Annotated in this window: 50 protein-coding genes and 5 pseudogenes (2 of these 55 only partly in view); 27 read left to right on the forward strand and 28 right to left on the reverse strand. The window is 72.7% G+C overall.

Annotation, left to right across the window (positions count from 1 at the left end; genetic code table 11):
* Positions 1-315, reverse strand: partial view of a TetR/AcrR family transcriptional regulator gene (locus tag ACZ6B8_RS25810; protein WP_471071182.1) — the 5' end (the start) only. 345 nt of this gene lie to the left of the window's left edge; the window shows 315 of its 660 coding nt (coding positions 1-315); it begins with the start codon at positions 313-315; the stop codon falls past the left edge of the window.
* A 236-nt stretch (positions 316-551) separates the two neighbouring features.
* Between ACZ6B8_RS25810 and ACZ6B8_RS25815 the strand changes: the two genes are divergently transcribed.
* Positions 552-1631, forward strand: a complete 1080-nt coding sequence (locus ACZ6B8_RS25815) for a serine hydrolase domain-containing protein (RefSeq protein WP_471608924.1) — start codon at positions 552-554, stop codon at positions 1629-1631.
* Between the two features lie 161 nt (positions 1632-1792).
* On the opposite strand, the pseudogene ACZ6B8_RS25820 reads toward ACZ6B8_RS25815, so the two are convergent.
* From ACZ6B8_RS25820 to ACZ6B8_RS25830, 3 genes and pseudogenes are all read right to left on the reverse strand, one after another.
* Positions 1793-2494: pseudogene (locus tag ACZ6B8_RS25820) on the reverse strand (hypothetical protein); the annotation flags it as partial.
* Positions 2481-2933 carry an iron chaperone gene (locus ACZ6B8_RS25825; RefSeq protein ID WP_471608805.1) on the reverse strand — a complete coding sequence of 151 codons (453 nt, stop codon included), beginning with the start codon at positions 2931-2933 and terminating at the stop codon, positions 2481-2483. The gene ACZ6B8_RS25825 and the pseudogene ACZ6B8_RS25820, both read right to left, overlap by 14 nt.
* A 103-nt stretch (positions 2934-3036) precedes the next feature.
* Positions 3037-3444: a VOC family protein gene (locus tag ACZ6B8_RS25830; RefSeq protein WP_471608806.1), complete on the reverse strand. Its 408-nt coding sequence runs from the start codon at positions 3442-3444 to the stop codon at positions 3037-3039.
* 179 nt (positions 3445-3623) lie between these two features.
* On the opposite strand from ACZ6B8_RS25830, the gene ACZ6B8_RS25835 reads away from it, so the two are divergent.
* From ACZ6B8_RS25835 to ligD, 4 genes are all read left to right on the forward strand, one after another.
* Positions 3624-6629 carry an ATP-binding protein gene (locus ACZ6B8_RS25835; protein ID WP_471608807.1) on the forward strand — a complete coding sequence of 1002 codons (3006 nt, stop codon included), beginning with the start codon at positions 3624-3626 and terminating at the stop codon, positions 6627-6629.
* 8 nt (positions 6630-6637) lie between these two features.
* Positions 6638-7231: an SMI1/KNR4 family protein gene (locus ACZ6B8_RS25840; RefSeq protein ID WP_471608808.1), complete on the forward strand. Its 594-nt coding sequence runs from the start codon at positions 6638-6640 to the stop codon at positions 7229-7231.
* Positions 7232-7353: 122 nt separating this feature from the next.
* On the forward strand, positions 7354-7875 hold the full coding sequence (locus tag ACZ6B8_RS25845; protein WP_471608809.1) for a hypothetical protein: 522 nt from the start codon (positions 7354-7356) through the stop codon (positions 7873-7875).
* Positions 7876-8017: 142 nt separating this feature from the next.
* Positions 8018-8977 carry a non-homologous end-joining DNA ligase gene (gene ligD / locus ACZ6B8_RS25850; protein WP_471608810.1) on the forward strand — a complete coding sequence of 320 codons (960 nt, stop codon included), beginning with the start codon at positions 8018-8020 and terminating at the stop codon, positions 8975-8977.
* Positions 8978-9058: 81 nt separating this feature from the next.
* On the opposite strand, the gene ACZ6B8_RS25855 is transcribed toward ligD, so the two are convergent.
* Positions 9059-9628: an RBBP9/YdeN family alpha/beta hydrolase gene (locus ACZ6B8_RS25855; protein WP_471608811.1), complete on the reverse strand. Its 570-nt coding sequence runs from the start codon at positions 9626-9628 to the stop codon at positions 9059-9061.
* Between the two features lie 131 nt (positions 9629-9759).
* Here ACZ6B8_RS25855 and ACZ6B8_RS25860 point away from each other — a divergent pair, with 131 nt between their 5' ends.
* Positions 9760-10248 carry an Lrp/AsnC family transcriptional regulator gene (locus tag ACZ6B8_RS25860; RefSeq protein ID WP_471073425.1) on the forward strand — a complete coding sequence of 163 codons (489 nt, stop codon included), beginning with the start codon at positions 9760-9762 and terminating at the stop codon, positions 10246-10248.
* A gap of 1 nt (position 10249) precedes the next feature.
* Here the strand turns inward: ACZ6B8_RS25860 and ACZ6B8_RS25865 are convergent, their stop codons facing one another.
* A complete protein-coding gene (locus ACZ6B8_RS25865; RefSeq protein WP_471608812.1) occupies positions 10250-10438 on the reverse strand; it encodes a hypothetical protein in 189 nt (62 codons plus the stop codon).
* A 111-nt stretch (positions 10439-10549) separates the two neighbouring features.
* On the opposite strand from ACZ6B8_RS25865, the gene ACZ6B8_RS25870 reads away from it, so the two are divergent.
* On the forward strand, positions 10550-11215 hold the full coding sequence (locus tag ACZ6B8_RS25870; RefSeq protein WP_471608813.1) for a nucleoside deaminase: 666 nt from the start codon (positions 10550-10552) through the stop codon (positions 11213-11215).
* 121 nt (positions 11216-11336) lie between these two features.
* A complete protein-coding gene (locus ACZ6B8_RS25875) occupies positions 11337-12281 on the forward strand; it encodes a threonine/serine dehydratase (protein ID WP_471071150.1) in 945 nt (314 codons plus the stop codon).
* A gap of 157 nt (positions 12282-12438) precedes the next feature.
* Here the strand turns inward: ACZ6B8_RS25875 and ACZ6B8_RS25880 are convergent, their stop codons facing one another.
* Complete coding sequence (locus ACZ6B8_RS25880) at positions 12439-13005, reverse strand: type 1 glutamine amidotransferase domain-containing protein (RefSeq protein ID WP_471608814.1); 567 nt, start codon at positions 13003-13005, stop codon at positions 12439-12441.
* A 230-nt stretch (positions 13006-13235) separates the two neighbouring features.
* On the reverse strand, positions 13236-14171 hold the full coding sequence (gene hemC, locus ACZ6B8_RS25885) for a hydroxymethylbilane synthase (RefSeq protein ID WP_471608815.1): 936 nt from the start codon (positions 14169-14171) through the stop codon (positions 13236-13238).
* 287 nt (positions 14172-14458) lie between these two features.
* Here hemC and ACZ6B8_RS25890 point away from each other — a divergent pair, with 287 nt between their 5' ends.
* Positions 14459-14935 carry a GNAT family N-acetyltransferase gene (locus ACZ6B8_RS25890; RefSeq protein WP_471071141.1) on the forward strand — a complete coding sequence of 159 codons (477 nt, stop codon included), beginning with the start codon at positions 14459-14461 and terminating at the stop codon, positions 14933-14935.
* Positions 14936-14974: 39 nt separating this feature from the next.
* Here ACZ6B8_RS25890 and ACZ6B8_RS25895 read toward each other — a convergent pair whose 3' ends face one another.
* From ACZ6B8_RS25895 to ACZ6B8_RS25930, 8 genes are all read right to left on the reverse strand, one after another.
* Positions 14975-16543, reverse strand: coding sequence for a DHA2 family efflux MFS transporter permease subunit (locus ACZ6B8_RS25895; protein ID WP_471608816.1), 1569 nt, complete (start codon positions 16541-16543; stop codon positions 14975-14977).
* Between the two features lie 40 nt (positions 16544-16583).
* Positions 16584-18122: an MFS transporter gene (locus ACZ6B8_RS25900; RefSeq protein ID WP_471071135.1), complete on the reverse strand. Its 1539-nt coding sequence runs from the start codon at positions 18120-18122 to the stop codon at positions 16584-16586.
* Positions 18123-18282: 160 nt separating this feature from the next.
* On the reverse strand, positions 18283-18876 hold the full coding sequence (locus ACZ6B8_RS25905) for a sigma-70 family RNA polymerase sigma factor (RefSeq protein WP_471608817.1): 594 nt from the start codon (positions 18874-18876) through the stop codon (positions 18283-18285).
* 119 nt (positions 18877-18995) lie between these two features.
* The gene (locus ACZ6B8_RS25910; protein WP_471608818.1) at positions 18996-19724 is read right to left on the reverse strand and encodes a hypothetical protein; all 729 of its coding nucleotides are present in this window, start codon (positions 19722-19724) and stop codon (positions 18996-18998) included.
* Positions 19725-19902: 178 nt separating this feature from the next.
* Positions 19903-21168, reverse strand: coding sequence for a cation:proton antiporter (locus ACZ6B8_RS25915; protein ID WP_471608819.1), 1266 nt, complete (start codon positions 21166-21168; stop codon positions 19903-19905).
* Positions 21169-21172: 4 nt separating this feature from the next.
* Positions 21173-21658, reverse strand: coding sequence for a cation:proton antiporter regulatory subunit (locus ACZ6B8_RS25920; protein WP_471071123.1), 486 nt, complete (start codon positions 21656-21658; stop codon positions 21173-21175).
* Between the two features lie 239 nt (positions 21659-21897).
* Positions 21898-23448, reverse strand: coding sequence for an ATP-dependent DNA ligase (locus tag ACZ6B8_RS25925; protein WP_471071120.1), 1551 nt, complete (start codon positions 23446-23448; stop codon positions 21898-21900).
* 43 nt (positions 23449-23491) lie between these two features.
* The gene (locus tag ACZ6B8_RS25930; protein ID WP_471608820.1) at positions 23492-24028 is read right to left on the reverse strand and encodes a cupin domain-containing protein; all 537 of its coding nucleotides are present in this window, start codon (positions 24026-24028) and stop codon (positions 23492-23494) included.
* Positions 24029-24484: 456 nt separating this feature from the next.
* On the opposite strand from ACZ6B8_RS25930, the gene ACZ6B8_RS25935 reads away from it, so the two are divergent.
* Entirely contained in the window at positions 24485-24898 is a 414-nt protein-coding gene (locus ACZ6B8_RS25935; RefSeq protein WP_471073423.1) for an SsgA family sporulation/cell division regulator, read from the forward strand.
* Between the two features lie 8 nt (positions 24899-24906).
* Here the strand turns inward: ACZ6B8_RS25935 and ACZ6B8_RS25940 are convergent, their stop codons facing one another.
* Positions 24907-25959 (reverse strand): Gfo/Idh/MocA family protein, encoded by a 1053-nt coding sequence (locus ACZ6B8_RS25940; protein ID WP_471071114.1) that lies wholly within the window; start codon positions 25957-25959, stop codon positions 24907-24909.
* A gap of 21 nt (positions 25960-25980) precedes the next feature.
* Positions 25981-27183: a D-alanyl-D-alanine carboxypeptidase family protein gene (locus ACZ6B8_RS25945; RefSeq protein WP_471608821.1), complete on the reverse strand. Its 1203-nt coding sequence runs from the start codon at positions 27181-27183 to the stop codon at positions 25981-25983.
* A gap of 620 nt (positions 27184-27803) precedes the next feature.
* Here ACZ6B8_RS25945 and ACZ6B8_RS25950 point away from each other — a divergent pair.
* Positions 27804-28124, forward strand: a pseudogene (locus ACZ6B8_RS25950) (DNA glycosylase AlkZ-like family protein); the annotation flags it as partial.
* A 140-nt stretch (positions 28125-28264) separates the two neighbouring features.
* Here the strand turns inward: ACZ6B8_RS25950 and ACZ6B8_RS25955 are convergent.
* Positions 28265-28753: a glutathione peroxidase gene (locus ACZ6B8_RS25955; RefSeq protein ID WP_471071108.1), complete on the reverse strand. Its 489-nt coding sequence runs from the start codon at positions 28751-28753 to the stop codon at positions 28265-28267.
* 11 nt (positions 28754-28764) lie between these two features.
* A complete protein-coding gene (locus ACZ6B8_RS25960) occupies positions 28765-29541 on the reverse strand; it encodes an ABC transporter permease (RefSeq protein ID WP_471608822.1) in 777 nt (258 codons plus the stop codon).
* 84 nt (positions 29542-29625) lie between these two features.
* On the opposite strand from ACZ6B8_RS25960, the gene ACZ6B8_RS25965 reads away from it, so the two are divergent.
* From ACZ6B8_RS25965 to ACZ6B8_RS25975, 3 genes are all read left to right on the forward strand, one after another.
* Positions 29626-30711, forward strand: a complete 1086-nt coding sequence (locus tag ACZ6B8_RS25965; protein WP_471608823.1) for an S-(hydroxymethyl)mycothiol dehydrogenase — start codon at positions 29626-29628, stop codon at positions 30709-30711.
* On the forward strand, positions 30711-31367 hold the full coding sequence (locus ACZ6B8_RS25970) for an MBL fold metallo-hydrolase (RefSeq protein WP_471071100.1): 657 nt from the start codon (positions 30711-30713) through the stop codon (positions 31365-31367). The genes ACZ6B8_RS25965 and ACZ6B8_RS25970 overlap by 1 nt, the downstream gene beginning before the upstream one ends.
* 140 nt (positions 31368-31507) lie before the next feature.
* On the forward strand, positions 31508-32221 hold the full coding sequence (locus tag ACZ6B8_RS25975) for a DUF2470 domain-containing protein (protein WP_471071097.1): 714 nt from the start codon (positions 31508-31510) through the stop codon (positions 32219-32221).
* Here the strand turns inward: ACZ6B8_RS25975 and ACZ6B8_RS25980 are convergent.
* The 3 genes from ACZ6B8_RS25980 to ACZ6B8_RS25990 all read right to left on the reverse strand — a co-directional run bounded on the left by ACZ6B8_RS25980 (position 32186) and on the right by ACZ6B8_RS25990 (position 34616).
* Positions 32186-32473 carry a DUF1232 domain-containing protein gene (locus ACZ6B8_RS25980; protein WP_471071095.1) on the reverse strand — a complete coding sequence of 96 codons (288 nt, stop codon included), beginning with the start codon at positions 32471-32473 and terminating at the stop codon, positions 32186-32188. The two genes, ACZ6B8_RS25975 and ACZ6B8_RS25980, sit on opposite strands and share 36 nt — an antisense overlap.
* Before the next feature lie 151 nt (positions 32474-32624).
* A complete protein-coding gene (locus tag ACZ6B8_RS25985; protein ID WP_471608824.1) occupies positions 32625-33680 on the reverse strand; it encodes an ankyrin repeat domain-containing protein in 1056 nt (351 codons plus the stop codon).
* Between the two features lie 90 nt (positions 33681-33770).
* Entirely contained in the window at positions 33771-34616 is an 846-nt protein-coding gene (locus tag ACZ6B8_RS25990) for an inositol monophosphatase family protein (RefSeq protein WP_471071088.1), read from the reverse strand.
* Positions 34617-34783: 167 nt separating this feature from the next.
* On the opposite strand from ACZ6B8_RS25990, the gene ACZ6B8_RS25995 reads away from it, so the two are divergent.
* The 3 genes from ACZ6B8_RS25995 to ACZ6B8_RS26005 all read left to right on the forward strand — a co-directional run bounded on the left by ACZ6B8_RS25995 (position 34784) and on the right by ACZ6B8_RS26005 (position 39622).
* Positions 34784-35557 (forward strand): SDR family NAD(P)-dependent oxidoreductase, encoded by a 774-nt coding sequence (locus tag ACZ6B8_RS25995; RefSeq protein WP_471071085.1) that lies wholly within the window; start codon positions 34784-34786, stop codon positions 35555-35557.
* Between the two features lie 269 nt (positions 35558-35826).
* Entirely contained in the window at positions 35827-36702 is an 876-nt protein-coding gene (locus ACZ6B8_RS26000; RefSeq protein ID WP_471071082.1) for a DUF4231 domain-containing protein, read from the forward strand.
* A gap of 10 nt (positions 36703-36712) precedes the next feature.
* Positions 36713-39622 (forward strand): TIR domain-containing protein, encoded by a 2910-nt coding sequence (locus tag ACZ6B8_RS26005; RefSeq protein WP_471608825.1) that lies wholly within the window; start codon positions 36713-36715, stop codon positions 39620-39622.
* Positions 39623-39641: 19 nt separating this feature from the next.
* On the opposite strand, the gene ACZ6B8_RS26010 is transcribed toward ACZ6B8_RS26005, so the two are convergent.
* A complete protein-coding gene (locus ACZ6B8_RS26010) occupies positions 39642-40886 on the reverse strand; it encodes a lactonase family protein (RefSeq protein ID WP_471608826.1) in 1245 nt (414 codons plus the stop codon).
* 169 nt (positions 40887-41055) lie between these two features.
* Complete coding sequence (locus ACZ6B8_RS26015; protein WP_471071073.1) at positions 41056-42114, reverse strand: hypothetical protein; 1059 nt, start codon at positions 42112-42114, stop codon at positions 41056-41058.
* A 294-nt stretch (positions 42115-42408) separates the two neighbouring features.
* Here ACZ6B8_RS26015 and ACZ6B8_RS26020 point away from each other — a divergent pair, with 294 nt between their 5' ends.
* The 4 genes from ACZ6B8_RS26020 (at position 42409) to ACZ6B8_RS26035 (ending at position 45630) form a co-directional block, all read left to right on the forward strand.
* On the forward strand, positions 42409-43065 hold the full coding sequence (locus ACZ6B8_RS26020; protein ID WP_471608925.1) for a TNT domain-containing protein: 657 nt from the start codon (positions 42409-42411) through the stop codon (positions 43063-43065).
* Positions 43066-43107: 42 nt separating this feature from the next.
* Positions 43108-43341, forward strand: coding sequence for a hypothetical protein (locus ACZ6B8_RS26025; RefSeq protein ID WP_471608827.1), 234 nt, complete (start codon positions 43108-43110; stop codon positions 43339-43341).
* Between the two features lie 133 nt (positions 43342-43474).
* The gene (locus tag ACZ6B8_RS26030; RefSeq protein ID WP_471608828.1) at positions 43475-44416 is read left to right on the forward strand and encodes a MerR family transcriptional regulator; all 942 of its coding nucleotides are present in this window, start codon (positions 43475-43477) and stop codon (positions 44414-44416) included.
* On the forward strand, positions 44413-45630 hold the full coding sequence (locus tag ACZ6B8_RS26035) for a glycosyltransferase (RefSeq protein ID WP_471608829.1): 1218 nt from the start codon (positions 44413-44415) through the stop codon (positions 45628-45630). Before ACZ6B8_RS26030 ends, ACZ6B8_RS26035 begins: the two co-directional genes overlap by 4 nt.
* Positions 45631-45710: 80 nt before the next feature.
* Here ACZ6B8_RS26035 and ACZ6B8_RS26040 read toward each other — a convergent pair whose 3' ends face one another.
* The gene (locus tag ACZ6B8_RS26040) at positions 45711-46964 is read right to left on the reverse strand and encodes an MFS transporter (RefSeq protein ID WP_471608830.1); all 1254 of its coding nucleotides are present in this window, start codon (positions 46962-46964) and stop codon (positions 45711-45713) included.
* 198 nt (positions 46965-47162) lie between these two features.
* On the opposite strand from ACZ6B8_RS26040, the gene ACZ6B8_RS26045 reads away from it, so the two are divergent.
* A complete protein-coding gene (locus tag ACZ6B8_RS26045) occupies positions 47163-48092 on the forward strand; it encodes a LysR family transcriptional regulator (RefSeq protein ID WP_471608831.1) in 930 nt (309 codons plus the stop codon).
* 44 nt (positions 48093-48136) lie between these two features.
* Here ACZ6B8_RS26045 and ACZ6B8_RS26050 read toward each other — a convergent pair whose 3' ends face one another.
* Both ACZ6B8_RS26050 and ACZ6B8_RS26055 read right to left on the reverse strand, forming a co-directional pair.
* Complete coding sequence (locus ACZ6B8_RS26050) at positions 48137-49804, reverse strand: amidohydrolase (RefSeq protein ID WP_471608832.1); 1668 nt, start codon at positions 49802-49804, stop codon at positions 48137-48139.
* 103 nt (positions 49805-49907) lie between these two features.
* Positions 49908-51329 (reverse strand): purine-cytosine permease family protein, encoded by a 1422-nt coding sequence (locus tag ACZ6B8_RS26055; protein WP_471608833.1) that lies wholly within the window; start codon positions 51327-51329, stop codon positions 49908-49910.
* A gap of 203 nt (positions 51330-51532) precedes the next feature.
* Between ACZ6B8_RS26055 and ACZ6B8_RS26060 the strand changes: the two genes are divergently transcribed.
* From ACZ6B8_RS26060 to ACZ6B8_RS26080, 5 genes and pseudogenes are all read left to right on the forward strand, one after another.
* Positions 51533-52108 (forward strand): TetR/AcrR family transcriptional regulator, encoded by a 576-nt coding sequence (locus tag ACZ6B8_RS26060; RefSeq protein ID WP_471608926.1) that lies wholly within the window; start codon positions 51533-51535, stop codon positions 52106-52108.
* 37 nt (positions 52109-52145) lie between these two features.
* Positions 52146-52277: pseudogene (locus ACZ6B8_RS26065) on the forward strand (transposase); the annotation flags it as partial.
* Positions 52273-52359 (forward strand): annotated as a pseudogene (locus tag ACZ6B8_RS26070) (IS5/IS1182 family transposase); the annotation flags it as partial. The pseudogenes ACZ6B8_RS26065 and ACZ6B8_RS26070, both read left to right, overlap by 5 nt.
* Positions 52360-52476: 117 nt before the next feature.
* Positions 52477-52758 (forward strand): annotated as a pseudogene (locus ACZ6B8_RS26075) (aspartate-alanine antiporter-like transporter); the annotation flags it as partial.
* Positions 52759-53817: 1059 nt separating this feature from the next.
* A protein-coding gene (locus tag ACZ6B8_RS26080; protein ID WP_471608834.1) for an alpha-hydroxy-acid oxidizing protein crosses the window boundary here: on the forward strand, positions 53818-54926 show its 5' portion. 91 nt of this gene lie beyond the right edge of the window; only the first 1109 of its 1200 coding nucleotides appear in the window; its start codon is at positions 53818-53820; its stop codon lies off the right edge, out of view.

Consider the following 54926-nt stretch of genomic DNA (forward strand, 5'->3'; position numbering starts at 1 on the left):
GGCGTACCGTCCCCAGACCGCGGCGAGCTGGGGCTGTTCCCCGAACGCCTCCCGCACGCGCAGGGCCACGGCGGTGATGCGCTGCTTCCAGTCGCCCTCCGCGCGGTAACCGTCCATCGACGTCAGAAGGGTGCGGTCGGCGACCGCGCGCAGCAGCTCCGTCTTGCTGCGGAAGTGCCGGTAGAGGCTGGAGGAATCGGTCCCCAGCGTCGCGGCGAGCTTGCGCACGCTGAACGACTCCGTGCCGCTCGTGCGCAGCAACTCCACTGCCGCGTCCAGGATTTCCTCGGTCGTCCAGCGCCTTCGACCTGCCATTTCGCCCCTCTCGTCGCGCTCAGTCTAGCCCAGGCATTCGGTATGCACTTGGTGATGCACGCACCGCGTGCATAATGAGGATATGAGCGTGCCGAGCGACCCGGCAGCAGCCGGGCCGACGCGTCACGCGTGCCCTGTCACCCGGCTCGGGCGGCCGATGCGGAGCCCGGCCCGAGTACTGCGAAAGGACGCATGTCGTGAGGAACTCACTGGATTCCGCGGCGCTCGATGCCGCCATGGAAGACGTCCACCGCGCCGGGGTGCCGGGCCTGTTCGCCGAGGTGCGCGCCGACGGCGGGGTCTGGCGCGGCGCCGTCGGGGTCGCCGATCTCGGCACGGGCCGCCCGGTCACCGCCGACATGCGGCACCGGGTCGGCAGCATCACCAAGACCTTCACCGCCGCGGCGGTTCTCCAGCAGGTCGAGAGAGGCCGGATCGGGCTCGACGCACCGATCGGCAGGTACCTGCCGAAGCTCGTTCCCGGCGAACGCGGTGACGCGATCACGGTCCGGATGCTCATCAACCACACCAGCGGCCTCGCCGAGTACCTCCCGTACGCCTACCCCTCCCTGAAGACGTTCCCCGACCCCGTGGGCACCCGGCCGCAGAGCCTGGACGACCACCGGCACACCCGGTTCGACCCCGTCGAGCTGATCGAGATGGGGGTCGCCGCGCCCGCCGTCGGCACCCCGGGCGGCGCTCCTGGGGTGTACTCCAACACCAACTACCTGCTCCTCGGCCAGCTGTTGGAACAGGTGACCGGCGCCTCGGCCGAGCAGTGCATCACCCGGAACGTCATCGAACGCGCCGGGCTCCAGGACACCGAACTCCCCACCGGGCCGTACGTCGACGGACCGCACTCGCGGCTCTACGAGTCGTGGTTCGGCATGATCGACCCGCCGCGTGACTACAGCGTCTTCGACATGTCGTTCGTGGGCCCGGCGGCTTCCCTCATATCGACCGTCGCGGACCTCAACCGCTTCTACGCCATGCTGCTCGCCGGGGAGATTGTCGCCCCGTCGTCACTGGCGCAGATGCAACGCACCGGCCCGGTGATCTCCCAGGAGGGAAAGACGATCGACTACGGCCTCGGTCTGCACCCGATGGGGGGTCCCGGGGAGGGCGTCTTCTGGGGCCATGGCGGGTCGGTGTGGGGCGGTGGAGCGCTGGCCATGACCCGTGCCGACGGCAAGCGGCAGCTGGCGGTCGCGGTGAACCTGCAGCGGTGGAACACGTTCGACGCCGCGGGCAAGCCGCGGCCCCACCCCATCGACGCCGCGCTCGCTGCTCTCCACCGCGTGGCGATGTACGGCTGACCGGACCACTCCCGCCGCGTCCCGGGAGTCCCCACCGCAGCGGCGCGGTGAGGTTGACCAGGCCGGTGACCCACCACAGGGCGGCGTACGCGCCCAGAGCGCCCAACCGGCAGCTTCGCGAGGACGGAGACCGCCGCCCGCCAGCCGACGCCGTCCCGTAGCGGCGCGCCCAGCCGCCCCACGAAGCCGCTGCCCGTCGGCGCGGGCAGGGGCACGGCTGTCCACTCGCGGATGAGCGCGGCGGCGAGGCCGCGGTGGGCGCCGCCCGGCGCGCGGGCCAGCCGGAGGCCGGCGACGAGGAACAGCGCGCCGACCACGGCGAGCACGAGGGAGGCGGTGAGTCCGGCCCCGGGGGCCGGCACCGCGGCGAGGGCGACCCCGCCCGCGCGGCCGAGCGGCAATCCGATCAGGCAGTACGCCGCCTCGGCCCAGGCCCGCCGGGTGAAGGGGACGCGGGTGATCCCCGTGGCGGCCCGGCTCAGGCGGGCGACCGGGTGGTCCGTCGACCGGTCGGCCGGGCGGCGGTCCCGGTTCGGGCGAATCGCACGGAACGCGGCTTCCCTCCGTCTGCCCTGGGGGTCTTCCCCCGCGGGGAGGTGGCGCCGCGGCGTCCATGTGGCGCGTTTCCTCCCGCGCGGATGTCCCGTTCTTGCCCTTGGGTAAAGTGAGGAGGGCGTGAAGAATTCGTGACGGTCGGCTTCTCGGTGCTCGGCTATTGAGCGCTCGGCTTCTGGGTCCGGCGGGAGGCCGGCGCGGTCTGCTCCGCGCAGCGGCGTCCGCGACCACGGGCCGCGCTCCGGCCCACTGCCCCCAGCGGGGGCCGGAGCGCTCCGGGGCCCGTCGCACGCCTCAGCCCACCGCACGCCGCACGAGGTCGGCGATCCGCGTCTCCACCTCCGGTGTCACCTCGGTGAGGGCGTAACCGGCCGCCCACATGGGGCCGTCGTCCAGCTGCGCCAGGTCGCTGAAGCCGAGGGTCGCGTAACGCGCCTTGAACTTGTCCGCGCTCTGGAAGAAGCAGACCACCTTGCCGTCCAGGGCGTAGGCGGGCATCCCGTACCAGAGCTTCGGCGCGAGGGCCGGGGCGTTGGCCGTGACGACGGCGTGGACGCGCTCGGCCATGACGCGGTCCGGCTCCGGCATCGCGGCGATCTTCGTGAGGACGTCCCGTACGGCCTCCGCCGCCTTGTCCGCGGCCGAGGTGCGGCGGCCCGCCTTCTTGAGCTCCTGGGCGTGGTCCTTCATCGCGGCCCGCTCCTCGGCCGTGAATCCTTCGTGCTTGGCGCTGTCGGTGCTGGTCATGTCGGGGGTGCTCCTTAGGGATGGGGTAGGGCGGTTCGGCTGCGTGGAGAGTGAGGAGAGGGGGAGGAGGGGGAGGAGGAGAAGCGTGGGGCGGGGGCCGCGGTCACCGGTCCCGGTCCTCCAGGAGGCCGAGCAGGTTGCCGTCGGGGTCGATGAGGGTGGCCACCAGGCGGCCGCCGCCGACGTCGCCCGGCGCGTCCTTCACGGTGGCGCCCGCGGCCGTCAGCTCGGCGACCTTCGCCTCGATGTCCCGCACGTGCCAGTACGCCAACGACGAGGTCAGTCCCTGCGGACCGCCGCCCGGCAGGAGACCGACGTGCTGGCCGACAGGCCGGCCGCCGGTGTCGAAGCCGACGTAGTAGGGGTCGTCGATCTGCGGGGCGGCACCGAGCAGGGCGGTGTACACGGCCTTCGCCTGGGCGAGGTCGGACACCGGCAGCAGCAGGGTCCTGATCTCCGGGGTCTCGGAGGAGGAGCGGATGGGGTCGGCGGGGCTGACGGGACTGGGCATGGGAACTCCTGGTGTTCTGGCGGCCGTTGCCGGGCTCGTTTCGCTGTGGTTGAAGCCTCTCCCGGCCGGGGTACGGGCCGCCTCCGTGCTCACCACGGAAAGGACCACGGAGAGGACCAGGGAAGGACCACGGAAAAACCACCGCCCCGTAAGGGGAGCCCCGTACGGATAATGAGCCGATGTCCACTCCAGCGATCTCGTCCCGGGAAGCCGAAGTGCTCGCCCTGCTCGGGGAGCACCTCAGCAACGCGGAGATCGCCGCGCGGCTCTTCATCTCCGTACGGACGGTCGAGTCGCATGTCTCCTCGCTGCTGCGGAAGTTGGAGATGCCGGACCGGCGGGCGCTGTCCCGGCGGGCGTCCGCGCAGGCCCGCCCCGCCCCGACCACCGAACGGCCACGCCCCGCGCCCGCGCTCCCGGCACCGCTGACGGCGTTCGTCGGCCGGGTGCGCGAACGCGCCGAGCTGGCCGCCGCGGTGACGGAGCGCCGGCTGGTGACCGCGGTCGGTCTGGGCGGAGTGGGCAAGACACGGCTCGCGTTGGCGGTCGCGGCGGAGACGGCCGGCGCCTTCGTGGACGGCGTGTGGTTCGTCGACCTGGTGCCCGTCACCGACCCCGGCCGGGTGGGCGCCGCGGTCGCGGCGGCGGTAGGGGTGGGTGAGCAGCCCGGCCGCGGTATCGACGACGCGGTGGTGGCCGCACTGGGGGACCGGCGGGCGCTGCTGGTCCTCGACAACTGCGAGCACGTGCTCGACGGGGTGGCGCCCTTCCTGGAGCAGCTGCTCGGGGCCTGCCCCGGGATACGGGTGCTCGCGACCAGCCGGGCCCGCCTGATGGTGCCGTTCGAGTGGGTCTTCCCGGTCCCGCCGCTCTCCCGGGTCGGCGGTGGCGGTTCGGAGGCGGTCGCTCTGTTCCTGGAGCGGGCGGCGGCGGTCGGAGGGGCAGCGGTTCCGCAGGACCGCGCTCAGGTCGCGGCGCTGTGCGAACGGCTCGACGGCATGGCACTCGCCATCGAACTGGCGGCCGCGCGCTGGCCCACGCTCGGCCTCGACGGTTTGCTGGCCGGCCTCTCCGACCAGCTCAGGATCCTCGCGGGCGGCCCCCGCGCCGACGGCAGGCACCGGTCGGTGCGCGCGGTCCTCGACTGGAGCCACGACCTGCTCGAACCGCGCGACCGTGTGCTGCTGCGGCGGCTTTCGGTGTTCATGGCGCCGTTCACCGCGGCGGACGCGGCTGAGGTCGCGGCGGGGGCAGGGACAGGGGTGGCGCCCGGGGTGGCGGAATGCACCGCGCTGGAGCCTGCCGCGGTCTTCGACGGGCTGGGAAGGCTGGCCGAGCAGAGCCTGCTCGCCGTGACGCGGTCCGAGTCCGGCACGCGCTATCAGGCCCTGGAGACGATCCGCCAGTACGGGGCGGAGCGGTTGGCCGACGCCGACGAGGTCGCGGAGATCCGCGCCCGGCACGTCGGGTGGTGTCTGGCGGGCGCCACGGCTCTCACGTCGGCCACGGCCTGCACCGCAGCGGCCACCACCGTAGCCGACACCCTCGCTTCGGCCGCCCCCGCTTCGGGCAGCGCCAACGGGCACGTACGGGCCGACTCGCAGGCCCGAGCCGACTCGCCGACCCAAACCGACTGGCGCGCCCAGGCCGAGCGGCGCGTGCGGTTCGACGCGCTGGCCGAGGATCTGCGGGCCGCCCTCGCCTGGGCCGCCGACCGGCCTGACCAGCGGAAGAACGCGTACGAACTCGCCCTCGCCCTGGCCGAACTGGCCTTCACCCGCAACCTGTTGGGTGAGGCACAGCAGCGGTACGAGCAGGCGGCGGAGCTCGCCGAGGACGCCGCGGCGGGCGCGGGCGCGCTGCGCCACGCCGCCGGGGTGGCCGGCTGCCGGAGGCTGGGCGACGACATGTTCCGCCTGCACCGGGCCGCCGCGGCGGCCGCACGCCGGGCCGGGGACGCACCCGGCGCGGGGCGGGATCTGGCGGCGGCGGCCACCGTCGCGTACCGCTTCTCCACCTCCTTCGCGCGGATTCCCGCCGTGGCCGATGTGACGCGGATGCTGGACGAGGCACGGGAGTTGTCCGGTGACGCCCCCGCCGCCGTGGCGGCCGTCGCGCTGGCCGAGGCGGCCGTCGTGGTGGACGCGTTCGGCGCGGTCCAGGGAGAAGCGCGGAACACCGTGGGCGAAACGGTGCGGCGGGCCGAGCGGGCCATCGAGCTCGCCCGGATCGCGGGCGACCCGGTGGCACGGTCCGCCGCCCTCGACGCGCTCTCCGGCGCGCGGAGTTGGGCGGGTGACGCGTTCGCCGTCGCGGCGGCGGCCCGACAGCGCATCGACGTACTGACGTGCGTGCCGCCCACACCCGCCGGCACGCACGAACTGACGGACGCTCTCGCCATGGCCGCGGGCACCGCGCTCGGAGTGGGCGGACTGGCCGAGGCGCGGCGGTGGGGCCGACAACTCGCCGAGCACCCGCTGCTGGCTGAGGCCGGTCACCACGCCACGTGCTGGATCCTGGCGGCAGACGCGTTCGCCGGCCACGCCGACGCGGTGCTCGGTCGCAGCGTGCGGTTCCTCGACGCCTGGGAGCGGAGCGGCCGCCAGCGGTCGCTCTCGCTGGGCGCCGCAGCGGCGTCGGTGGCGATGACGCACGGCCTGCGCGGCGACCACGAAGCCCGGGCCGCCTGGCTCACGGTCGTCGAGCGGGCGGACACGGTGCCGGAGCACCGCCACGGTTACGGTGCCGTCTTCGACGCCACGGTTCTGCTGCACCACGGGGACGCGCACGCCGCACTGGAGCGGGTCGCTCCGGAGCCGGACCAGGTGTGGAAGTGGGTGTGCTGGATCTGGCTGCACTGGTACGTGGCCCTGCGGGCGGAGGCCGCGGTCCTGGCCGGCCACCCGGAGGCCCGGACCAGGATCGCCGCCGCCAAGGCCGTGGTCGCCGGCAACCCGGTCGCCTCCGCCCAGGTGACCCGCGCGGAGGCGCTGCTCGACGGGGACGTCCCGCGCGCACTGGCCACGGCGAAGGCGTTCACGGCGGCGGGCTCCCCGTACCAGGCGGCCCGCACACTGCTCCTGGCGGGCGGCCCCCACGCGGCCACGGGAGCAACCGAGTTGGCGGGACTCGGCCTCACGGCCGGCCGGCCCGGGCTGGGCTCGTCGGCCTCCCCCTTGGCATGATCCGCCCCATGACGGCATCCATACCCCCCGTGTCCACGTCCTGGGACCGCATCGAGACATGGCTCGCCCGGCACGCGCCGCGGACGTTCGCCGGTCTGGCTCCCCCGGCGGACCGGGCGGCGATAGCCGCCGCCGAGGCGGCCGTCGGCCTGCCCTTCCCCGACTCCTTGACGGAGACACTGCTCCGGCACGACGGCACGGGCGACGACGTGCTGCTGCCTCCGTTCTGGCAACTGATGGCCGTACGCGACATCGAGGACGCCTACCACCTGCGTCTGAGCATCTACGGTGACGACCGCATCGACGCGGACGAATCCGAGCCGTCCGGGGAGTCCGGGCCCTGGTGGCACGTCCAGTGGATCCCCTTCGCCGCCGACGGTGCCGGGGACTGCCTGATCGTCGACCAGCGCGAACACCACCGCCGTGGCCGGATCGGCCACGCCGATCACGAGACGGGAAGCTCCTTCAGGCCGCACACCATGTGGACCTCCCTGCCGGCTCTCCTGGAGGCGACAGCCACCGCGCTCGAGTCCGGTGAGGCGGTCGACGGTTACCTGCCGACGGCAGTCGGCGAGCACGCACTCGCATGGGAGATCCTTTAGCGATCCGTTCAGTTCGTCCGTCAGGAGATTTCGTGCCCGCGCACCACGCACACCGCCAACCCTCATCGTCAGCGCGCCGGAGCGGGGCTGTCGCGTGGGTCACGTCTCTGTCGGCGGCGCTCATGGCTCTGCAGGTCGGGATCGGAGCCCCGGCCCAGGCCGCCGAGCCCCGGCACCACCTCGCGGCCGAGGCCCAAGGACAGGCCCTCACCCAGGCTCCGGACAAGGTCACGGTCACGGAGGGGCAGGTCAAGGAGGTGCCGTCCGGGGGAGTGATCACGTATCCGAGTGTGACCAGCTGCCTCACGGTCACCGTGCGGCAGCGCGAGGGCGGGCTCCTCGGCGCGCACGCCAGTCTGTTCCAGGTGCCCGGCGAACTGCGGTCCGACGAGATCCTGCCCGCGCTCCGGCGCCTCGTCGGCACCCGGCCCGTGACCGCGGTCGAGGTCCGGGGTGCCGTCGGCGCATGGCATCCCGGCTACTTCACCAAGGCGATCGAGAGTTACGGCGAGGGGGAGCAGGTGCCGGTCCCCGAGGGGCCGGACCCAGACGGGCTCGCCCGTGCGGTGTCGCAGGGGCTCGGGGTGCCGGGTGACGTGGTCACGGTCCAGGACGTCCCCGACGGAGACCAGGTCGTCAGCTGACGGGCAGCGCGTCCCGGACCGGGCCCGCGCCCTGCCGGCCACGGATCAGCCGGCCCGCTCGATGCCCGGTCGCAGGGCCGACCGGGCGAGATGCGCCGCCGTCACGCATGAACGCGCCCGCGCGGGGCGAGGGCTGACAAGCATGGCCACCCTGCCCCGCCTCGCCCCCATGCTCGCCAGCGCGGGCTCGCTGCCGCCCCCGCAGAGCGAGCACCTGTGGAGTGCGGAGACCAAGTACGACGGGCAGCGCGCGCTGATCTATCTGCCCGGTGACCACACCCTGCTCATCCGCTCGCGCTCCGGCGACGACATCACCGCCGCGTACCCCGAACTCCACGCCCTGGCCGACACGCTGGGCGGTGTGCCGACGGTGTTCGACGGGGAGATCGTCGTCCTCGACGAGGCGGGCCGTCCGGACTTCGAGCGGCTCCAGCCGCGCATGGGACTGGCGGGCTCCCCGGCGAAGGCGGCCCGGCTCGCCGCCCGCGCGCCGGTGCACCTGGTCCTCTTCGACGTGCTGTTCTCGGCGGGCCAGGACCTGACCGGCCTGCCCTACGCCCGGCGGCGCGACGTCCTGGAGCGGCTCGTCGCGGCGGGCCCAGGAGCGACCTGGTCGGTCCCGGGGGCAGTCGCCGGCCACAGCCGCGAGACCCTGGACTTCGCCCGCGAACACGGCCTCGAAGGGATCGTGCTGAAACGGCTCGACTCCGTGTACGAGCCCGGCAGACGTTCACCGAACTGGGTCAAGATCCGCAACGTCCGCACTCTCGACGTCGTCATCGGCGGCTGGCTGCCCGGCCGCGGGCGCCTGGCGGGGCTGCCCGGCGCGGTCCTGGTCGGCCAGTACGAGGGCGGTGATCTGGTGTACCGGGGCAGTGTGGGCACGGGATGGAACGAACGGGAACGCGCCGACCTCGCCCACCTCTTGGGCATCGCGGCCATGGACGCGTGTCCCTTCACCCCCGTGCCCGCGGTGCCCGGTGCCCACTGGGTCCTGCCCCGGCTGGTCGCCGAGGTCCGCTACACCGCGCTGACCCGGGCGGGCCTGCTCCGCCACCCCGTCTGGCACCGGCTGCGCCCCGACCTCGCCCCCGACGACTGAACGGCGGCTGAGCGACCGCTGAAAGACCGCTGACGGCAGTCCTCCTCACGGACCCGACGACTCCGCAAATCACTCCGCAAATCACTCCGCAGAGGACTCCACGAGAGCGTGGAGCAGCTCCGCCCCGTGCTGCCACGCGCCCAGGCCGCTCCCCGAGTTGAGGTGGCCGTGGTCGCCGACCAGATGGCACCGCACACCCCACGCCCGCGCGAAAGAGGTGGATGTCACCGGGTCGCAGTACGGGTCGTCACCGCTGGCCACCACCATGCCGGGGCACGGCAGCGGGCGAGCGGACACGTTCAGGAACGTCGCGGCCGCCTCCCGTGGGAACGTCGCCGCGCCGGGGTCCGGAGGCGCCACCAGGAACGCGGCCACCCGCGTCGGTCGGGCCTGTTCCAGCCACCGCGCTGCGGCCCAGCACCCGAGGCTGTGGGCCACCAGCACCACCTGGCCGTCCCGGCGCGCGGCCGTCTCGTACGCACTGTGGACGGACGACACCCAGTCCGGCAGATCCGGCGCGCTCCACGAGGCCGGGGCGATCCGGACCGCTGACGCCGGGCTCGCCGACGCCTCCCAACGGGTCTCCCACAGGCTCTGCCAGTGCCGTTCGTCCGACCCGTCGATACCCGGGATGACGACATACGCGACCATCGTTCTCCGCCCTTCCACCGTGTCCGTCGTGGCCCGTCCGCTCTCCGGGCCGAACTCGGGACGATTCTCGGCGGAGCGGCGGCCGCGGCAAGGGCCGGCAAGCGATCACAAAGAAAGTGTGGGTGACGACGATGGAATCGCTCGACGAGATCGACCGCGCCATTGTGAACCTGCTCCAGGCCGACGGACGGCTCACCGGGGCCGAGGTCGGACGGCGCGTCGGGCTGTCCCAACCGGCCGCGAGCGCGCGCATCCAACGTCTGGAGAGGAGCGGAGTCATCACCGGCTACCGCGCGGTCGTCGCCCCGGCCGCGCTCGGGCTGACCCTGCACGCGGTGATCCGGCTGCGCACCACCCACGCGCGGCTGACCCAGGCGCTGGCCCTCGCGGCGCGGATCCCCGAAGTCGTGTCGACCCTGCGGGTGACGGGCGAGGACTGCCTGCTGTTCGACGTGCACTGTTCCCGTGCCGAACACCTGGAAGAGATCGTGGACTCGCTGGCCCGGCACGGCTCGGTCACCACGTCCCTGGTCCTGCGCAGTTACCCTCCCAAGGCGCTGCCGCTCGACGCCGGCGGCGACTGCGGCAGCGGGAGGCCGGGGTTCGGCGCGGGCGGGTGATTCAGCCGAGCCGGCCGTACAGTGCCGCGGCGATCACGAAGAGCACGACGACACCGGTCAGGATCACCGTGCCGGTACCGGTCTCCTGTGAACGTTCCTGTTCGGCCCGCTTCTCCTCGATGAACGCCTTCGTGTCGGCGTCCGTACGCGTGCGGACCCACTGCCCGTTCTGCCCCGGATTGAAAACCACCGCTTGCCTCCCGTGTCAACTGCGGTGCTCCTGACCACTTTTCACCCCCCCCCCCCCCGCAAACCACTGACTCGCCGTACCCGCACCGACACCACCACGGACAATCGAGCGATGACGGGCAAAGACGACTCCGCGCTCCCGGCACTCTGGCGCGAGCCCTTCGCGCTGGCGTGGGAGGCGCTGCGGGCGGGCAGCCGGCCTGTCGGAGCCGTCCTGGTCGACGCGCGGGGGAACGTGGTGGCCCGGGGGCGGAACCGGAGCCAGGAGGCCGCCGCCACCGCCCCGCCGGGACAGCTCGCCGGAGCCGCCATCGCACACGCGGAGATCAACGTCCTAGGCCAAGTCACCGCCGAGCGACGGTATGAGGACCACCGCCTCTTCACCACGCTCGAACCGTGCCTCCTCTGCAGCGGCGCCCTCCTCCACGCGCACGTCGGCACGGTCGTCTACGCGGCGCCGGATCCCCTCTGGCAGGGCATCGAACGGATTCCGTTCGTCAGCGGCGCCATCGCGGAGCGTTGGACACGGCGCGTAGGACCGGTTCACGGCCCTCTCGCGGTGTTCGGCGCCCTGCTGATGGACCTGTGGGGCCTCCGTCGCGACGCGCCGCCACGCGGTGGGGAGCGAGCCTTCGACCATGGGGCACTGGCGTCGGCCCGACGCTGCGCGGAGATCCCGGGGTTCGTGGAGGCCGAGACGGTCGCGGTCGCCTACCGCCTTGCCCTGCCCCATCTCTCCCCGTACGGAGGGAAAGTGGGCGGCAGCGACGCCGGATGAGCGTGTTCCTCGCCCGGCTCTGCGGATCCGGTCGTACGTCACGCGCCACGGCCGCCTCCACCTCCACGTATCGTGCGACCGGAACACGCCATACGACCGACCCACACCCCGGAGGAGCGCCATGATCGGTGTCGAGGAGTTGGAGGCCACCGCGGCACACATCGCGGGCCACGTGGTGCGCACGCCCACCGTGCCCAGCCCGGGTCTGAGCGCACTGCTCGGCGTGCCGGTCACGGTCAAACTCGAACTGCTCCAGCGCAGCGGCTCCTTCAAGGCGCGCGGAGCCGTCGCCAAGCTCCTCACCCTGACCGACGCCCAACGCGAGGCCGGCGTCGTCGCCGTCTCCGGCGGCAACCACGGCGTCGCCGTGGCCGAGAGCTCCGCGGCCCTGGGCGTACGGGCCACGGTCGTCATGCCCCGCACCGCCCCGGCACGCTCCGTGGAGACCGCCCGGAACGCCGGCGCCGACGTCCGCCTGACCGACACCATGGCCGAGGCCTTCGCCCTCATGGAACGTCTGGAAGCCGAGGGGCTCACCCTGCTGCACCCCTTCGCCGACCCGGTGGTCATCGCGGGACAGGGCACCGTGGGACTGGAACTGGCCGAGGACGCGGGGAAGTTGACGGACGTCGTGGTCTCCATCGGCGGCGGAGGCCTGATCGCGGGCGTGGCGGCGGCGCTCACGGCGCGACGGCCCGGCGTGCGGGTGTGGGGAGTGGAGACGACCGGAGCCGACGCCATGTCGCAGGCCCTGGCCCACGGCGGGCCGCTCCAGGTGGACGTGAACTCACGGATCAGCACGCTCGGCGCGCCCACGGTCTCCCCGCTGACGTACACGATGGTCCGCGACATGGTCGACGAGGTCCTGGTCGTCCCGGAGGCCGAGGCCTACGCCGGAGTACGGGAACTGGCCGAGCACGCCAAGGTGTGGGCCGAGCCCGCCGCCGGCTGTCTCCTGCCGGCCGCCCGGCGCGTCCTGGCCAAGACCGGCGACGACACCCACCTCGGTCTGGTGATCTGCGGCGGCAACACCACCCTGGACGACATCACCGCCTACACCGCGTGACCTCGCCGTCGCACGGGTCCCTGGAGTGACCGAATAGCGGCGCGGAAGTGGTGGCCGGAGGACCCCCGCGGGGTTCCGGCCACCACTCTTCGGGACTTCTCGGGCCTGACGCGCGCGATACGCGTACGAGACCCTCCCGTCCGTCCCGGCCGCTGCGTCAGCCCGCCGCGGCGAGCGTCTTGTCGATCTCGCCGAGGAAGTCGTCGAGGTCGCCGGGGTTGCGGGAGGTGATGAGGTCCCAGCCGTTCGCGCCGCAGTGCATCACCGACTTGTCGACCCAGGTGCCCTTGGTGTTGCGGATGTCGGTGGCGACCGAGGCGTACGACGTGAGGGTCTTGCCCTCCAGGACGTCCGCCTCCACCAGCAGCCACGGACCGTGGCAGATCGCCGCGACCTTGCGGCCGGACTCCACGAAGGAGCGGACCATCGAGACGGCGGTCTCCTCGAGCCTCAGGGTGTCGGCGTTGACCGTGCCGCCCGGGATGAGCAGCAGGTCGTACGAGGACGCGTCCGCGTCGGCGAGCGTCAGGTCCGGCTGGACGCTCTTGCCCGGGTCCTTGTCGCCGACGAGGGAGCGGATCTCGTCCGACGACACGGCGGCCACGTCGACATGTGCGCCGCGCTCGCGCAGGTGCTGCACCGGCACCACGAGCTCGTCCTGCTCGACTCCGTAGTTGGTGACGATCGCCAGGACACGGTGGCCGTTCAGTGTGTTGTCAGCCATGACGTTGCCTTCCTCTGATGCTGTGCGTTTGGTGCGGTGCTGTGTTCGCAGCGATTTCGCAGCCGACCGGACGCTCCGGTACCCCTCTTCAGCATGGGCACACGCCGGGGTGGCGCCAGATGAGTCCGGCGACCGGAGTAACCGTTCCGCAGCGGACGGGTGCCCCGAGACCCACCCCGTGACCCGGGACCAAAGACCCTAGGTGGACCGCACACGCACAGACGGGCGAGTCAGTGGGCGATGCCGTCGATCAGCTCCCGGGCGCCCTGGCGCAGCAGTGCCACGGCCACGGAGGTCCCCAGCGTCGCGGGGTCGAGCCGGCCCGCCCACTCGTGCGCGTTGAGCACCGTTTTTCCGTCGGGTGTGAACACGCAGGCCCGCAGCGACAGGTCGCCGCCGCGCTCGGAACGCGCGTACCCGGCGATCGGGGAGTTGCAGTGGCCTTGCAGCACGTGCAGGAACATGCGCTCCGCGGTCGCCTCCCGCCAGGCGTCCGTGTCGCCAAGGTCCGACACGGCGTCGATGGTCGCCGTGTCGTCCTCACGGCACTGCAGGGCGAGGATGCCCGCCCCGATCGGCGGGCACATCGTCTCCACCGACAGGATCTCGCTGGCCAGCTCGGGGCGGCCGATGCGGTCGAGGCCCGACTGGGCGAGCAGCAGCGCGTCCGCGTCGCCCGCGGCGAGCTTCTCCAGCCGGCGGCCCGCGTTGCCGCGCATCGGAACGCACTCCAACTCCGGGTGCGAGGCGGCGAGTTGAGCCACCCGGCGGACCGACGACGTGCCGATGCGGGTCCCCGCGGGCAGTTCGTCGAGGGTGCGGCCGCCGGGGTGGATGAGCGCGTCGCGGATGTCGTCCCGCTTGAGGAACGCGGCGAACGTCGTGCCCGCCGGCAGCGGCCGGTCCGCGGGGACGTCCTTGACGCAGTGCACCGCGAGGTCCGCGTCGCCGGCAAGCAATGCGGCGTCGACCTCCTTGGTGAACGCCCCCTTGCCGCCGAGCGCCGCCAGGTCGCCCATCCAGCGGTCCCCCGAGGTGGTGACCGGCACGACCTCGGTGCGGATGCCGGGATGCAGCGCGGCGAGTTCGGCGCGGACGCGCTCCACCTGGGCGAGGGCCATGGGGGAGGAGCGGGAGACGATGCGGATGAGCTCAGGAACGGACATGCGGTCCACGATAAGGGCTCCGACGGCATGCCTCGGACAGGCGTCCACCTGATCAAAGTACCGCAGCCGCGCGTGAGTTGGCGGACGATGGGTGGTACGCCGGGGGCGCACGGCTGCGGCGTGTCCGCCCAGCGCCGGCAGCGGCGGTCGGCCCGGGGCTCGGCGTGCGCCGGAGCCCGGTGCCCGTACACCTCCGGAGACCTCGGCATGCGCGTCCCCCGCCCGCCTCATAGCGTGAGGTGCACGCAGCCGCGGCCCGGCGCCGCGCCCGCCTTCCGGGAGGCCCCATGTCCAGCCCTGCCGCGCCGGAACGCCCGGCGTCGATCACCCCCGAGCCGATGACGGCCACCCATCTGGCCGACGTCCTCGCCCTGGGCCGCCGGGTCTACGACACGTCCGTCAAGCCGTACACCTCCTGGTCGCTGTCGGCGATCGCCCGCCACATGGACAGCGAGGCCTCCGCCTGCTGGGTCGCCCTGGACGACGGCGACCGGCTGGCCGGGTTCGTGCTCGGCTCCATGGGCTTCGACCAGCGGCCCGACTGGGGCAACCTGGAGTGGATCGCGAGCGCCCCCGAGTACCAGGGACAGGGCATCGCGAGCCGTCTCGTGAAGGCCTGCTGCGCGACGCTCACGGAGGCGGGCGCCAGCGCCGTCGTCACCGATGTCGAGTCCCGCAACACCGCGTCGGCCGCCCTGATGCGGCGCAACGGCTTCGAGGCGAGTGTGTCGGTGACCCTGTTCGTCCGCGAGACGCCCCGCTGACCGGCACACCCCGGACCCGCGCCCCGCAAGCGGCGCACCTCACTCCCCGGCCCGTCCACCCGGCTCCAGCGGCGGGGACGCGACCCCCAGGCACGTCCTGCACTGCGGTGCGTTGCCGTGGTCGCCGTGCCAGTCCGCGGGGCGCGGCCGTACGAACAGCGCGGCGGCCGCCGCCGCGAGGACGAACAGCCCCGCGCATCCCACCGCCGCCTTGCCGAAGGCCGCGTCGAGCGCGCCCGGATCCGCGTACGCCGTGCCGGACAGGCCGACCGCCAGCGGCAGACCCGCGACGACGAGCAGCTGCGCGATGCGGGCCGCCGTGTTGTTGACTCCGCTGGCCAGCCCGGCGCGTGCGGCGTCCACCGAGGCCAGCACGGTCGCCGTGAGCGGCGCGACGAACAGGCTCATGCCGAGGCCGAGCACCACCACCGCGGGCAGCACCTCCGTGACGTACGCCGCGCCCGGCCTGACCCGCAGCATCAGCAGCACCCCGGCGGCCGCCACCAACGGACCGGCGACGAGCGGCAGCCGGGGCCCCAGGCGGCGCGCCAGATCACCGGCGGACGCGGAGAGCAGCAGCATCAGGATCGTGATGGGCAGCGTCGCCGTGCCCGCCTGCAGCGCGTCGTACCCGAGCGTCGTCTGCAACTGCACCGGCAGCATGAACAGAATCCCGCCGATGGCCGAGTACAGGCAGAGCGTCATCACATTGGCCGCGGTGAACAGGCGGGAGCGGAACAGCCCGAGGGGCAGCATCGGGTTGCGTCTGCGGTGCTCGACCACGAGGAAGACGGCGCCCGCGGCGAGGCCCAGCACCCCGGGCAGGACCGCGCCGGACGCCGACGTGTCACCGGACGCGCCGATCAGCGAGAAGCTGATGCCCGCGAGGAACAACGCGGCGAGACACGCCCCGAGCACGTCGAAGCGCTGCTTGGCCGCGCTCTCGTCGCGGCTCTCGGGCACGTGCCGCACCGCGAGCAGCACCAGCGCGGCCAGCGGCACATTGATCAGGAAGATCCACCGCCAGCCCGGCCCGTCGATCAGCCAGCCGCCCAGGAAGGGGCCGACGGCGCCCGCCACACCGCCGAGGCCCGACCACGCGCCCACCGCGCGCCCCTGGTCCTCGGGCCGGTAGGAGGCGCGGACGAGCGCCAGCGAGCCCGGGGTGAGCAGCGCGCCGCCGACGCCTTGCAGCGCGCGGGCCGCGATCAGCGTCCCGGCGTCCTGCGCGACGCCGCACAACGCGGACGCCGCCGCGAACCACACCACCCCGACGATGAGGGTGCGCCGCCGCCCGACGCGGTCGCCGAGCGCGCCGCCGAGCAGGAGGAGCGCCGACAGCGTGAGCATGTAGGCGTTGACGACCCATTGGAGGGAGGAGAGGGAGGTGTGGAGGTCCCTGCCCAGCGTCGGCAGGGCGACATTGACCACGGTCCCGTCGAGCAGCGCCATGCCCGAGGCGAGCACCGCGCACGCCAGGACCCAGCGCCCGCGGGCCGAGGCGAGCGCGACACCGGCACCGGCGTCCGGCTCCGGGCCGGGGGCCGCCCGCCCTGGGGATCCCGGACGCCCCGACTGCCCGGGACGTCCTACCGGACCTGAAGCCATGGCCCTCCTCCGTGCTCGACGCCGGCCCCGCGTACCCGTCCTACATGTGCGCCGCGCCGTCGTTCGTCTCCCGGTGCGCGGGCGCTCCACGGCGGTACAGGACGAAGGTAACGATCAGGCCGACCGCGAAGAAGAGCGCCGACCACCAGTACGCGGTCGAGTACGACTGCATCGCCGCGTCGGCCCGCACCTGCGGCGTCGGCTTCCTGCCGACGAGATAGTTGGAGGCGGCCGTGGTGGCCAGGGTGTTGAGCAGGGCGGTGCCGATCGAACCGCCCACCTGCTGGCAGGTGTTGACCATCGCCGAGGCGACGCCCGCGTCGTGGGCGGCGACGCCGGCCGTCGCCATGCTCATCGCCGGAGCGAAGACGAAACCGAGGCCGAGCCCCGCGACCAGCAGCGGCGGCAGCACGTGCGCCGGGTAGCCGCTCGTCACGTCGAGGGCGGTGAGCCAGGCCATGCCGGCAGCCGAGAGCCCCATGCCCAGCGGCACGATCGGTTTCGCACCCACCCTCGGCACCAGGAAATTGGTGGTCACCACCGAGCCCACCACCATGACCGCGACCATCGGCAGGAACGCCAGGCCCGTCTTGACCGGCGAGTACGCCAGGATCTGCTGGAGGTAGTACGTCAGGAACAGGAACACCCCGAACATGCCGGCGCCGGAGATGAACATCGCGAGGAACGACGCCCCGCGGTCCCGGTCGAGGACGACCCGCAGGGGCAGCAGCGGATGCGGGGCGCGCGCCTGCCACCATCCGAACGCCGCGACCAGCACCGCACCGACGACCAGGAAACCCCAGGTCAGCACGGAACCCCACGGGTGCGTCTCCGCGTTGGAGAAGCCGTACACGATGCAGAAGAGGCCCGCCGAGACCAGGACCGTGCCGGGCACGTCCAGCTTGGGCCGGTCCGGCGGAGCGCCGGGGTGCAGCAGGCGTGCGCCGCCGATCATCGCGACGACGGCGAAGGCGAGGTTCACGTACAGGCACCAGCGCCAGTTCAGGTACTCGGTCAGGACGCCGCCGAGCAGCAGGCCCACCGCGCCGCCCGCGCCCGCGATGGCGCCGTAGATGCCGAACGCCTTGGCGCGCTCCCGCGGATCCGTGAACGTGGTGGTGAGCAGCGACAGGGCGGCGGGCGCGAGCAGCGCGCCGAACAGGCCCTGCAGCGCGCGGGCCGCCACCAGCATCGAGAAGCTGTTCGCCGCGCCGCCGATCGCGGACGCCACGGCGAAGCCGGCGAGACCGGCCAGGAACACGATCTTCCGGCCCACCAGGTCGGCGATGCGGCCGCCGAAGAGCAGCAGGGAGCCGAAGGCGAGGGCGTACGCGGTGACGATCCACTGCCGGTTGCCGTCGCTGAACCCCAGATCCCGCTGGGCCGAGGGCAGCGCGATGTTCACGATCGTCGCGTCCAGCACGACCATCAGCTGGGCGATGCCGATCACCGCGAGGATCAGCCAGCGGTGTTCGTGACGCCCGCCGCCCGTGCTGAGCACGGTGGCCGACGGGTCGGCCTCGCGTGCGGGATCCGGCCCCGGCACGGTCCCCGGCGTGGACGTGGCTTCACGGTCCATGGTGGCCTCCAGACGCCCCCGCCCCACGCTAAACGCCCTGATCGGGTGACGCGACCGGGGGCCTGCGCGGCCCGCGACCCGGGCCTGGGGGTGCCCTGCGGGGACCGTGTGCGGGGCCGGCCGGGGCCTCTGTGCGGAGGCCCCGGCACGGTCCGGTGCGTTACGAGGCCCGGTCCGCGGCGAGCAGCAGTTCGCTCACCCGCTCGCGGGCGCGCGCGACCCGTGAGCGCACGGTGCCGATCGGGCAGCCGACCGCGTCGGCCGCGTCCGCGTACGGCAACCCGGCGAGCTGGGTCAGGACGAACGCCTCACGGCGCGGTGCGTCGAGCGACTCCAGGAGGTCCAGCAGGGCCACACCTTCCTCGAACCCGGGCACCCCGCGTGGCTGGGCGCGCTCGGCGGCCGCCTGCCAGTCACTGGTGTCGGCGATGCGCGGCCGGGCCGCCGCCGAACGGAAACGGTCGGCGACGGTGCGGCGCGCGATGGCGAGCAGCCAGGTACGGGCCCCGGCGCGGGCGGCGTAGCCGTGCAGCGAGGTCAGGGCCCGTAGGTACGTCTCCTGGGTCAGGTCGTCGGCGGCGTGCAGATCGCCGCTGAGGTGGGCCACGAAGCGCCAGACGTCGCGGCGGGTGGCCTGCACGAACTGCTCGAACGCCGCGGGGTCGCCGTCGCGGGCGGCGAGGGCCCAGGCGGTGATGCGGTCGTCGCGGGTGGGGTCGGTGCCGGGCCGTGTCCGCAAGAGGGCAGGTGTCATCGCAAAAGGTCCTTCGGTGAAAGGAGTTCGGAGAGCGCCGCGGCACACCCGGCGCGGGCTGTGCCCCCGGGAGCGCGGACGCCGAAGAGCCGCCCGGCACCGAGGGGTGCGGGCGGTCGTCAGGAACTGACCGGAAGGACCGGTGGACCTCTGCGGGAGACGACGTGCTGGAGAAGGACCCCGCGGAGCCGCGGTACGGGGACGAGTGCGCCGACGGGCGCCGGCGACGGAGGAAGTGCGGCGACCAGGACCGCGAGCACGAACCGCAGCGGCACGAACACCGCGGCGGCCAGGGCGCGTCCGGTGCGGAAGACGGCGGCCTCGCCGCGCCACAGCCACAGCGCGCAGAGCAGCGCGGCGGCGACGTGGGCGAGGAACATGCCGAAGCCGCTGTGCCCGAAGACGGACATGACCCAGTGGGAGAGGCCCTCGTCGGGCATGCCGGCGGAGTGCGCGGAGCCGGACGCGCCGGCGCCGGAGGACGAGCCGGACATCGGCCCGGACATCGGCATCGGGTGGTTCATGTGGTTCATGCCGTCGCCGCCCCGGCGGGGCGGCGCGGACGCCAGGCCGCCGGCGCCCGGCGCGGCGCCCAACCGCTGTGCGAGACCGAAGAGTTCGTGCAGGGACAGCTGGGCCGCGACGGTGGCGGCCGTGACGGTCGCCACCCCGCGCTCGCGGCCCGTCAGCCACCAGGCCGCGGCGGCCGTGGCGCCGAACGCGTACGCCACCGCCCACCAAGGCAACGGGATATCGGACATGAGCGCGTGACCGAAGGCCGTCGCCACCACGCAGACGGCCGCGAACATCGCGGCTCGTGCGAGGCGGAACGCGGGCCCGGAGGTCATGGGGAGCATCGTGCCAGGCGACGGAGGGGCAGGGGGCGGCGAGCCCAAGAGATGCCCGAAGTGCCCCGAACTGCCTGGATCTTGCCGGTGTGGCCCCGGCGGGATGATCACGTCGGACGGCACGCGGGACCGTCTCCCGCGTGCCGTCCGATGGATGGTCGCTCCGCCGCCGGCGCCCCTACGAGCGTTCGGTGGCGTCCTGCGCGTCCAGCGTCTCGGCCGTCTCCCGGGGCGCCGGCACCTGCGGCGCGGCCTCGGGAGCGGAACCGGCGGTCTTGCCGCGCCGCGCCATCACGCCGCTCGCGTAGCCCGCGATCGGCTGGGCGAAACGGGCCGTCAGCGGGCCGACGATGACCAGGATCAGGACGTACGCCGTCGCCAGCGGGCCGAGCGACGGCTCGATGCCCGCGGTGACCGCGAGCCCCGCGATGACGATGGAGAACTCGCCGCGCGCCACCAGCGCGCCGCCCGCCCGCCAGCGGCCCTTGACCGAGATGCCGGCGCGGCGGGCCGCCCAGTACCCTGTGGCGATCTTCGTCAGGGCGGTGACGACCGCGAGCGCGAGCGCGGGCAGCAGCACCGGCGGAATGCTCGACGGGTCGGTGTGCAGTCCGAAGAAGACGAAGAACACGGCGGCGAACAGGTCCCGCAGCGGCGCGAGCAGCGAGTGGGCGCCCTCGGCGACCTCACCGGAGAGCGCGATGCCGACCAGGAAGGCGCCCACGGCGGCGGAGACCTGCAACTGCTGCGCGATGCCGGCGACCAGAATGGTCAGACCGAGCACCACGAGGAGCAGCTTCTCGGGGTCGTCGCTGGAGACGAACCGCGAGATGAGCCGCCCGTAGCGCACCGCGACGAAGAGGACGATCCCCGCGGCGCCGAGTGCGATGGCGAGCGTGAGGCTGCCGGCGGCCCAGCCGACACCCGCCAACAGGGCGGTGATGATGGGCAGATAGACGGCCATCGCCAGGTCCTCGAGGACGAGGATGCTGAGGATGACCGGGGTCTCGCGGTTGCCGAGCCGGCCGAGGTCGCCCAGGACCTTGGCGATGACTCCGGACGACGAGATCCAGGTGACACCGGCGAGGACGACGGCGGCGACCGGGCCCCACCCCATGAGCAGCGCGGCGGCGGCGCCCGGCAGGGCGTTGAGCGTGCAGTCGACGAGACCGGCGGGGTACTGGGTCTTGAGATTGCTGACGAGGTCGTTGGCCGTGTACTCCAGGCCGAGCATCAGCAACAGCAGGATGACGCCGATCTCGGCGCCGATGGCGACGAACTCCTCGCTCGCCCCGAGCGGCAGCAGCCCGCCCTCGCCGAACGCGAGTCCGGCCAGCAGATACAGCGGGATCGGGGAGAAGCGGAAGCGGCCCGCGAACCGGCCGAGCAGCCCGAGCGCGAGGATGATCGCGCCGAATTCGATCAGAAAGACAGCGGAATGCATGCGCTCACTCCCGCCCGAGTATCGTCGCGGCCGTCTCCACGCCCTCGCGGGTGCCGATCACGATGAGGGTGTCGCCCCCGGCCAGCCGGAAGTCCGGGGCCGGCGAGGGGATGGCGTCGGCCCGCCGGAGCACCGCGACGATCGAGACGCCGGTCTCGGTCCGCATCCGGGTCTCGCCGAGGAGCCGCCCGTTCCAGTGCGAGGTGGCCGACAGCAGGATGCGTTCGGCGACCAGGCCGAGGTCGGTGGTGTGCAGCAGGTTGGGGCTGTGGTGCGACGGCATCAGGGCGTCGATCAGCGCGTCCGCCTCGCCCGAGCTCAGGCGCATCGACAGCGCGCAGGCGTCCGGGTCGTCGGAGCGGTAGGCGCTCACGGTCCGCGCACCGTCCCGGTGTGCGACCACCGAGAGGCGCTGCTGTTCTCGGGTCGTCAGGTCGTACCGGATGCCGATGCCGGGAAGCGGCGTACGGCTGAGTCGTGATGCGGGCACGGTTTCTCCCCTTGCGTGAATAGACGATCTCCCCCGGCTGTCACCCTATCGGGGCCAAGGATTGGCAAAATCCCGCCCATGGCGCGGCCCCGCCGGGCACCACGGATCCGCTCACGACGAGACCGGGGCCCGGCGGGGCCGGGGGAGGAAGGGGGGAGAGCCGCTGGGGGTACGCCTGGCCCGCGCGACCCGGCGCGGACCGACGCGGCACAAGATCACGGGTTACGCGCGGTCACACCTCACGCGGCCGGGCCGCGGTCGCCGCCGCGCAGGACCGTTTCCACCGTGTCCGCCTCCTCGGGGGACTTGTCCTCCCGGTAGCGCACCACCCGGGCGAAGCGGAGCGTGACGCCCGCCGGGTAGCGGGTGGACTTCTGCAGACCGTCGTAGGCGATCTCCACCACGAGCTCGGGCCGCACCGTCACCACGTAACCGCTGCTCTCGACCGCGAGTTCCTGGAGGCGCTCGGTCTGCCAGGCGAGCATGGCGTCCGTCATCCCCTTGAAGGTCTTGCCCAGCATGGCGAAGGTGCCGTCGGGCCGCCGCGCCCCCAGGTGCAGGTTGGAGAGTTTCCCGGTGCGCCGTCCGTGCCCCCATTCGGCGGCCAGGATCACCAGGTCCAGGGTGTGCACGGGTTTGACCTTCAGCCAGGAGGCGCCCCTGCGGCCCGCCTTGTAGGGGGCGTCGAGCCCCTTGAGGACGACACCCTCGTGACCGCGCCCGAGCGTCGCCTCGAAGAACTCCTGCGCCTCACCGCGCCGGCGTTCGTCGGCCGGTTCGGTCACGAGCGCGCGCCGCACCCGCATCGGCTCGGGCACCAGGGCCGCCAGCTCCGCGTGCCGCTCGGTGAACGGCAGGTCGAGCAGGTCCCGGCCGGCCACGGACAGGACGTCGAAGAAGACGGGAGAGAGGGGCAGGCCGGCCGCCGCGGCGGACACGTCGAGGCGCGAGCCGACGCGCCCCGCGATCTCCTGGAACGGCCGCGGCCGGCCGTCCTCGCCGAGCGCGATGACCTCGCCGTCCAGGATGAAGTGGGTCCCCTTCAGGTCGAGCGCGGCTGCGGTCAGTTCGGGGAGCCGGTCGGTGATGTCGTCCAGGGTGCGGGTGTAGACGCGGACGTCGTCCCCGTTCCGGTGCACCTGCACGCGGATGCCGTCCAGCTTCTCCTCGACGGCGCACGCCCCGAGCTTGTCGATGCCTTCCGCGACCGACGCGGCGCTGTGCGCGAGCATCGGCAGCACGGGACTGCCCACGGTCAGCCGGAACTCGTCCAGGGCCTCGGCGCCGCGCGACAGGAGCGCCTGCGCCACCGGGCTGACGGAACCGGCGAGCATCACCGAGCGCCGCACCGCGTCCGCCGGAGTCTCCGTGGCGAGCGCGAGCCCTTCCACGGCCACCGCGTCCAGCGCGCCCTGACGCACCTCACCGGTGAGCAGGCCGGTCAGGAACCGCTGCTCGTCGGCGGTGGCGGCGCCCATCAACGCGTCGACGAGCCGCTTGCGTTCGGTCTGCGATCCGGCGCCGGACACCGCGCCGATCGCGGTGAGCGCCTCGTCCACGCCGCGCACCGTCAGCGTCGGCCCGTCGGCGGGCGGGCCCGCGTCCTTCAGCAGGCTCCAGCCGATGCCGAGCCGCCCCTGCGGGAGCCTGCCCGCCAGATACGGGATGACGATCGGCACGTCGTCCGGCTCGGCGGCCCGGAACAACTCCGCGAGCAGCGCGATCTTCTTGGACCGCGCCGAGGTGGCGGCCACTTCCTTGGACACGTCCGCGAGCCGGGCAAGCAGCATGAGGCCATCCTGCACCGGGGCCGGGCGCGGCGCACGTGCGCCCTCACCTGCTGGCGCCGCCCTCCTCGTCGAGGCCGTCGAAGTCCTCGGTGAAGTAGCTGTCGTGCCGGATGCGGAACTCCTTGAGCTCGGCGGGGCCGCGTCGCGACATCTCCGCGATCCGCTCGAAGTACTCCTCGCGCGGGGCACCCGGGGAGAAGAGCATGAGCATGGACGTCGGCTCGTCGGTGACGTTCCTGAAGGCGTGCAGACCGCCGACGGGGACGTACAGGAAGTCCCCCTCCCGGCCCGTCACCCACTTCTCGCCGTCGAAGAGCTCCAGCTCGCCGGAGAGGACGTAGAAGGACTCGGACATCGCCCGGTGGAAGTGGGGCTTGGCCCCCGCGGAGCGCGGGGCCAGCTCCGATTTGTACAGGCCGAACTCGCCGCCGGTCGACGCATGGGTGGCGAGGTAGTGCGTGGACCCGCCCGGCGAGGAGATGTCCGCCGGTGTGTCCGCCGTACGGAAGGAGGCGTTCACCTCGCCCCGGGTGCCGTGGTAGCGGGGCTGCGGATACGAGAGATCGTGCGGGTACGACATGACGCGCTCCTTCGGTGGGCCCTCGTCGGTCGGCTCTTTCGGACCGTGGGCGGCTCTGCACCGGCATCGTGTCGCCCGGGCCGGGTGGGCGGCATCGGGCCTGCGGCTGATCCCGGACGGAGCCGGGAGGGGGCCGCAGGGCTTAGGACATTTGACCGAGACGATCACCGACGGGTGATGGGGAGGGACATGGAGGCCCGTATTCCAAGGGTCTCGCCGGAGCGGGCGCGGGGCCGCTGTGGCACGAGGGTGATGTTGCTCCGGGATGCGCGTGCGGTCGCCTGAGGTGGGCACCCGGACCGCAGACGTTCCGAATTATGAAAGGTGAGTGATGCAGGTCACATGGATCTCTCGGCGGATTTGCGTGATGAGAGCCCTTTGTCCCGGGTCCTAAGGACACAGGAGTCCCCGCAACCGCACCGCCGAAACATGCAGCACCAGAAGTGGAGCCCGACCATGGCCGTCACCCTCGAACAGCACGTTCGCGCCCGCCTCATCACCCCTGAGGGCCGTGAACGCGGACTGGCCGTGGTTCTGCGCTACTCGGCGGAAGACCCCCTGGCCGTCCAGATGATCTTCCCCGCGGAAGCCTCGCTCGACGGCGTGGAGGTCACCTGGATCTTCGCCCGTCAGCTCCTGGAAGAGGGCCTCAGCGCCCCGGCGGGCGGCGGTGACGTGCACATCTGGCCGTGCGGGCGGGCCCGGACGGTCCTGGAGTTCCACGCGTACCAGGGACTGGCCCTCGTGCAGTTCGACACGATGGTGCTGCGCCGCTTCCTGGTGCGCTCGTACGGCGCGGTACCCGCGGGCGCCGAGGACGAGAGCCTGGATCTCGACAGCGGTCTGTCACGGCTGCTCGGCGGTGTGTGAATGAGCGGTCAGAGCGACGGCGGCACGGGCGCGGCGCCGGGGGTTCCCGCGGCGTACAGCGCCGGCCGCTCGCTCATATCCACCGCCGTGCGGGCGCCGGTGCGCAGCGCCGCGACACCGGCCTCGGCGACGGCGGCCGCGGCGTACCCGTCCCATGCGCTCGGCCCCGTGACCCGGCGCTCGCGGGCGGCGGCCACCCAGGCCCGCACCTCACGGTCGTACGCGTCGGCGAACCGCACCAGGTAGTCCTGCGCCACGTCCTCCTGCGCGCGCCCCGACGACCGGACGACCATCGTGTGCGCGTCGCCCACCGCGGCACTGCCCCGCTCGCAGACCGCCTCGCACCGCACCTCGTACCCATATCCGCTGTTCACGAAGATCTCCACGTCGACGACGGCGCCCCCGGACGTCTCGAAGATCACCAGCTGGGGGTCGAGCAGCCCGCGTGGAGCGTGCGCCGACGGCGTCGGCCGGACCACCGTCACCGCGGTGATCTCCTGGCCGAGCAGCCACCGCGCCGCGTCGATCTCGTGCGAGACCGAGCTGCTGATCAGCATCGACGAGGTGAAGTGCGGCGGCGACGCGACGTTCCGGTGGCGGCAGTGCAGCAGCAGGGGACGGCCGAGCCGTCCGGAGTCGAGCACACACTTCAGGTCCGCGTACTCGGTGTCGTACCGGCGCATGAAACCCACCTGGATCAGCCTGCGGCCCAGCCGCGCCTCGGCCTCCACGATCCTGAGCGCCGACGTCGAGTCGGGGGTCAGCGGCTTCTCGCAGAGCACCGGAAGGCCGTGCGCGAGGGCCGCGAGCAGGGCCTCCTCGTGCGCTCCTTCGGGCGAGGCCACCAGGACCGCGTCCACCCCGGGAGCGGCCAGCGCGGCCGCCGGATCCCGGTGCACCGACACGCCGGCGCGCCCCGCGACCGCCGCCTCGGCCCGCGCCACGTCGGGGTCGGCGACCGCGACCACCCGGGCCCCGCCCACCGTCGTGCCGATCCGGTGCACATGGTCGGCGCCCATGTGGCCCGCCCCGAGGACGGCCACCCCCAGCGACTCGCCCATCCGACGCCCTCCCCTGCCCGCTCAGTCGCCGCGGCCTCCCGGGCGCGTGCGTCGGGCCACCGTAGCCGCCCGGCGTCGGACCGCCACGACGCAGCCGGCGAGCAGGGCTGCCGCGCCCGCGCCGACCATCAGGATCGCGGGCCAGTCGGAGTCGTCCGACTCCGCGCTCAGAGCGGCCTTGCCTGCGGCGTGCGCGGGCCGCGGCCCCGTCCGGTCCGGCTTCGGCGGCGGCAGCAGCGAGCCGACCGGCCCCACCTTCCCCGCCGCCGCGAACCCCCAGTCCAACAGTGACCTCGCCTCCTCGTACACCGCACGCCCGCCGCCCGCCTGCGGGTTCATCACCGTCACGACGAGGGTGCGGCCGTCCCGCTGGGCGGCGCTGATCAGCGTGGACCCCGCGTGGCTCGTGTAGCCGTTCTTCACGCCGAGCAGGCCCGGATAGGGCGTCACGCCGTCCGCACCCGTCAGCAGCCGGTTGGTGTTCTGGATGGGGTACGACCAGCCGCCCGCCGGGAACTTCGCGGTCCGCGTCGAGCAGTAGCTCGCGAACTGCGGGTCGGCGAGCCCCGACCGCCCGAAGACGGCCAGGTCGTACGCCGAGGAGACCTGGCCGGGGGCGTCGTAGCCGTCGGGCGTCACGACGTGGGTGTCCCGCGCGCCGAGCTCGCGGGCCTTGGCACGCATCTCCCGTACGGTCGTGTCCAGGCCGCCGTTGAGCCCCGCGAGGACGTGCACCGCGTCGTTGCCGGAGCTGAGGAAGACGCCACGCCACAGGTCGGACACCTGGTACGAGCGGCCCGCCGCCACGCCCACCATGCTGCTGCCCTCGCCGATGTCCTCCAGCTCGTGCTCGTCGACGACGTGCTGCATCCGGGCGTCCAGCCGGGGGAGCGTCGCCAGGGCGAAGAGCGACTTCAGCGTCGAGGCCGGCGGCAGCTGGCGGTGCGCGTCCCGGGCGGCGAGCACCTCGCCCGTCTGGGCGTCCGCCACCACCCAGGCGAGCGCGGACACGTCACCCGGCAGACCCGGGGCACCGGGGCCAGGCCTGACCTGGACACCGGGCCGGTCCAGGAGCGCGGACGAATAGGCGGGCAGAGGTCGCGGCGGCGCCGGTTCGGCCGGGACGTCGGTGGCCGCGGCCTGCGAGGACAGGAGGACCAGGGCACCGAGCGTGAGGGCCGCGATGCGTACGGAGGAGGGGCGCGGAAGGTACCTGATGACCATTCAGCCACCGTATGAGCGCCGTCCGGAGTCCGCAGATCGGCTTGGTCCGGCTGGATGTACGGGCCGGACGCGGGGCTGGGGCGGGTGAACGGTCGAAGGGCCTCGAGGAGGAGCTCGGCGAGCTCGCCCGGCATGGTGACCATGCAGGCATGGCCGGTCGGCAGCTCCCACACCTGTGACGGAGCGCGGTTGGGCTGGACGGCGGGGACCGGCCGCCGAGTGATGCCCTCCGGAACGCCGACGACACAGCGGTGTGGGCCCGAGGGACCGCGTCCTTCGCCGGGCTCCGCAGCCGGACGGACTCCTGGAGGCCCGATCCCGGCACCGCCCGCTGTGCCAGGCGCCGTGCCCCAGCAGATAGGCGATCTGCGGACAGAAGCTGACCGCGCCCCCTGAGACAGTCGTCGGCGACCGACCTCCCGGCGACCGGCAACCGGCGCCAACGACGGACCACCGTCCGGACGAGCGACCCCAGGAGCACTCCGCATGCCCGTGTCCCCTCATGACCCCACCGGCTACCCGGCCGAGACCCGGACGGCCTCGGGCCGGCCCGCCAGCGGTCGGCGGTGAGCCGGTGACCGTGCTCGACACCCGGGCCCTCGGCCGCGCGACGGCACAGGCCGCGCGGCGGCAGCCCCGATCCGGACACCCCGGCGCCCGTACGCTTCCTGTCCGCCTTCGACAACGTGATCCTCGGTTACCAGGACCGCGGCCGGATCATCGACGACACCCACCGCGGTCTCTCGGTCGCCGGGGAACGGGCCGTCCTGGTCGACGGGCGCGTCGCCGCGACGTGGACGGTGGAGGCGGGCACGGTGGTGGTGTCCCCGCTGCGCCGCCTGTCCCGCGCGGGGCGTGCCGAGGTGGAGGCGGAGGGCGTGACGCTGGCGGCGTTCCTGTCGGACGGGGAGAGCGAGCGCGCCCGGATCGCGCCTGCGTGAGCGCCCCGAAGTTCGGTCGGAGAACCTGGTCGCCGTCTCCGCCGCCGGGTGGACCAGCGCGAACCCGACCAGTGCCCCCTCCTGCGCCCGCGTCCCGGGACCCGCGACGGCCGAAGGTCGCGGGCCCGGACGGGCGTGGATCAGGCGGGCAGGTGCTTCTCGACGGCGGCCACGAGCTCCGGGGCGTCGGGCTCGGTCTGCGGCGAGAAACGGGCCACCACGTCACCCGCGGGGCTGACCAGGAACTTCTCGAAGTTCCAGCGGATGTCGCCGGTGTGGCCCTCCGCGTCCGCCGTGCCGACGAGCCTGCCGTACAGCGGGTGCCGGTCGCCGCCGTTGACGTCGACCTTCTCCGTCATGGGGAACGTCACGCCGTACGTCGCCGAGCAGAACTCCGCGATCTCCTCGGAGGTGCCGGGCTCCTGGCCCATGAACTGGTTGCAGGGCACGCCGAGGACGCTGAACCCGCGCGCCGCGTACTGCTCGTGGAGCCGCTCCAGGCCCGCGTACTGCGGGGTGAGACCGCACTTGGAGGCGACGTTGACGACCAGGACGGCCTTGCCCTCGTACTGGCGCAGGTCGGCGGGGCCACCCTGCAGGGCGCCGATTTCTTCTTCGTAGACAGACATAGTGACCGAGCCTACGCCTCGCGGTGCAGTCTGCCGCGGGCGACCAGCTCGACCGTGAGGGCCACGGCGACCGCCTGGACCGCCATCAGGGCGATCAGCACGAACAGCTGTACGGCGCCGGCGAGGACCGGGGACGCGCCGCCGAGCAGCATGCCGACGAACGCGCCGGGAAGGGTGACCAGGCCGACCGTGCGGGTCTGGTCGAGGCCGGGGAGCAGCGCGTCCGACGCGGCCGGGCGGATCACCTCCAGGCGGGCGTCGCGGTCGGCGAGGCCCAGGGCGATGCCGGCCTCGAACTCGCCGAGCCGGGTGCGCAGTTCGTCCAGGGAGCGGCGCCCCGCCAGGACGGTCGCGGTGAGCGCCCCGCCGATCAGGATGCCCGCCACGGGGATCATGGCGACGCCCCGTACGGGAACGAGACCGGCCAGGGCCAGCCCGGTGACCACCGGAACGACCGGGCCCGCGATCGGCAGCACCGTCCACCACCATGTGCCGTTCGGAGTGAGGCGCCGCCCCGCGGTCCGGACGGCGACCGCGCACATCAGGAGCAGGAACGCGAACAGCGCCGGCGTGTGGTGCACCACCCAGCCGATCACCAGGGAGACCACCGCCAGTTGGGCGCCCGCGCGGACCCCGGCGACCAGGATCTCGCGGGCCCGGCCGCGCGAGCCGTCCGGGGTGAGCCGGAAGACGGCGGCCGTCGTCGCCGCGGCCAGCAGCAGCACGAGCAGCGCCACGGCGAGCGCGGTGTTGACCGGCAGAAGGGCCTGGGCGGCGAGGTTGCGCACGGGCACACCCTAGATCGCCCTGCCGGAGCGCTCGACCTGTAACGATGGGTGGGTAAGACGTGCAGCGACAGAAGGGCTGGAGTCATGGCGCAGCAGGTGCGGGGCGTGATCGCACGCGCGAAGGGCGAGCCGGTGCGGATCGAGACGATCACCGTCCCGGATCCGGGGCCGGGAGAGGCCGTGGTGAAGATCCAGGCGTGCGGCGTCTGCCACACCGACCTGCACTACCGGGAGGGCGGCATCAACGACGACTTCCCGTTCCTGCTCGGGCACGAGGCCGCGGGCGTCGTGGAGTCGGTCGGCGACGGCGTCACCGAGGTCGCCCCCGGCGACTTCGTGATCCTCAACTGGCGAGCGGTGTGCGGCCAGTGCCGGGCGTGTCTGCGGGGCCGCCCCCAGTACTGCTTCGACACGCACAACGCGCGGCAGAAGATGACCCTCGCGGACGGCACCGAGCTCTCGCCCGCGCTCGGCATCGGCGCCTTCGCCGAAAAGACCCTCGTCGCCGCGGGGCAGTGCACCAAGGTCGACCCGGACGCCTCGCCGGCCGCGGCCGGGCTCCTCGGCTGCGGCGTGATGGCGGGCATCGGCGCCGCCATCAACACGGGCAACGTGGGCCGCGGCGACTCGGTCGCCGTCATCGGCTGCGGAGGCGTCGGCAACGCCGCGGTGGTGGGCGCCCGGCTCGCGGGCGCCGCCCGGATCATCGCCGTGGACATCGACGACAAGAAGCTCCGGACGGCGAAGGAGCTGGGCGCCACGCACACGGTCAACTCCCGCTCCGCCGACCCCGTCGAGGCCGTGCGCGAGCTGACCGGCGGCAATGGCGCCGATGTCGTCATCGAGGCCGTCGGCCGCCCGGAAACGTACGAGCAGGCCTTCTACGCCCGCGACCTGGCGGGCACGGTCGTCCTGGTCGGGGTGCCGACCCCGGACATGAAGATCGAGCTGCCGCTGCTCGACGTCTTCGGGCGCGGCGGCGCGCTCAAGTCGAGCTGGTACGGGGACTGCCTGCCCTCGCGCGACTTCCCGATGCTCATCGACCTCTACCGGCAGGGCCGCCTGGACCTGGACGCGTTCGTCACGGAGACCATCGCCCTGGAGGACGTGGAGAAGGCCTTCGAGCGCATGCACCACGGCGACGTGCTCCGTTCGGTGGTGGTGTTCTGATGGCGGCCGGGACCACGTCGGGCGGACAGGCGCCGCGCATCGACCACCTGGTCACCTCCGGCACGTTCTCGCTGGACGGCGGCACCTGGGACGTCGACAACAACGTCTGGATCGTCGGGGACGACAGCGAGTGCCTCGTCATCGACGCCGCGCACGACGCGGACGCCATCGCGGAGGCGGTGGGGGAGCGCCGGCTCGTCGCGATCGTGTGTACGCACGCCCACGACGACCACGTCGACGCGGCCCCCGCGCTTGCCGACCGCACGGGCGCGCCCATCCTGCTGCACCCGGCCGACACGGAACTGTGGAAGCTGACGCATCCCGACCGTGCCCCGGACGGTGAGCTGCACGACGGCCAGGAACTGGCCGTCGCGGGCACGGTCCTGAAGGTCCTGCACACGCCCGGCCACTGCCGCGGCGCGGTCAGCCTGCACGCCCCGGGCCTCGGCACCGTCTTCACCGGCGACACGCTCTTCGCCGGCGGGCCGGGCGCGACGGGCCGTTCCTTCAGCGACTTCCCGACGATCGTGGAGTCCATCAAGGAGCGGCTGCTGACCCTGCCGCCGGCGACGGTGGTGCGCACCGGGCACGGCGACAGCACCACGGTCGGCGCCGAGGCACCGCACCTGGAGGAGTGGATCGCCCGCGGGCACTGACCGTTGGTCCGCTCTTCGACGTACATCGCATGGCCTCGCGTGGTTCGCCGCGCGGGGCCATGCGCCGTACCGGCCCGCGTACTGGCCCTGTTCCGCGATCTCGGATAAGTTAGGCAAGGCTTACCTAATGGAGGTTGGGAATGGGTGTCCGTCACAGCAGCACGACCGTGCCCTCAGCGGCGGCACGAGCTCGTTCAGTGCTCGCCACCGCATGGTCCTGCGCGGTGACCACGGAGATCGGCAGGGACGAACTCGTGGGCGCGCACAGCGTCACGGAGGACGGCAGGATCAGGCTGTCGCCGCCCGAGGACAGCGCGCTCGCCGCCGCTCTCATCTGCGCGCCACGCGGCGAACCGTCCACCCTGGTCGAGTTCGCCGACGTCGCGCCGGTGCCGCTGAGGGACCGGATCCGCGCGCGGCTGTGGCTGTCCGGGTCGCTGTCGTACGACGGAGAGGAGCTCATCTTCGAACCGACCTGCGCCGTCCTGCACGACTCCACCGGAGAGCGCCAGGGCATCGAGCTCGACGAACTCGCCCTGTCCGTGCCCGACCCCCTCGCCGAGGCGGAGTCGCGCCTGCTCACCCACCTCGCCGACGCCCACCCGGACGCCGTGGAGCAGCTGACCCGCCTCATCGGCCCGGACAGCCTGCAGGGCGTGGTCCGGGTCCGTCCGCTCGCCATCGACATGCACGGCATCTGCCTGCGCCTCGAACGCGCCCGCGGCCAGGCCGACGTGCGTCTGCCGTTCCATCAGGTAGTGGAGGACGTCACCCAGGTGACGGAGTGCATGCACGCGCTCCTGATGAAGGCGCGCCTCTCAGCCACGCGGCGCGGCCGGCCCGTCGGGGGCTGACCCCATCGCCCGCAGGGCCACCACAAGGACCCCGATGTCGTCCAGGAAGATCGGATCCGGCAACAGATCGGTGGGCAGGACGAGATAGGCGATCGCGGCCCAGAAGACCCACTGCCGCTCGACGGGAAGCCCGGCTCTGCGCAGCGCGCGCCGGGCCCGGACGAGACGGACGAGCAGTACCACCGCGACAACGAGCGTCGCGGCGACCAGAACGGCTGCGCCGACGAGAAGTGCGGTCAGATCCGTGCTCATAACCCCGTACGTTAACCATGTGCAGGCCCCGCGTCCCACGGGGATGACGACGGGATGGCTCAAGCCGATACCCACACGGCCCGCCCCGTCTCAGGCGCCCCGCGCGCCCGTCGCGCCCGTCGGCCGGTGCGCCTGGCCGACGCGGGGTTCGTCAGGCCGTAGGGGGAGCTGCGTCGTCGGGCGCGCCCACTTCGCAGGCGCGGCGCCGTACTTCGGGGTCCGGGTCGCGGGTGAGGGCGCGCACCGCCTCCCGGGCGGCCGGTGAGCGCAGCCCGTCCTCGGTGAGGAAGGTGTAGGGCACCTCACGGCGTACGCGGGGGTCCGGGTGGTCGGTGTGCAGAAGCCCGACGGCCGCTCGGCCGGGGTGATCGTACCCGGAGAGCGCCTCCAGCACCTTGGCCAGCAGCGCCCCGTCCGTCTCCTCGGTGGCCCAGGCGATCAGGAGCTCACTGTCCTGCTTCGTGTGACGGGGGCTGCCGGTGACGACGAACGACTTCCGCCGCAGGTGGTCGGCGACGAACCGGCGGTGTGCCGTTCCGGGGTGGTGGCGGTGGGCCACGACGGCCTCCCGGGTCTCGTCGCTGGGCCGGTCGACGAGGGTCCAGCAGACCGCCGACCAGTCGACGTGATCCTCGTCGGGTGTGCGGACCGCCCGGGCGATGAGTTCGTCCACGGGCGTCAGCATGCGAAAGGCCCACTCGAGCGAGGTGAGGATGGCGCCGTGCCCGGCGCGTACGGCGCATCCGCCGAGCGTGACCCGGTCGACCCAGTCGTAGGCGTCGTCCATGACCCGCTCCGTGACGGCGGGCCCCACCGCGCCGGTCCTGCGCCGCAGTTCTGCGACCGCTCCCGTCTCGTACCAGTGACGGGCCAGCGCGACGAGCCGCGCGCGGTCCGGCGCCGACAGTCGCAGTCGCGGTTCGCGGCCCAGCACGGCGGCGACGACGGCCGGGGAGCCGCCGTCGACGGCCCGCCACAGAGCGGAGGTTCCGTCCGGCAACGGCCGATCAGGGTCGGCTCCCGCTTCCACCAGCGCTTCGGCGACCGCCGGGTCGTGGCCCGCCACCGGCAGACACAGCACCGGCAACCCGTCCGCGGTCCTCGTGTCGGGATCGGCGCCCGAGTCCAGCAGACGCCGCACCGCGTCGGCATCCCCGGCCCGCACCGCGGCGACGAGCCGCGTGTCGAGTCTTTCGTCGAGTCTCATGTCGCCCATACGGCTGCCCCCTGGATCAGAGGGCCACCGTACGCGCGCGACGGGGCGGCGGTGGGACCGCGGTGATCCCCCGCGCGGACGTCACCCTTCGCCCCCGCGGCTAGCGGACAGGTCGCGCATCATCGCCATCAGGAGGTCGTGCGTCTCGGCGTCGGCCGCCGCCACGAGACCCTGGCCTCCCTCGCCGACGGGAAGCCCGTCGATTCCGGTGACGACGCAGCCCGCGGCCCGGCACAGGGCGATGCCGGCGGCGAAGTGCACGCTCCCCGAGAGGTCGCCGCCGTCCGTGACGTACGCGGCGCGCCTGCCGCCCGCGACCCACGCCAGGGCCAGCGTGGTCGACACGACGCGCGGCCGGAACCGTGCCACGAACTCGGGGTGGGCCAGCAGGTCCACGCCCCGGAAGCCGGGCGCGCCCGGAAACGGCGGGTCCAGATTGACGTCGACCAGCCGGGTGTCGGCGGAGGGGGCCAACGGGGCCTCGACGCCTTCGTGCCGTACCCGGGCGGTCGCGCCGTCGGTGAAGAAGACCTCGCCGCCGAACGGGTCGGCCACCGCGGCGGGACCGTCGCGCAGGGCCACGTTGACGGCCACGAGCATGTTGCCGACGGCGTAGTTCAAAGTGCCGCACAAGGGGTCGACCAGCCACTGGCGTGCGGCGTCGGCGCCACCCCGCTGTCCGCCTTCCTCGCCGAGCACCCCGTCGTCGGGGCGGGCGGCACGGATGACGTCGAGGATCGCCTTTTCGGCCGCCACGTCCGCGGCGGTGGCGAAGTCGCCGGCGCCCTTGTCGATGCGGGCGAGTCGCCGGCCGTACAGGGAACGCACCACCTCGGCGCCCGCGCGTGCCCCGGCCGTCGCCACGTCGGTGTCCCCTGACGCCGCGAGTGCCGCCGATGTCGCGTGTGCCGCCACTGAGTTGATCACGTCGGGCAGGATAGCGACCCGAACTCGGGCCCCGGCCAGGGGATGTGACGTTTGGGTGGCCTGCCGTGCAGCTCTGGGGCGGTTGGTGGAGCTCTGTGGGACATTTGTGGGAGATCTCATGATCACCGAGGGGTGCGGTCCGCGGTCGCAGAGGCTTTAATCACGCCATGACCGAAACGAATGGACTGCTGGCCGGCAAGGCCGTCATGATCACGGGTGCGTCGAGCGGAATCGGTGAGGCGGCCGCCCGGCTGTTCGCCGCCGAGGGGGCGGCGGTCCTGCTGATGGCACGCCGCGGGGACACGCTGAACCGCATCGCCCAGGAGATAAACGACGCGGGCGGCAAGGCGGCGGTCAGCGTGGGCGACGTCTCGGTCGCCGAGGACGTCCAGCGTGCCGTCGACGCGACGCGCGAACACTTCGGCGCCCTGGACGCGGCGTTCAACAACGCGGGTTACGCGGGCCAGGACCTGCAGCCGCTGCACAAGCTCGACCAGCAGACCTTCGACCGCACGATGGACATCAACGTCCGCGGCACCTGGAACTGTCTGCGCTCTCAGATCCCGGTGATGCTGGAGGCCGGCAAGGGCGCGATCGTCAACACGGCCAGCACGGCGGCCATGGTGGCCACCGGCGCCCCGGTGCCGTACGTCGCCGCGAAGCACGCCGTGCTCGGCATGACCAGGGCCGCCGCGGCCGAGTACGCCGCGCACGACATCCGCATCAACACGCTCGTCGTGGGCACCACGCGCACGGAGATGATCAGTGAGGTCGTCGAGGCGCGGCCGGAGCTCGAAGAGGCCTTCGTCGCCCGGCAGATGCAGAAGCGGATGGCCGAGCCGGTGGAGATCGCCCAGGCGGCCCTGTGGCTGTGCAGCGACCGCGCGACGTTCACGACCGGTACGGCGCTGGCCGTGGACGGCGGGTTGACGTCCAACTGAGAGGTGGCGTGGGCGTGGGGGCGGTGGGTCGGGGAGCGCAGGGGCAAGGCACCGCGCGGGTCCCCGTCCTGCCGCCCTCCGTCATGTGCCCTGCCGGGCGGGGTGTTGTGCCCGGGGCGGCGGCAGGTCATCGCGATGCGCGGTCCGCGGCGTACGAACGCGGTAGATGTGATCTCCCCCTGGTTGCAAGGGACTTCACGAGACAGGCGTTCGACCGTCTGCGATCATGGCGCCTGGTGTCCTAGGGCGTATGACCGAACGGGGGCAGGGTGCCGGCATTTGATGACTTCCCGGCGCTGTTCAGGGCCGCTGACGCGAACTCGCTCAGAGGCCAGCGGCGCTATCTGATCGCGACCCGGTGTCAGCTGGCGGCGCTGATAGCCGCCGCCGCCCTGGGCGTCTTCACCTGGAAGACCGGCGGGGCCGACATCGCGGCCGCTCTGTCGGTGGTGGCGTTCTGCGCGGCCGTCGTCAGCGAGGTGTATCTGCTCAAGGAGCGGCCCGACCGCGTCTGGTACGAGGGACGTGCGGTCGCCGAGTCCGCCAAGACCCTGACCTGGCGCTACATGGTCGGCGGTGGCCCTCTGGGCAAGGAGGAGACGGACGCCGACGCCGCCGCGGATCTGCTCCTCGCCCGCTTCACGGAGATCGAGCGCGACGTGGAGGCCGCCTGGCTGATCCCTGACCAGGGCGCCCCGGAACAGATCACACAGGACATGATCCGCATCCGGGAACTCCCCCTGGAGCAGCGCCGCGAGATCTACCTGAGGGAGCGGATCGAGCAGCAGCGGGAGTGGTACACGGCCAAGTCCCGCTGGAACGAGGGCAGGAGCACCGCGTGGGCCCTCACGCTCACCGTCCTGGAACTGCTCGGCGTCTGCGCGGGGGTGGCGAAGGTGACGGGGGTCGTCGACATCGACCTCCTCGGCGTGATCGCGGCCTTGGCGGCGGGCGGTACGGCCTGGGTGCAGACCAAACAGCACAAGACGCTCGCCACGGCCTACGCCGTCGCCCGGCACGAGCTGGCGGCCGTCGCCTTCCGCGCCCGCCGGCCCGTATCGGAACAGGAATGGGCCACTTTCGTGGCAAGCGCCGAGGACGCCGTGTCGCGTGAGCACACGCTGTGGCGCGCCTCCCACATGTGAGGGGCAGCCGATGCCGCGGATCAAGTCCCGTGACGGGTCCCGTTACGACGCGTTCCTCTCCTACAGCCACGCGGCCCAGGGGGAGTTGGCGCCCGCCGTGCAGAAGGCGCTCAGCCGACTGGCCAAACCATGGCACCGGCCCCGCGCCCTACGGGTCTTCCACGACCAGGTCTCCCTCGAGGCCGGCCCGGACCTGTGGGCGGCCATCGAGTCCAAGCTGGCCCACAGCGACTACCTGATCCTGCTCGCCTCACCGCAGTCGGCCCGCTCGCCCTGGGTGCGCAAAGAACTCGCGTACTGGAAACAGCACTGCTCCGCCGCGCGCCTCCTGATCATCCTGGCCGACGGCGAACTGCACTGGGACCACTCGACAGGCGACTTCGACCCGGTACGTTCCACGGCACTCCCCGCCGAACTGCTCGGATGGTTCACGGCCGAACCCCTGTGGGTCGACCTCACCTGGATCGAACCCGGCACCCGGCTGTCCCTGCAGCACGGCAGGTTCCGCCAGTGCATCGGCACCGTCGCGGCAGCCGTGCACGGCATGAGCAAGGATGAACTCGACAGCGAGGAGGTACGCCAGCACGAGCGGAGCGTCGTCGTGCGACGCACGCTGATCGTCGGCCTCACCGTCTCACTGATGGCGTCGCTCGTCTTCGGGACCCTGGCCCAGGTGCGCGGAAACGACGCGGAACGGCGGGGCAAGGAGGCGAACCTGCAGCGGCGCGAGGCCACGATGCGCGCGCTCCTCGCCGAATCGCGCAACCTGCTGACGAAGGACCCGCGCACCGCGGTGCGGCTGAGCCTGACCGCCGACCGGCTCAGCCCGAACAAGGACACCCGCGCGGCCCTCGTGAACGCGCTGAGCACCACCCCCTACAGCAGCGGATCGACCGGCAGCGACAAGCGCGGCCTGCTCGTCAGGAAACTCAACGCCGACGCCACCGTGCTGGCCAACGCGGGCAACGGCAGGATCAACCTCTGGGACGTCTCCCACCCCGGTACGCGCCGACTGCTGCACCGGATGACGTCACCCCCGGGAGACGTCACGGACGTCGCGTTCAGCCGGGACGGCACCTTGCTGTTCGCGGCGGCCACGAAGGGGCACGAACTGTGGGACATCTCCGACCCGAAGCGGCCGCGCCGCAGGGCAGCCCTGCCGGGAGCCGCCGGCCTGAGTGCCGGTGGCTTCGGGGACCACGACCGGCGGCTGGTCACCGTACTCGAAGGCAAGGACAGCACGGGCCGGATGGATCTGTGGGACATCCACGCGCCCGACCGGCCGCGTCGGCTGGGCTCGGCGACGAAGCTCTTCGACACCAGCCAGGTGCGGATGAGCCCGGACGGAAGAACCGTGGTCAGCGCCACCTCGAAGGTCTCCTTGAGCGAGGAGGACACCGGCAGGACAACCGTCCACCACACCTCGGGAATGACCGTCTGGGACACGACGGACCCCGCCCGGCCGCGCCGACTCGGCCGCAATGACATCTGGGACGGCGCCCTGGAGTTCAGCCCCGACGGGTCCACCCTCATCAGCGGCCAGCGACGCAAAGCCTTCCTGTGGCGGATCCGCCCCTCCCGCACCCCACACCTGCTGGGCACCGTCGGCGGTCACAAGGGCAACCTGCGGGCGGCCGCGTTCGGGCCCGACGGCCGGTCGGCGGCGACTCTGGACGACGCGGGTGTCATCGTCCGGTGGGACCTGGCCGAACCGGACGAGCCCCGTTCGCAGCGACTGCCCGACAGCGAACTGAGCTTCGGCGAGACCATCGCCTTCACCGCAGGCGGTGGGCACGTCCTGGCGGTCGACAGCAGCGATGCGGCGGTCACCTGGAACGTGGCTCCGCGCCGCCCGCTCTGGCAACGCGCCCACGTGCGTGCGGCTCCGTACAGCGTCAACACCGTGGTCGTGTCGCCCGATGGACGGACGGCTGCCACGGGAGCCGAACACGGCGTGCTGGTGTGGGACATCTCCGCGCCCGAACGTCCCCGGCGGCTGGCGGAGCTGCGCGGCTTCACCACCGCCGTCCAGAAGATCGCCTTCTCCGCGGACGGCCGGTACCTGGCCGCCGGCGACCATGACAGCCGGCTGATCGTCTGGGACGCGGCGAAGCGGAGCAGCCCCCGCAGGACAGCCGTGGTCCGTACCGGCGGCAGCCTCCAGTCACTCGAGTTCAGCCCCCGCGACGGCCTGCTCGCCGGCGCCGGAGGCGGCGCCGCCCTGACGAAATCCCCCATGGAGGGATGGGCCACCGTGTGGACCGTCAAGGGCGGCAGGGCCCACACCTTGGTCTCGTACAAGTTGAAGGCCGCCGTGGGCTGGGTGGGCGACGGGGTGTCCTTCAATTCCGACGGCACCCTGCTCGCCCTCCCCGGCGCCGGCACGAGGTTCGTCGACCTGAGGAACCCGGCACGCCCTGTCTTCGTGGCCAAGGAGCCCGGCATCGATCCGCTGGCCCCATCGGCCGTCAAGTTCAGCCGGAAGGGCCATCTCATCTCCGACGGCAGGAGCATCCACACCGTGCGGGGGCGCTCCGTCGGGGACGAGCGTGTCGCGCTGCCCGACCTGCCGCGTCGCACCGGCGGTTGGGCCTTCCATCCGGGCGCCGACCTGCTGGCCATGGCGGACGACGCCGGTACTGCGGTCATCTGGGACATCGGAGACCTGAGCCGTCCCGCCGTCGCGGCGCGGCTGCCCCAGTTCGACGAGAGCATCGACGACGTGGCGTTCACGGAGGACGGCGACACGCTGGTCACCGTGGGAGGCGACGGCCAGTTGCGGCTGTGGGGTCTGGGCGATCTCCCCGCCGCGACTGCCTCCCCCCAGCGGCTGGCCTGCGACGTCAGCGGAGGGGGCCTGGATGCCGACGAGTGGGCCAGATATGTGCCCGGCATCCCGTATCAGAGGATCTGCGCCTGACCGGGTGGCACAGGGGTGCTCAGAGCGGCAGCGCGCACACCGCGACCGGTGCCGCGAACGGCTTGCCCGCGAGGCGCAGTTCGCCGCTGGTCGCGTCGACGTGGAACACGCTCACCGAGCTCGACTTCTGGTTCGCCGTGAACAGCAGCTGTTGCGACGGGGAGAACGCGAGCTGGCGGGGGAAGTCCCCGGAGACGGAGACCGTGTCCAGGAGCCGCAGCCGCGCGCCGTCCCCCTCGATCGCGTATCGCGTGACGCTGTTGTGCCCCCGGTTGGCGAGGAACGCGAAGCGCCCTTCGCGGGTCACCACGATCTGGGCCGGGTAGCTGGTGCCCTCGCCGGTCCCGGTCGACTGCGGTTCGCCCGGGGTGAGGCGGCCGGTGGCGGGGTCGTACGCGCAGATGACGACGGTGTTGTCCAACTCGTTGGCGAGATACGCGCACCGCCCCGAGGGGTGGAAGGTGAGGTGGCGCGGGCCCGCACCCGGTCGCAGGCTCGCGTACGAGACCTGGTGGAGCGTGCCCGCCTTCTCGTCGAGCCGGTACGTGTAGACGGTGTCGTTGCCGAGGTCGACCGCGAGGACGTGGCGGCCGTCCGGGGACGTGCTGATCTGGTGCGCGTGCGGGCCGTCCTGCCCCGGGCCCGGCGGCGGTGCGGAGTGCGTGACCAGGTCGGTGCGCTCGCCCAGCGCGCCGGACTCCGTGATGGGGTGGACGGCCACGCTGCCGGAGCCGTAGTTGGCGCTGAGCAGCCAGCGTCCGCCGGGGTGCACCGAGAGGTGGCAGGGGCCGGCGCCGTCCGTGTCCCGGGCGCCGAGGATCTCGGGCGCACCGGTGGCGGAGAGCGCGACGGCGGTGACGCCGCCCTTCTCGCGCTCGTCGACGGCGTAGAGGGTACGGCCCGAGGGGTGCACCGCCAGGTAGGAGGGGTCGGGGACACCGGTGAGCGTGCCGGTGGCGGTGATACGGCCGGTCGCGTCGTCGTACGTCGCCAGGCCGATGCCCCGGCCGCCGCCCTCCTGCGAGGTGTACGTGCCCAGGAACAACTGCCCCTTGCTGCGCGGCTGGTGACGCGACCGGCCGGTGGAGGAGGCCGCGGTGCTGCGGGTCCGGTCGGGCCGCAACTGTTCCGGCGGGGCCGGTGAGCCGCAGGCCGAGACGGAGGACAGCGCGCCCGTGGCGGCCGCGCCCAGCAGCCCTCCGACGAACCGCCGCCGCCCGGGACCGCTCCCGGCTCCCGTGTCCGACCCTGCTCCGCTGTTCATACCTGCACCTCGTGCGTCGATGGTGACGGATGTGGCAGACACAGTGTCGCGTACATGAGGCGACGGACAAGGGGGACGAGGCTGTCGTGTCCGGTGAGGCCGGGGTGGGTCGACGGAGGTGGCCACGACGAGCCGCGGAGGCGGTGAGGGCGCCGCGGCCCTACGTCGCCTAGTCCCCGCCGCCTCCGTCTCCACCCCCGTCGCCGCCCCCGTCTCCTCCGCCGTCCCCGCCGTCGCCCCCGTCGGAGCCCCAGCCGTCCGCGCCGCCCGGTTCGTTGTCGTCGCCGCCGTTGCCCAGATTGCTGAACCAGGGGCGGTCCCACGCGTCGTCGGAGGCGACCGGTTCGCCGGCGTCCGGCTGCGGGCGCCGCCTCCGGAAGCGGGCCGTGCCCGTGTTGTTGCCGAGGCCGAAGGCCACCGCGAAGGCCTGGGCCATGACGGCGTCGAGCGGGTCCGGGCTCTCGTAGCGCACGGGCGACAGGGGGAGCAGCACCGTGTCGGGGTCGAGGTCGGGGCGGCGCGGCGGTCGCTCCAGCAGGGCGACCCGCCGGTCGTCCCGCAGCAGCCAGGAGCTCGTGCCGTCCTCCCGCCGGAGCTCCCAGACTCCCTGGGGGAGCTGTATCCGCGCGTATCGCTTGGACTTGCGCGTCGTCCGCTTCAGGACCAGGGCGGCCGGCACATCCCCGACCGTCATCCGCAGCCCCTGCCCCTGGTCGGCGGAGCTGCTCAGCAAGCCGTGCGGGGCACGTATCCGTACGACGGGAGCGCCCGGCCCCCACACATCCACGCGCACCAGCCGGCGGTCCACCGCCACGGTCACGGGCCCGGCGGGCCCGTCGGCGCGGCGGCGGGCCATCCACAACGGCACGCCTTCCGCCCGCGCCTGCTCGGCGAGGGCGGTCAACCGGCCGGCGCCGCCGCTGTGCCGCACCGCCAACGAGCCCAGCTCCCGTGTGAATTCGGCCGCCCGGCGCACCTTTACGGGAACGGCGGTGCCCGTGACCCGCGTGACCGGGACGATGCCGCTGCCCTGGGGCAGCCGTTCCAGGGCGCGTTCCGAACCGCCGCCGCCGAGCCAGTGGCCGCGCAGGAACGCCTCGGCCATGGCCGGCAGGTTCAACTCACCGAGCGGCGTCACCTTGCCGCCGCGTCCCAGCGCTTCCTCCGTCAGCTCGACGGTCCGCGCCAGCGGATTCCACGACTGCTCCTTGTAGAGCGCCTGGCTCATGCGTCCCCCGTGTTCGTGCGGTACAGCGACCGACCTTATCGACCTTCAGGACGCGCTCGAACACCGTCCGGTTTCGGCATGCTCGGGCCACTGTGGATACCCGGCGCTCGGGGCTGATTTCGGCCATACGAGGGCGCGTGGGCCGCTGGGCCGACCACTGAGAGCGATGACCCTTATACGGTGTGCGAGCGATTCATGTCGACTGCACGCACACGTACGAGGAGTTGCCGAGTGGACCACAACCGTGTGATCCGGATCCGTACCGTCCTGGCCGCGCTGGGAGTGGCCGGCGCCATGGCGGCCGCGCCCGCCGCGAGCGCCTCGGCTCCTGCCGCGCCGACCTCCGCCGTGCCCGCGCCCCCGGTGGGCGCGGCCGCCGCGCACGCACCCTGCACAGGGGAGTTCCACGGCGACTCGCGGCTCGGCCCGGCCTGGCTCCCCAGGTCGGGGCAGCGTCCCGTGGGACCGCTCCTGAAGCACTGGAAGCGGACCGGCAAGCTGTCGCCGAAGGCCTTTTTGAAGAAGTACTGGGAGGGCCCCGCGGACACCGGCAGCTGGAAGTACCCGCCCAACGACGGGTTCGGGTCCGTCAACGGCGAGGTCGACAAGCACCCCGAGCGTCTGCGGCGCGGCGAGCGGCTCGACCGCTTCGGCTCCGAGTACGGGGGGTACCTCGCGCCCGCCGGAGACTCCTACGCCGCGCGCGCTCTGCCCCCGCAGAACCTCAACACCCGCGACGCCGCCTTCACCTGCGACTACCACGTCTACAAGGTGACCAAGCCGTTCCGCGTCTGGCAGGGCAGCATCGCCCCCTGGTTCGCCCAGCCCGGCGGCGGCCGGCAGATCAAGCTGGACCCGACCTTCCTGAACCCCGGCGAGGGACAGCGCCTCAACGTGAAGTGGCTGCTGGACCACGGCTACCTCAAGGCCGTCCGCGCCCCTGTGAACTGATACGCGAGCCGGGCGAGAGCCCGGAGCAACGGAGAGCGGCCCGTGGACCTCCGAGAACTGGCTATGGCACTGCGCGACGCCCACGTCGCCGACGGCTACTACTGGATCGAGGGCGTCCACGAACCGGCGCCCACACCTCCCGACTTCGTCTATCTGCGCAAGGCCGAAGGAGGGGCGTGGGAGGTCGGTACGTACGAGCGGGGCGCCCACCACCCCCTCGCACGGCACGACGACGAGGCGGCGGCCTGCGACCAAATGCTCCGTCAGCTCGTGTAACGCGCAGGACTCGCACCACGCGCGTATGAGGAGGAATCCGGGTGTGGCCCAGGGGCCCAGGGGCCCAGGGGTCCAGGATTGACCCTCACGTCACGTCAGGCTGCAGGCTGAGCGTCGACGAAAGGCGAGGTCCATGAGTTACACCGTCGGTCAGGTCGCCGGCTTCGCGGGCATCACCGTCCGCACCCTGCACCACTACGACCGTGCCGGGCTCCTCACGCCCGGCGAGCGCAGCCCCGGCGGCTACCGCCTCTACGGCGACGCCGATCTGGCCCGGCTGCAACAGATCCTCTTCTACCGCGAACTCGGCTTCGCCCTCGACGAGATAGCCGAGCTCCTGACCGACCCTCAGGCCGACGCCCTCACCCGGCTCAAGGCGAGACACCGGTCGCTCCGCGAGCAGATCGGCAAGCTGGAGCGGCTCGTGGAGGTGGCCGAACGGGCCATGGAGGTGCAGCGGACCGGGGTGCGCCTCAGCCCCGAGGAACGGTTCGAGGTGTTCGGTGAGATCACCTTCGACCTGAGTCACGCCACCGAGGCCGAGTTGAAGTGGCGGGACAGCGCGGGCCATCGGACGGCCATGGCGAGCGCCGCCGCGCACTCCAAGGAGGACTGGGCCCGGCTCATGGGCGAGGCCGCACGGTGGCGCGAAGAACTGCTCGCGGCCTTCGACGCCGGGGAGGCGGCAGAGGGTGAACGGGCCCGGGACCTGGCCGAAGCTCACCGGCAGCACATCGCCCGGTGGTTCACGCCCTGCCCGCCCGACATGCATCGGCGCATCGCGGACGACTTCGCGGACGACCCGCGGGCCTTCGCCCTGGTCGTGCCGCCACCCCAGCAGCGCCCGGGGCTCGCCGCGTATCTCCGTACCGCCGTACACGCCAACGCGGAGAACCGGTCGGCACGTGAAGCGCGTGGAGTGAGCTCGCACGCTCGACCTGAACCTGAGGTCAACCCTCACGCTGAAGCTGAGGTCGAGACCTGCGATCCGGCCGGGGCCGCGCCGAGCGCTGCGGGCGACCCCGGCCCGGACCTCGGCCCCGTACCCGCGTCCAGCCCCGGAGGAAGACGATGACCCGGATCCTGATCGCCGCAGCCGGCTCGTACGGTGACGTCGCCCCCTACACCGGACTCGGCGTCCGGCTCCGCGAGGCCGGATACGACGTCGCGCTCGCCACCCACGACACCTTCGCGCCGCTCGTCGAGGCCGCGGGCCTGAGGTTCCGCGAGCTGCCGGCCAACACACAGGCCGAGCGACGCGCCGAGAGCCGCAAGGAGCTGATGCGAGCCGCGGCGGACTTCGTCCGCGGGCTCGGCGGCGGTCTCGTCGACGCGGCCGTGCGGGGCGCCGACCTGCTGGTGCTCTCCACGACCACCGCGCCGCTCGGCTGGCAGCTGGCCGAGGCGATGAGCGTCCCCACACTGGGGGCCTACCTCCAGCCGGCGCACCCCACCCGGGCCTTCCCGCCCGTGGTCGGCGGCGCGCGCTCGCTCGGAGGCCTCGGCAACCGTGCTCTTGGGAGTTTCTCGCTGCGCATGGTCGACCGCGTGTACGCCGACGCGATATGCGACCTGCGCGCCCGCCTCTCGCTGCCCGCCGCCGCGCCGGGCACGGTCCGCGCCCGACAGGAGCGGGCGGGGTGGCCGGTGCTGCACGGGTTCAGCCCGGCCGTGGTGCCCCGGCCCGCGGACTGGCGCCCCGGCCTCGACGTCGTCGGCAACTGGTGGCCCCACCACGGCCGGGAGACCGCACTGCCGCCGGAACTCGACGCCTTTCTGCGGGCGGGGCCGCCCCCGGTCTTCATCGGCTTCGGCAGCATGGCGGGCGGGGAGGGCGCACGGCTGAGCGAGATCGCGGTGTCGGCCCTGCGCGCGGCCGGGCTGCGGGGCGTGCTGCAGGCGGGACGGGCGGGTCTCTCGGCGTCCGGCGTCGACGTCCTGACGGTCGGTGAGGTGCCGCACGCTCTGCTCTTCCCCGAGGTCGCGGCCGTGGTGCACCACGCGGGCGCGGGCACTTCGGCGGCGGCGCTGCGCGCGGGCGCACCGGCCGTCCCCGTCCCGGTCACGGCGGACCAGCCCTTCTGGGCGGCCCGTCTCGCCGCACTCGGCGCGGCGACCGCCCCCATCCCCTTCAAGGACCTGACCGCGCCCCGTCTCGCGGAGGCCCTCGGCCACGCGGTCCGGGACGAGACGTACGCGCGCTCCGCCGGACCCGGACGTATCGCCCGCGCCATGGCCGCCGAGGACGGCGCCGGGCACGTGCTGAAGGCGATCGAGCGGCTGACCTAGAGCCTCACACCGAGGCCGAGCGGCACCTTCCTGGCCGAGGACGAGCCGCGCTGTCCGGGCGAGAGCGCTTCGGCGCCGTCTCACTCGGCAGGAACGCCGACCGTCTCCGGCGCCGCCCATTGCTTGCCCCGCGGCAGCAGCAGCGGGGTGGCCAGCAGGAGGAGCCCGGCGACGGCGATGGCCGTACGCGGTCCCGTGAGTCCGGCGAGCAGTCCCCACAGGCCGGTCATGGCCGCGACGGTGGCCTTGCTGCTGACCGACCAGGTGGACAGCGTCCGGGCGACCCGGTCCGTCGGGGTCCGCGCGAGCCGGTAGGTGGCGTACACCGGATTGAAGACGCCCATGCTGGTGATGAGCCCGAGTTCCAGCACGACGACGAGTGCGAGCCCGGCAGGCCCGGGGCCGACGAACGCGAGCCCGACGGACCAGCACGCGCGCAGCGTGCCGGCGGTGAGCATGACCGTCCGCTGCCCGAACCGGGTGACCAGGGGCCGGGACAGTCGTGAGCCGATGAGACCGCCCACGCAGGGCAGCGCGAACGCGAGGCCGTACTGCCACGGCGCGAAGCCGAGCGGGCCGAGCATGAGGACGGCGAGCGGCGGCGATGCCGCCATGATGAGGCCGCTGACCAGGACGGTGTTGAAGAACAGCGGACGCAGCGCGGCGTCGGCGAGGATGAACCGCCAGCCGTCGAGCAGGTCACCGGCACGGAGCCGGGACGCCTCGCCGGTGCGTACCGGGCGCGGCTCGTCGCGGTCCGTCGGGCCGATCGCGCGGAGCCCCAGGGCCGAGAGGAGATAGCTGACGGCATCGGCCACCACCGTCATGAGGGGTCCGAACAGGCCGACCGCCGCCCCGCCGAGCGGCGGCCCCAGCATGGTCGTGGTCCAGGTCGTCGACTCCAGCCGGCCGTTGGCGGCCAGCAGATCCTCCGGCGGTACGAGGGCCTTGAGATACGCCCCGCTCGCCGCGCCGAACGTGATGTCGGCCGCTGCTACCACCACCGAGACGATCAGGAGCTGGGTGAAGCCCAGCAGGTCGAGCGCGTACGCGGCGGGCACGCTCAACAGCGCCGCGCACCGGACCAGGTCCATCGCCACCATCACCGGCCGCTTGCGGCGCCGCTCCACCCACGGCCCGAGCGACACCGCTGCCGCCGCCCCCACCGCGAGACCCGCGGAGGCGAGCAGCGCGACCTGAGCAGTGCCCGCGTCCAGCACCAGGATCGCGATCATGGCGAACGCGTCGAACGCGAGCCGCGTCCCGAACGAGCTGACCGCGTACGCCGCCCAGAGCCACCCGAACCGCCGCCCGAGGCCCCGCCTCCCCGTCATGCCTCGCCGCTCCCCGCACATCTCACCGGACGACCCCGTGCCGCCGGGAGACATCCAAGCGGGCGACCGACCTGCGGATCAAACAACCGTTCCGCCCGCACGCCACAACCGCCGGTTGTGGCATGGGGGCGGAGGTCCGCCGGAGTGCGCGTCCGACCGCCAGGTCCGCCGCACGTGGACCTGGCTAAGGTGGTGGGCATGGATCTCGACGCCGTGCGCGCCTTCGTCGCGGCCGCGGACGCCGGCCAGTTCCAGGGCGCCGCCGCGGACCTCGCGATCACCCAGCAGGCCGTGTCGAAGCGCGTCGCCGGGCTGGAGAAGGAGCTGGCGGTACGGCTGTTCACGCGCGCCTCGCGCGGTGTCGCGCTCACCATCGACGGACAGGCCTTCCTGCCCCACGCCCGCGACCTCCTCCAGGCCGAGGAGCGCGCCGCCGCCTCCGTACAGCCCGGCAGCCGCGCGCTGCGCGTCGACGTGATCGGCCGCAGGCTCGCACCGGCCGACCTGCTGCGCGACTTCCACCGCGCGCATCCCGAGACCCCGCTCGACGTCGTGACGCTCTTCGACGCCGACGCGGCCGTCACCGCAGTCAAGGCCGGCTCCATCGACGCCGCCTTCCGCGCCGTCACCCGGCCGGTGCGCCACCTGCCCGACGGCATCGAGGCCGAGCGGGTCCACGACGAGCCCATCCAGCTCCTCACCGGACCACGGCACGCCCTCGCCGGTGCCCGCGCGGTCACCCCCGACCGACTGGCCGGGCACCGCATCTGGATGCCCGGCATCGTCAGCGGGACCGAATGGGCGGCCTACTACGAGGCGCTCGCCGACGCGTTCGGGCTCACCATCGAGGCGACCGGACCGGACTTCGGCACCGAGCCGCTCCTCGACACCATCGCCGAGTCCCCGGGCCTCGCCACCCTGGTCGGGCGGCAGACCCGCCTCGCCTGGCCCGCCGACGACGACCTGCGCCGCATCGTGCTGCACGACCCGACCCCGGTCTACCCGCACTCCCTGATCCGGCGCGCCGACAACCCGCATCCCGCGCTGACGGCGCTCCGCCGCCATCTCGGCGCCGCCAGGGCAGCCGCCGACGGAGCGGGGACCTGGACGCCCGCGTGGGCGCGGTGATCACCCGGAAGCACGCCGCCCCGCCCCACCGCTGCCCCCCCCGCCTACCGTTCGACGACCGTCTCTCCGCCCACCACGACGACCTCGGCCACGGTCCCGGGAATCTCCTCGGGGCGTACCCGCAGAATGTCCCGGGAGAGCACGACGAAGTCGGCAAGCTTGCCGACGGTCAGTGAACCGCGCTCGCCCTCAAGGAAGTTGGCGTACGCGGAGCCCATCGTGTAGCCGTGCACGGCGGTCGCCACGTCCAGGGTCTCGCCGGGCTGCCAGGGGGCGCCGCCGCCGAGCGGGCGGCGCGTGACGGCGGTGTAGATGCCCGCCATCGGGTCCATCTCGGCGACGTTCCAGTCGCTGGACAGGGCGAGGACGGCCCCCGCCTCGTGGAGGCTGCGCATCGGCCAGGCCTTGTGCCAGCGGTCGGCGCCGATGTTCTCCGCCCAGTCCTTGCCGGGGCCCGCGATCTCGGGAGCGCAGTGCCGGGGCTGCATACAGGCGACGACGCCCAGGCCGGCGAAGCGCGGGGTGTCCCGCGGGTCCAGGCACTCGACGTGGACGACCTGGTGGCGGGCGTCGCGCGGCCCGTTCACGGAGCGGGCCTGCTCCACCGCGTCCAGGACGGTGCGGATGCCCCGGTCGCCCGTCGCGTGGACGAAGCACTGGAAGCCGCGGGCGTCCAGCTTCGTCAGGAGCTCCGCGAACTCCTCGGCCGGATAGAAGGTGTCGCCCCGGTGGCGCCCGCACCCGGCGTACGGCTCCAGGAGCGCGGCCGTACGCGGCTCCACGACGTCGTCGATGTACAGCTTCAGCGGGCCCACCCGCAGCCGCTCGTCGGCGAACCGGTCCGCGGCCTCGGCGAAGTCGTCCAGCTCCGCGTCGGTGGTGCCGCGCGGATGGAAGAGGGCGGCGACGATCCGCGAGCGCAGCCGCCCCTCGGCGCGGGCCCGCTCGAAGAGGGCCAGGTCGTCCAGGGAGTTCTGCGGCTCGACCACCGTGGTGATGCCGAAGCCGATCGCGTCGTCCAGGCTCTTGGCGAGACGCCCGTACTGGCGGTCGGGCGAGGCCCACGGAACGCCCAGCGCGCGCAGCGCCCGGTGTCCGTCCCGGCTCAGGCCCCGCACCGCGAAGTCCTTGACGAAGCCGGTGGGCTCGCCGGTGGCCGGATCGGTCTCCGCCCGCCCGAACGGCAGCGTCGTGTGGTCGCGGTCGACGCCGAGGCGGCGCAGGGCGGCCGTGTTCAGCCAGGCGGTGTGCACGTCGTAGCTCAGGACGAACGCGGGGGTGTCGCCGGTGACCGGGTCGAGGTCGGTGGCGCGGGGCATACGGCCGCCGGGGATCGCGGAGTAGTCGAAGGCCTCCGCCTCGATCCACGGGGCGTCGGGGTGGTCGGCGCGCCAGGCGCGGATCCTGGCGTGGATCTCGTCGAGGCTGCCGGCGCCGGCGAGTTGCACACAGGCGTCGTCGGAGCCGAGCCGGACGTGGTTGTGGGCGTCGATGAACCCGGGCAGGACGAGCCGCCCGCGCCCGTCGACGACGCGGGTGGCGGGTCCCGTCCACGCCTCGGCCTCCGCGTCGGGGCCCAGCCACAGGATCCGGCCGTCCCGGACCGCGAGCGCCTCGGCGGTGGGCAGATCCGGGTCGACGGTGTGGATGCGGGCGTTGCGCAGGACCAAGTCGGCGGGGGAGGGGGCGACGGAGGTGGTGGTGCGGGGCATGAGGGGCGAGCTCCTGGGCTGGTGCGGGTGGTTCGTGTCGTACGGGAAGGGAGGGGTTCGGGTCGTACGGGAAAGTAGGTAGGGGCCGGGGGCGCGGGTGACGTCACACAGTCATCGCGGCCGGTACCGAGCGGCGGGCCAGGCCCCAGTAGGCGAGCCCGGAGACGACCGAGCCGAGCAGGGTGAGGTCGCCCCCGCCGAGCGGCGCCACCAGCGGACCCGTCCAGAGCTCGGAGTCGCAGGTCAGCGCGGCGAAGAGCATGCCGAGGGCGAGCGCGGCCATCCCGGCGGGATGGAAACCGGCGCGGTACCAGTACGCGCCCTCCCGCCCCCGCGTGTGCAGCGCGTCGGTGTCGTAGTGGCAGCGGCGCAGCAGCATGTCGGCGAGGAACACCCCGCCCCAGGGCGCGAACACGATGATCAGCAGGGAGAGGAAGCTGAGCAGCGACTCGGTGAAGTCCGTCAGGAACAGGGCGCCCAGCGAGCCCAGCGCCGTCACGGCGACGCTGATGACGATGGCCTTGGCCCGGCTCCACGGGATGCCGAGGACCTGAAGGTTGAGGCTGGAGGAGTACAGGGTGAGGATCGAGTTGGTCACCGAACCGCCGAGCACCAGAACCAGGAACACCGGCCGGAACCAGCCCGGCAGAAGTCCCTCCACCCCGGCGACCGCGTCCGTCATGTCGGCCTGGCTCGCGGCGGCGGCCCCGGCCACGCCGAGCGCGACGGACGAGACGAACCCGCCGAGCGCCCCGGCCACCGTGATCGACCGCAGTGAGGTCTCCGGCGGCAGATAGCGCGTGTAGTCGGCGGGCATCGGCAGATACGAGAAGGGGCCCGCCAGCATCACGACGAAGGCGAGCGTCCACCCGGAGAAGTCCGCCCCGCCCCCGGCGCCGGCCGCGCCGAGGTCGGCGTCCGGCAGGAGCAGGAGCAGCAGGACGCCGAAGCCCGCCGCGAGGACGTAGGCCATCCACCGCTCGGCGAGCTGCACCGTGGCGTGGCCCCACATGGCGACGGCGAAGGTCATGGCGAGGGTCCCCGCGAGGGCGAGGGCCCGCGCGGTGTCCCCGCCGCCGAGGCCGAGGTCGGCGAGGAGTGCCTCCAGGGCGAGTGTGCCCACGACCGTGTTGACGACGGTGTAGCCGATCGAGACGACCCAGTTGAGCAGGCCGGCGGGGAAGTTCCCGCGCATGCCGAAGGCGGCCCGCGAGATCACCAGGGTGGCGGTGCCGGTGCGCACGCCGCTGAGGCCGGCCGCGCTGATGGCGAAGAAGGAGAGGCCGCCGATGACGACGACGGCCGTGGCCTGCCAGAAGCTGAGGCCGAAGGAGACGGCGAGGGCGCCGTTGATGACGTAGGTGAAGGTCAGGTTGGAGCCGAACCAGAGCCAGAACAGGTCCTTGGCGCTGCCGTGCCGGTCCGCCGCGGGGATCGGGTCGATGCCGTGCGTCTCGACCCGGAACACCTCGTCGCTGGTGACTCCCGTGCCCATCCCGGCGGACACCGGGGCTTGTTGCGCCATGCGGGACCTCGCTCTCCGGCATCCAGACTTTGAATGCCGTTCTATGACTTAGAACGGCATTCAAAGTGCGGCACGTCCCCCGGTGCCGTCAAGACCCCGGCCGAAATCGGTTCGCGGCGGCGCGGGGATAGGGTCGTCGCACAGGGAGAGGCGGGAGCACACACGTGGCACGACGGCGGGACGGCCAGGTCGCGCGGGACCGGATGCTGGACGAGGCGATGACGGCGATCGCGGAGAACGGCCTCGCCGCACTCACCATGTCGGCGCTCGCCGACCGTCTCGGCACCAGCGGCGGCCACATCCTGTACTACTTCGGCAGCAAGGACCGGCTGTTCCTGGAGGCGCTGCGCTGGAGCGAGGCGGCGCTCACCGAGGAGCGGCGCGCGCTGCTCGCCGGGCGGTCGGCGCCGGCCCGCAAGCTGGAGCGCTTTCTCCGCCTGTATCTGCCGACGGGGCCGCGCGATCCCCGCTGGATGCTGTGGATCGAACTCTGGGCGCGCGCCGGGGCCAACGCATCGCTGCGTGCCGCCCAGGAGGAACTCGACCGGGGCTGGCAGGAGGACCTGACGGTGCTCCTGGCCCAGGGCGTGGCCGCGGACGTCTTCGCGCCCGGCGCGGGCGCGGACCGCGCGGGTGAACTCCTCGCGCTCCTCGACGGGTTGAGCACGCGCGTGGTCCTCGGCCAGCGGGACGCGGACCGCGCCCGGGCCCTCGCGTCCGCGCGGTCCGCGGCGGCCCGACTACTGGGGCAGGCGGCCGAAGGGGCGGACGGACCCTAGGGCATGTCCGCAAAGTGGTGGTGCCGTTGGTCTGGGTGTGGTGCGTCGTCGTGAGCTGACTGATGAGTCGTGGGCGGTGATCGAGCCGTTGCTGGCTGCGCCGCGGATGGGCCGGCCGGTGCGGGACCGCCGCCAGGTGGTCAACGGCATCTTGTGGAAACTTCGGACGCTCCCGCGGCGGACTGACCACGAAGATCCACCTGGCCTGCGACGGCCAGGGCCGGCCACTCGCCTTCACCCGGACCGCCGGGAACGTCAACCGTCGTGTTCGGGGCATCGAGCTGGGTCACGTGCACCGTGCCGGGCGACACCGTCGAGGTGCTCGACGTGGGGTGGACAGGATGAGCAGCTGACTGGGCGCCCGAAGGCGCTTCGACGACACGATGAAGAACCTGTTCTTCATCGTGTTCCTGTTCGCGCTCGGCTGCCGGGTCGGCCCACGGTTCTTCCGCGGGCTTAAGAAGCCCGGGCTGGGCGCGGGCCTGATGAGCGCGGCGCTCACCCAGTCGGCGGCCATTGGTCTCGGCGCGATCCGGTGCGTCATGCTGCTGGCGAACGCGCTGCCCCGCCCTTACCGGCGCGACCTGGCCGATGAGAGCGCGGCGCTCGCCGCCGAGCTGGACGCGCCCGACGAGAATCCCGACGAGGGAATTCATCGTCCCGTTCCGCATTTGTATCTGCTGCGAACCTAGTCCTGCAGCGCTGCGCACGGGACCCTAGTGAGAAACCGGTTGGAGGTCAAAATGATCCGCTCAGCGTGGTTATGACTTCGGAAGCGAACGGGGAGAACAGCAGCGGCAGGCCTACTCGTCGGAGTGGACAAACGGGGTTTCGGCCTCGTGCCTGAGCCCGCTGATCGGCGGTACAGGAAGCTTCACCATCTCCCACGTGTCCACGGGGATAGGAACTGTCACAGCAGGGAAGTTTGCCGGAGACAGTGTGATAGCGGTGAACACTTTCCTGCAACCAAACCTCCTGTCCTGCGCGACCACCGCAGGTGTTACGAACATGACTGAGACAGTGAACCTGCTGATCAGCAGCCTCTGATCGCCCTCAACGACGAAGCTCCTGCGGTTCTTGACGCGGCATCTGGCAACCCGGCGGCAGGAGATCGGTACGTGGTGCCAGCGCGCCTTCCTGCCGCACGTCAAGCCCTGCTCGCCGTGGCTCTAGGCGAAGCAAACACTGTGGTCGAAGGTGTCTGCCATCCTCGACGGCACCTTGTTGCCGATCGGCCGCATCGTCGCCGACACCGGTCCACGCCGGGAAACATAGGCGCCCTGGCACGAACGTTCAGATCCTCACCGATCCCGTCGGACGCACCAACCGAATCACCGACTTGGTGAAGGCCGCCCTCGCCCTCCACCGCGCATCAGCGTGAGGTTGGGGAAAGCCCGGTGGCTGCCGACGAAATATGGATGGCAGCACATGGCCTGAAATGTGCGCTGCTTGCTGAGCTAGTGGAATCGGCCGTATCTCGTCGGCAGCTGAACACCCCAAGGGAAACTACTGCCCCGCGAACCCGTCCCCGCGCCGGCAAATATGCACAAAGCGCCGAATTATGCTCCCCCACGGGATGGCGATTTCCTTTCTTTGTGGCGGTGATATGTCTCGTGTTCCGTTCCTGCCGGAGGTTTGCCCTCCGGGGTTCAGAGCACTTCGTTCGGTGGCACATGTGGATGCTGTCGCAATGCTGAGAGCAGGAGGCCATGGGGTATACCAGCAATTATCAGTCGAAGGTGTTCGCGGAGGGTGGCAGCTCTTTTCCATTCACCATGGATGGGTGGGAACGAGCAGCCCGGTCGGCTCTTCCGCGCCGGGATTTCGACTACTTCGCGGGGGGCGCCGGCCGCGAGGTGACCCTGGCCGCGAACAGGGAAGCGTTCGACCGGTGGGGTCTCATCTACAAGGTGCTGCGCGAGGAAGGAGACGCCGACCCGGCCCGCACTGTCATGGGGACACCGATGAGCATGCCCGTCATGCTTGCCCCGGCGGGTGTTGCCGGCCTGGCGCACCCTGAGGCCGAACAGGCTGCGGCGCGCGCCGCAGCCGAAGCGGGCGTGGTCCACGTGCTGTCGGCGACGACGTCCACGTCACTGGAGCAGGTGGCGCAGGCCGCGCCGGAGGGCCGTCGCTGGTTCCAATTCGCCTGGCCCGACGACGAACTGCTGGCCCGGTCGCTGGTCACGCGTGCCGAGAACGCGGGCTACAGCGCGATCATGGTCATGGGCGACTGCTACGTGGCGGGCTGGCGGCCCCGTGAACTCGCCTCCGGTTTCTCCCCGTTCCTCGCCGCCCACGGCCTCGGCAACTACCTGTCGGACCCCCGCTTTCGGGAACTGGCCGGGCTGGATGCCGACATAGAGCCGCGGCAGGAACCGACTGCAGCGACGCAGACCGCTGCGGAAACGTGGAACCGCATCTTCACCAGGCCCACGTTCCGCCCCCAGGATCTGGAACAGCTACGTTCCTGGACCACCCTGCCGATCATCGTCAAGGGCGTCTGCGCGCCCGCAGAAGCCGCCCAGCTGTACCAAGCGGGAGCCGATGCTCTCGTGGTGTCCAACCACGGCGGCAGGCAGCTCGACAACGGCGTGGCCGCCCTGGACTGCCTGCCTCCCGTCATCACCGCGGTCGACGGCCGCATTCCCGTGCTGTTCGACTCCGGTATCCGCTCGGGCACCGACGTCCTGATCGCCCTCGCGCTGGGCGCCGAAGCCGTCCTTGTCGGCAGGGCGTGGCTCTACGCGCTGGCCGTCGGAGGACAGGCCGGCGTCGAGCATCTCCTGCACTGCCTGAAGGCCGAGTTCACCAGCGC

The sequence above is a fragment of the Streptomyces sp. NPDC041122 genome, from assembly GCF_055592445.1.

Bases quoted from the DNA above. Each gene is read 5' to 3' on its own strand.
- ACZ6B8_RS26005 (WP_471608825.1), top strand. From the start codon at position 36,713: ATGCCGCGGATCAAGTCCCGTGACGGGTCCCGTTACGACGCGTTCCTC.
- ACZ6B8_RS26040 (WP_471608830.1), bottom strand. From the start codon at position 46,964: ATGACGGGGAGGCGGGGCCTCGGGCGGCGGTTCGGGTGGCTCTGGGCG.
- ACZ6B8_RS25895 (WP_471608816.1), bottom strand. From the start codon at position 16,543: ATGGCTTCAGGTCCGGTAGGACGTCCCGGGCAGTCGGGGCGTCCGGGA.
- ACZ6B8_RS25915 (WP_471608819.1), bottom strand. From the start codon at position 21,168: ATGCATTCCGCTGTCTTTCTGATCGAATTCGGCGCGATCATCCTCGCG.
- ACZ6B8_RS25870 (WP_471608813.1), top strand. From the start codon at position 10,550: ATGACGGGCAAAGACGACTCCGCGCTCCCGGCACTCTGGCGCGAGCCC.
- hemC (WP_471608815.1), bottom strand. From the start codon at position 14,171: ATGTCCGTTCCTGAGCTCATCCGCATCGTCTCCCGCTCCTCCCCCATG.
- ACZ6B8_RS26015 (WP_471071073.1), bottom strand. From the start codon at position 42,114: ATGAGCCAGGCGCTCTACAAGGAGCAGTCGTGGAATCCGCTGGCGCGG.
- ACZ6B8_RS25935 (WP_471073423.1), top strand. From the start codon at position 24,485: ATGGCCGTCACCCTCGAACAGCACGTTCGCGCCCGCCTCATCACCCCT.
- ACZ6B8_RS25975 (WP_471071097.1), top strand. From the start codon at position 31,508: ATGGGTGTCCGTCACAGCAGCACGACCGTGCCCTCAGCGGCGGCACGA.
- ACZ6B8_RS25925 (WP_471071120.1), bottom strand. From the start codon at position 23,448: ATGCTGCTTGCCCGGCTCGCGGACGTGTCCAAGGAAGTGGCCGCCACC.
- ACZ6B8_RS25955 (WP_471071108.1), bottom strand. From the start codon at position 28,753: ATGTCTGTCTACGAAGAAGAAATCGGCGCCCTGCAGGGTGGCCCCGCC.
- ACZ6B8_RS25845 (WP_471608809.1), top strand. From the start codon at position 7,354: ATGGCTCTGCAGGTCGGGATCGGAGCCCCGGCCCAGGCCGCCGAGCCC.
- ACZ6B8_RS25965 (WP_471608823.1), top strand. From the start codon at position 29,626: ATGGCGCAGCAGGTGCGGGGCGTGATCGCACGCGCGAAGGGCGAGCCG.
- ACZ6B8_RS25930 (WP_471608820.1), bottom strand. From the start codon at position 24,028: ATGTCGTACCCGCACGATCTCTCGTATCCGCAGCCCCGCTACCACGGC.
- ACZ6B8_RS25995 (WP_471071085.1), top strand. From the start codon at position 34,784: ATGACCGAAACGAATGGACTGCTGGCCGGCAAGGCCGTCATGATCACG.
- ACZ6B8_RS25905 (WP_471608817.1), bottom strand. From the start codon at position 18,876: ATGACACCTGCCCTCTTGCGGACACGGCCCGGCACCGACCCCACCCGC.
- ACZ6B8_RS26020 (WP_471608925.1), top strand. From the start codon at position 42,409: ATGGCGGCCGCGCCCGCCGCGAGCGCCTCGGCTCCTGCCGCGCCGACC.
- ACZ6B8_RS26055 (WP_471608833.1), bottom strand. From the start codon at position 51,329: ATGGCGCAACAAGCCCCGGTGTCCGCCGGGATGGGCACGGGAGTCACC.
- ACZ6B8_RS25825 (WP_471608805.1), bottom strand. From the start codon at position 2,933: ATGACCAGCACCGACAGCGCCAAGCACGAAGGATTCACGGCCGAGGAG.
- ACZ6B8_RS25875 (WP_471071150.1), top strand. From the start codon at position 11,337: ATGATCGGTGTCGAGGAGTTGGAGGCCACCGCGGCACACATCGCGGGC.
- ACZ6B8_RS25890 (WP_471071141.1), top strand. From the start codon at position 14,459: ATGTCCAGCCCTGCCGCGCCGGAACGCCCGGCGTCGATCACCCCCGAG.
- ACZ6B8_RS26060 (WP_471608926.1), top strand. From the start codon at position 51,533: ATGCTGGACGAGGCGATGACGGCGATCGCGGAGAACGGCCTCGCCGCA.
- ACZ6B8_RS26035 (WP_471608829.1), top strand. From the start codon at position 44,413: ATGACCCGGATCCTGATCGCCGCAGCCGGCTCGTACGGTGACGTCGCC.
- ACZ6B8_RS25910 (WP_471608818.1), bottom strand. From the start codon at position 19,724: ATGACCTCCGGGCCCGCGTTCCGCCTCGCACGAGCCGCGATGTTCGCG.
- ACZ6B8_RS25860 (WP_471073425.1), top strand. From the start codon at position 9,760: ATGGAATCGCTCGACGAGATCGACCGCGCCATTGTGAACCTGCTCCAG.
- ACZ6B8_RS25840 (WP_471608808.1), top strand. From the start codon at position 6,638: ATGACGGCATCCATACCCCCCGTGTCCACGTCCTGGGACCGCATCGAG.
- ACZ6B8_RS25830 (WP_471608806.1), bottom strand. From the start codon at position 3,444: ATGCCCAGTCCCGTCAGCCCCGCCGACCCCATCCGCTCCTCCTCCGAG.
- ACZ6B8_RS26030 (WP_471608828.1), top strand. From the start codon at position 43,475: ATGAGTTACACCGTCGGTCAGGTCGCCGGCTTCGCGGGCATCACCGTC.
- ACZ6B8_RS26050 (WP_471608832.1), bottom strand. From the start codon at position 49,804: ATGCCCCGCACCACCACCTCCGTCGCCCCCTCCCCCGCCGACTTGGTC.
- ACZ6B8_RS25855 (WP_471608811.1), bottom strand. From the start codon at position 9,628: ATGGTCGCGTATGTCGTCATCCCGGGTATCGACGGGTCGGACGAACGG.
- ligD (WP_471608810.1), top strand. From the start codon at position 8,018: ATGGCCACCCTGCCCCGCCTCGCCCCCATGCTCGCCAGCGCGGGCTCG.
- ACZ6B8_RS25940 (WP_471071114.1), bottom strand. From the start codon at position 25,959: ATGGGCGAGTCGCTGGGGGTGGCCGTCCTCGGGGCGGGCCACATGGGC.
- ACZ6B8_RS25980 (WP_471071095.1), bottom strand. From the start codon at position 32,473: ATGAGCACGGATCTGACCGCACTTCTCGTCGGCGCAGCCGTTCTGGTC.
- ACZ6B8_RS25970 (WP_471071100.1), top strand. From the start codon at position 30,711: ATGGCGGCCGGGACCACGTCGGGCGGACAGGCGCCGCGCATCGACCAC.
- ACZ6B8_RS25985 (WP_471608824.1), bottom strand. From the start codon at position 33,680: ATGAGACTCGACGAAAGACTCGACACGCGGCTCGTCGCCGCGGTGCGG.
- ACZ6B8_RS25815 (WP_471608924.1), top strand. From the start codon at position 552: ATGGAAGACGTCCACCGCGCCGGGGTGCCGGGCCTGTTCGCCGAGGTG.
- ACZ6B8_RS25880 (WP_471608814.1), bottom strand. From the start codon at position 13,005: ATGGCTGACAACACACTGAACGGCCACCGTGTCCTGGCGATCGTCACC.
- ACZ6B8_RS25945 (WP_471608821.1), bottom strand. From the start codon at position 27,183: ATGGTCATCAGGTACCTTCCGCGCCCCTCCTCCGTACGCATCGCGGCC.
- ACZ6B8_RS25900 (WP_471071135.1), bottom strand. From the start codon at position 18,122: ATGGACCGTGAAGCCACGTCCACGCCGGGGACCGTGCCGGGGCCGGAT.
- ACZ6B8_RS26010 (WP_471608826.1), bottom strand. From the start codon at position 40,886: ATGAACAGCGGAGCAGGGTCGGACACGGGAGCCGGGAGCGGTCCCGGG.
- ACZ6B8_RS25835 (WP_471608807.1), top strand. From the start codon at position 3,624: ATGTCCACTCCAGCGATCTCGTCCCGGGAAGCCGAAGTGCTCGCCCTG.
- ACZ6B8_RS26045 (WP_471608831.1), top strand. From the start codon at position 47,163: ATGGATCTCGACGCCGTGCGCGCCTTCGTCGCGGCCGCGGACGCCGGC.